We start from the raw sequence: 56,931 nt of genomic DNA, 5'->3' as shown, positions 1-56,931 counted from the left end.
CCGTTCCGGCGGTGTTCGTGACCGTGACGGTCCAGCTCACCCGGGTGCCGGCCTTCACCTGCTCGCCCGCCGTCAGCTCGAACGCGCCGGTGGTGATGACGGCGACGCGTCCCTCGTCGGAGTGAAGGTCGAGCGAGTCGTTCAGCCGGAGGTCCACGCTGGAGCCCGACGGGATCCGGCCGGTCGCGTGGAAGGTGTCGAAGGTGAAGCCCTGGACGATGTCCCTCCGGGTGACGGTCGAGTAGAAGGTCAGGTCCTTCGTCTCGCCGACGGCGAGGGCGGTGTGCTCTCCCGCATCGGTGACGTGGACGTCGGAGAGGGCGACGTCGCCGGAGTTGGTGAGCGTGGCGGTCCACTTCACCGGCGTGCCGACCTGCACCCGCCCACCGGCCGGGAGCACGACCTCGCCGGCGATCCTCCCGGTGAGGGAGGGGTGCTCGGCGGCGGCCGGAGCCGGGGCCGGCGTCGGGAGGGTCAGCTCGCCGCGCGCGGGGATCGTGTAGCGGCCTCCCGGCGCGTCGACGCCGAACTCGCTCTCGTAGCGGACGACGCCCGCGTCCAGATCGGCCTGGGTGATCGTGCTCGGCTGGGTGGTGTCCTCGACGTAGCCGCTGCGGCCGGGGGTGAGCTCGAGGGTGGTTCCGTCGATCGTCACGGTGTCGGGGCTGTGGTGGAGGAAAGTGACGATCCACTTCACGGTGGTGCCGACCGTCGGCTTCTCGCCCGGCTTCAGATCGGGGACGCCGCGCACGGAGGCGGTCACCCGATCGGACGCGGTGGTGGTCGGAGTGGGGGCGGGTGCGGGTGTGGTCGGCGTCGCGGTCGGGCTCGTGGTCGGCGTCGTGCTCGGAGTCGGTGCGGTCTCGGGCAGATCGAGTCCGCCCTGTGCGCGGATGATCTGGCGGCCGTCGCTGGAGACGATGTCGTAGCGGCTGGTGTAGGTGACGCGGCCGGCGTCGAGGTCGGCCTGGGTGATGGTCGTGGGTGCGAGGTTGTCCTCGACCTCGCCGCTCTCGCCGGGCTCGAGGTGCAGGAGCGCCTTGAGGACGTCGATGGGGTGGGTGGTGGCGTTGTGGAGGGTGATGGTCCACTTCACCGGGGTGCCGACGCGGGGCTTCTCGCCGGGCTCGAGGTCGAGGACGCCGCGGACGGAGGCGGTCACCCGGTCGGACGCGGTGGTGCTCGGAGTGGGGGCGGGCGCGGTCGTGGCCGGCGTCGCGGTCGTGCTCGTGGTCGGCGCGGGAGTCGTGGTCGGCGCAGGAATCGTGCTCGGAGCCGACGTGGCCTTCGGCAGGTCGAGTGCGCCCTGCGCGCGGATGATCTGGCGGCCGTCGCTGGAGACGATGTCATAGCGGCTGATGTAGCTGACGCGGCCGGCATCGAGGTCGGCCTGGGTGATGGTCGTGGGTGCGAGGTTGTCCTCGACCTCGCCGCTCTCGCCGGGCTCGAGGTGCAGGAGCGCCTTGAGGACGTCGACGGCCTGGGAGGTGGAGTTGTGGAGGGTGACGGTCCACTTGACCGAGGTGCCGACTGTCGGCTTCTCGCCGGGCTTCAGATCGAGGACGCCCTTCACCGTCGCGGTCACGCCGACCGACGTGGCTGCTGACGCGGCCGGAGTGGGCTGCTGCTGGGGTGTCGAGACCGGCGTCTCGGTCGCGGCGGCGGGCGCGTCGGCCGGCGCATCCTGGAGTGCGGGGGCCGGGACGACCGGCGCCTCGGTCGCGGGCACGGCGGGCACCGGGGTGGCGGCGGCGACCGGCATCGTCGCTTCCTCGGGCGCAGTCGCCGCGGGCGCCACTGAGGCGGCGGGGGAGACGGGGTCCGGGGAGACGGGCTCCGGAGCGGCTGTCGGGGCGGACGGCTGCACGGCCGGAGCGGGCTCGGCCTCGGGTGCGGCGGGTGCCGAGGTGACGGGCTGTGCGGTGGTGTCCGCGGGGACGGCCTGCGCGGTCGTCTCGACGGGGATGGCCTGCGCGGTGGTCTCGACGGCGGCAGGAGCGGTGGCCTCGTCGGCGTGGGCGACGAGGGCGGTGGAGCCGAGCAGGCAGGCGCTCAAGGTGAGCGAGGCGGCGATGCTGAGTGGTGCTCCGAGGGACCGGCGGGGTCCCTGGATGTCGTGGCGGCGGGGGGTCATGCGAACTCCTAGGCGGTGGTGATTCGAATATCGAGTGAAGCTCGGAAACGATCACATCGGAGAGGAGGAGTTGACACATCGGTGGCGTGAAGTGGTCAAGGAGGCGCCCGATGCGAGTAATGGCGCTGATGTGCAGTAGTGGCGGGAGTTGTGTCGAAGCGGGCATGTCGGCGTCGAGGAGGGGCCGGTCATGGGCCCGATCGGCCGGGTTCTGCTGGTGGCGATGCCCGGGGAACGCGAGAACGGCCTGAACCCGTCCGGGAGGGCGGGTTCAGGCCGTCGTGGCTCGGCGGCGGTGTCGAAGGGCGTCGACTCCGCCGGCGAGCGGTCAGTGGGCGGAGCGGTTGCGCCGGCGACGACGCCCGACGAGCACGCCGAGCGCGCCGAGGGCGGTGAGGATACCGGCGGTGGAGAGCGCGCCGGCCGCGTCGGACCCGGTCTCCGCGAGGCGGTTCTTCGACGCCTCGGCGGCGTTCGAGCTCTTCGTGGTGGAGCCCGTGGTGCCGGAGGCTGCGGGCACGACGGGTGCCGGGGTGCCCGGTGACGGCTCCGGTGCCGGGGTGGGTGCCGGTGCAGGGGTGGGCGCCGGAGGGGTGGGCGTCGCCGGCGGGGTCGGGGTGGGTGCCGGCGGGGTGGGCGTGGGCGTCGGGAGGGCGAGTCGGGCGGTGACGGGTGTGCTGATCGGTTCGATCTCCTCCCCGGAGAGGTCGAGTCCGTCGACGATGTCGTCGAGCACGGTGTAGCCGTTGGTGAGGTCGGCCTGGGTGAGCTCGGTCGTGGCGGTCAGCTCGTCGGTCTCGCCGGGCTGCAGGTCGAAGAAGTTCTCCGCGGTCCTGCTGGTGATGTCGTAGACGGTGTCGGCGCGGGTGTTGGTGACCGTGATGGTCCACTCGACCTCGGTGCCGACCGCGGGGTTCTCGCCGGGTGCGAGGACGAGCACGCCGCTGGCGGACACCTTCAGCGCGCCCTGGGAGGCCGGGGTGGGTGCCGGTGTCGGTGCCGGCGTGGGGCCCGGCGGGGTCGGGGTGGGTGCAGGCGGGGTGGGAGTGGGCGTCGGGGTAGGTGCAGGCGGGGTGGGAGTGGGCGTCGCGGGAGGTGTCGGCGGGGTCGGAGTCGGCGTGGGTGCCGGGCCCGGGAGCGCTAGTTCGCCGTTGAGGTGTGCGTAGGCCAATGCGCCGCGAGGTGTCCTCGCGTCGACGAACACATCGAGGTCGGCGTAGCCGTCCGCGAGTTGCTTCTGGTCGAGGGTGGTCGACGTGGTCACCTCGCGGGTCTGACCGGGTTCGAGGCGGAAGCCTGGTTCGGCGAAGACGGTGGCGACGTCGTCGAGGGGAACATCGCCGGTGTTCGTGACCGTGACCGTCCACGTCACCTGGGTGCCGACCTGGGGCGTCTCGCCGGGCTTGAGGACGAGTTCGCCGCGGGCGGTCGCGCTCAAGGAGGCGCCCCGCGCGGGTGTCGGGGCCGACGTCGGCGTCGGTGTGGTCGGGGCCGGCATCGGTGTGGTCGGGGTGGGGGCCGGGGTCGTCGGAGTGGGTGCCGGTGTGGTCGGGGTCGGTTCGGGAGTCGGGGTGGGGAGGGCGAGTCGGCCGCGGACGCGTGTGTAGACCGAGACGCCGTCGGGTGTCCTCGCGCCGGTGAACTCGTCGAGGACAGCGGAGCCCTCCGTGAGTTGCTTCTGTGTGAGGGTGGTCGACGAGGTCAGCTCGAGGGTCTGGCCGGGTTCCAGATGGCGGCCGGGTCCCGCGATCGTTCGGGCCACGTCGTCGAGAGGGACGTCGCCGGTGTTGGTCACCGTGACGGTCCACTTCACCTGGGTGCCGACCGTCGGCTTCCCGCCCGGCGGGAGGACGAGCTCGCCGACTGCGGTCGCGCTGAAAGCGGCGCCCTTCGCAGTCGCGCTCGCGATCGGCGTCGGGGTGGCCGTCGGCGCCACGGCGGCGTGGGCGGCCGTGGCCGAGCCGAGCAGCCCGACGGTCAGGGCGAGGGAGGCGGCGACGGTGAACGGGGTCCCGGCGCAGCGGCGCGGGCGGAGGGGGTCGGGACGACGGTGCACGGAGCTCCTCGGGAGGTGATGAAAGGCGAGACGACGAATGCTCGCATCCAGCCGCATCGGCCGTCGAACATCTGGCGCAGGTGAGACGGTCTGGCGTTCGCAGCGCACGCTGGCGCGGGCGATGGATCTGGGACTGATGAGCTCGGCGGTGACAGGCTGCGCGATCTTCCCGCCCGCGGTGGGGGGCGATCGTGCGGAGAGCGCAGGAACGGCCCGGGTCCGCCGAAGAAGCGGGCCCGGGCCGTGGTGGATCGCCGGTGGCGTCGAAGGGCGTCGCCGTCACCGGCGATCGGTCAGTGGCCGGCTCGGTCGGTGGCCGGACGGGTGCGGCGGCGCCGGCGGCCGACGAGCACGCCGATCGCGCCGAGTACGGTGAGGATCCCGGCGGCGGACAGCACGCCCGCCGCGTCGGATCCGGTCTCGGCGAGGCGGCGCTTCGACGTCTCAGCGGCGGTCGGGCTCTTCGTGGTCGAACTCGACGAGCCCGTCGTGCCGGAAGCGGCGGGTACGACAGCGGCCGGTGCCACTGTGGCGGGTGTGCCCGGTGCGGGAGTGACCGGGGCGGATGTCGGCGTTGCCGGCACAGGGCCCGGAGGAGTGGGTGCGGGTGCCGGTGTGGTCGGAGTGGGCGTCGGCGTCGGGGGCGTCGGGGTGGAGAAGTCGAGTCGGGCGGACAGCGGGGCGATGATCTCGGCGCCCTTCGCGTTCTTTCCGGTGACGGGGACGTCGAGGACGGCGTAGCCGTTGGTGAGGTCGGTCTGGGTGAGGCCGATCGTTCCGATGAGCTTTCCGCTCCGGCCGGGCTGCAGGTCGAGGAGGCCCCCGATGACCTTGTTGAGGATGGAGTCGATGCGGACGTCGCCTGTGTTCGTGACCGTGATGGTCCACTGCACCGGGGTGCCGACCTTCGGCTTCTCGCCCGGCTTGAGCAGGAGCTCGCCGTGGGCGGTGGCCGTCAGGGCGCCCTCACCAGCTGGGACGGGCGCCGGAGTGGTCGGGGTGGGTGCCGGTGTCGTCGGAGTGGGCGCCGGCGTGGTCGGAGTCGGTGCGGGAGTCGCGCCGGGGAGGGCGAGTCGGGCGCGGAGGGGTGTGTAAACCTCCGTGCCGTCGGGTTCCGTTGCGCCGAGGGTGTCGATGCTGACGGCGTAGCCATCCGCGAGTTGCTTCTGGTCGAGGGTCGTCGAATAGACGAAGTCGCGTCCCTGGCCGGGTTCCAAGTGGATGCCGCGTCCGGCGAGCACAATAGCGACGTCGTCGAGGGGGACATCACCGGTGTTCGTGACGGTGACGGTCCACTTCACCTCGGTGCCGACCTTCGGCTTCTCGCCGGGCGGGAGGACGAGCTCGCCGACTGCGGTCGCGCTGAAAGCGGCGCCCCGCGCGGGTGTCGGCGTCGGTGCCGGTGTCGTCGGGGTGGGCACAGGTGTCGTCGGAGCGGGCACAGGTGTCGTCGGTGTGGGAGTCGGCGTCGGCGTGGCCGTGGCCGTGGGCGTGGGCGCGGGTGCGGGCGCGGGGGTGGGGGTGGGGAGGTCGTGTCGGGCGGTGATGGGGGTGGTGATCTCGGTGTCGGTGGGGGTGAGTGCGGTGGCTTGGGTGGTGAGGAGGGCGTAGCCGTTGCTGATGATGTTCTGGGTGAGGAGGTCCTGCTCGATGAAGTCGTGCTTCTCGCCAGGCTGGAGGGTGATCAGTCCGTCGCTGAAAGTGGTGGCGACGTTGTGGAGGGGGACGTCGCCTGTATTGGTGACCGTGATGGTCCACCTCAGCGGTGTGCCGGAGGCCGGCTTCTCGCCGGGCTTGAGGACGAGCTCGCCGCGGGCGGTCGCGCTTAGGGAGGCGGAGGCGGCGGTCGCGCTCGCGGTCGGGGTCGGAGTGGCCGTCGGCGCCACGGCGGCGTGGGCGGCCGTGGCCGAGCCGAGCAGCCCGACGGTCAGGGCGAGGGAGGCGGCGACGGTGAACGGGGTGCCGGCGCAGCGGCGCGGGCGAAGGGAGTCGGGACGACGATGCACGGAGGCTCCTCAGGAGTGAATGGAAGGTGAGACGACGAATGCTCGCATCCATCCTCATCGGCCGTCGAACATCTGGCACAGACGGGACGGTCTGGCGCCCGCAGCGCACGCTGACGCGACACGGTCGACTGGCGCAGGCCGTGTCCTCCGGCAGGTGCCGGCCCGCTACATGAAGCGCAGCGCCAGGTGCAGGTCGACGCGGTCGGCCATCGCGGAGAGGTCGCGGCCGGTGAGCGCCTCGATCCGCTGCATCCGATAGCGGAGGGTGCTGGCGTGCAGATGCAGGCGGTCGGCGGCCTGGCGCCAGGAGCCGCCGCTCTCGAGGAAGACGCGCAGGGTCTCGACCATGTCGCTGCGGTGCTCGTCGTCGTAGCGGACGAGCGGTCCGAGGACGGTGAGCGCGAAGGCCGCGCGGGTGCGCGGGGCGACCAGCTCGAGCAGGGCGCCGCTCGAGACGGGGACCGTGTGCTCGACGATCGAGACGGGCTCGTCGGAGGAAGCGCGGCTCGCGCGCTCCCTGGCCGCGAGGAGTGAGACCCCCAGCTGCTCGACGGCGCGCGAGGCATCGCCCACGCCGATCGCGATCCGGCGCTCGTGCAGCAGCCACGGCGCCGCCTCGACCGCGGAGCGCAGCGTGGGCCCGGGCGACGACCTCTCGTCCGCGGGATCGCCGAGCAGCAGCACGGCGGCCCCGTCGAGCACCGCGCCCAGCGCCCGCGCGTGCTCGCGCTCGGCGGCCGCGCGCAGCGGCTGCAGCAGCGCCTCCGGGGGCAGCGACGGGTCGTCGGTGCGCGCGACGACCATCCGGAGCGGCGCGCCGAGGCGGAAGCCGAGCAGCCGCAGCCGCACGGCGGTCTCGGACTCGGGCAGTTCGTCGTGCAGGAGCGCCCGGAGCAGGTCGAGCAGCGGAGCGGCCGACGTGCGCTCGCGCTGGCGGGCGAGGTCGAGCCGGCCGGCGACCGCCCCCGCGAGCAGCTCGACGCCGTCCGCGGTCTCCTCCAACCAGCCGCGCTGATCGCCGGTGACGACGAGCACGCCGAGCCGCTCGCCGGCGGCGGAGAAGAGGGCCCGGCGGGAGAGCGAGCGGCCGTGCTCGGTGACCTCCCAGCGGCTGTCGGGGGAGGAGAGCGAGGCCTCCCAGGCGGCGCCGTAGTCGGCGGCCGTGGGCAGTCCGCCGGCGGAGGCGACCAGGGTGCCGGCGCGGTCGACCGCCCAGCTGCCGTGCGCGAACTCCTCGAAGAAGGCGCGCAGGGCGACCTGGACGCCCTCGCCCGAGGCGGGATCGGCGAGCAGGCGCCGGGCGAACCGCGCCTCGCGGCCGAGCGTCGGCAGGTCGGCCTGCGCGATCACTCCGGCGACCGTCTGCGCGATGGTCTTGAACGACACGTCCGGCGCCACCGTCAGCAGGGCGATGCCGTGCCGGCGGCAGACCTCGAGCATCCCCTCCGGGAGCGAGCCGACCGCGATCAGGCCGACGACGATGGCGACCACTCCGCGGTCGGCGACGCCGCCGACGAAGCGCTCGACGCTCTCCCGGCCGGAGGTCCAGAGCGCGCTCGTCAGCACCACGTCGCCGGGGGAGAGGAAGCGTCCCGGATCCGGCAGGTCGATCGTGTAGGTGCCCGAGATCGCGCGGGCCAGCTGCACGTCGTCGCCGCCGACCAGGGTGAGCTGCAGCTCCGGGTGGCCGAGCAGCTCGCGGACGTTCACCCAGGTCTCCTCGTTCGTGCGGCGGACGCTCTCAGACTAGGCGGCGGGCCGCGAGCCCGGCGACGATGGTGTCGACGCCCCGCTGCGGGCCGTCGCTCTCGCGGATGTCGAGGCGGAGTGGGCGTCGGCCGACCGCCTCGTGGTCGAGCTCTGAGCCGCGCCCGCCAGCCGGTCCCACCGTAGGTGGACCCCCTTGGCGGTCGGAGAGGAGGGGCGACTGGATGGAGGGCCGAAGAGGGCCTGTGCGGACGTCCGGCGTCGACCTGCCGTCTGTCGGGGGTGCGCGTCATACTGACGGCTCATCGGTACAGAGGAGGTTCAATCATGGGTGCAGTCGCTACGACAGTGGTCGTTCCCCTCGCCGAGGAGGTTCCGCTCGCAGACGGGCGCGAATTCCTCCGGCTGCGCGTCAGCGACCGGCTCGGCATCACTCTCGGCGAGTTCTTCGACCGGGTCGATGCCGGAGAGTACGACACCACCGAGGATGCATCGATCCTCCGCCTGGTGATGGCCGTCCCCTACGCCCGATAGGCCACGGTGCCCGGCCGGACGCCCGCGGAGGCGTATCGCGCGTTCATCGAGCCTCTCGAAGCCGCGATCGCCTGCCTCGGGACTGCGAAGGTCACTCATTCCCACGACGGCATGCGTCCTGGCGGGATCCGCGCGTGGAGTCTCAATGGAGGCAGTGGGATGGCGCTCTCCGGGGCGATGCTCTTCGAGGCGTGGGGGATCTCGATACGCCCGCTTCGCGGGCTACTCGATCAGCATGGGGGCGGCAGCCGTCAGCTCATGTCGTGCTCCGAACTGCCGCCCCCGGCCGTGCCGGCGGGCAGGATCACGCGGAAGCGCGCTCCGGCGGCCCCGCGCAGGCAGACCAGGTCGCCGCCGAGGGCGCGGGCGAGGCCGCGGGCGATGGGCAGGCCGAGGCCCGAGCCGCCGTCGGCGCGGTTGCGGGCGTCGTCGAGGCGGACGAGCCGGTCGAAGACGCGGTCGCGGTCGGCCTGGGGGACGCCCGGGCCGTCGTCGTCGACCGTCACGGTGACCCGGTCGTCGGCGTGCGCGAGCGTGACGTCGATCCGGGAGCGGGCGAAGCGGGCGGCGTTCTCGAGCAGGTTGCCGACGATCTGGCCGAGCCGGTCGGCGTCGGCGTGCACGGGCGGCGCTACGGGGTCGCGGTGCAGGACGATCTCGGGGCCGGAGCCGCGCAGCAGCTGCCGCTCGATCGCGGCGGCCGCCACCGCGCCGGCGTCCAGCGGCCGGGCGTCGAGGGCGAGCCCCTCGTCGAGCCGCGCCATCAGCAGCATGTCCTGGATGAGCCGCCCGGCCCGCAGCGATTCGCGGACCACGTGCACCGACAGCCGCTCGCGCTCCTCCTCGGTGCCGTCGGCGCGGACCAGCGCGTCGGCCGCGGCCTGGATGCCGGCGACCGGGGTGCGCAGCTCGTGCGCCGCGTCCGAGACGAAGGCGCGCATCCGGCGCTCGGCGGCCAGCGCCGACTGCTCGGCCTGCTCGAGGTCGTCGAGCATCTCGTCGAACGCCGTGGCCGTGCGGCCGAGCTCGGTGCCCGGCCGCGAGGGGCGCAGGCGCCGGCCGCGGTCGCCGTGCGCGATCGAGCGGGCGACGGTGGTCATCCGCTCGAGCGGGCGCAGGGTCGCGCGGACCACCAGGACGAGGGCGCCGGCGGCGAGCAGGAGGAACACGGCCGAGGCGCCGAGCAGGATCCCGTTCAGCGAGGCGAGGGTCGAGCCGACCGAGCCCGCCTCGCTGCTGAGGGTCAGCACCGTGCCGTCGCTGAGGACGGACTGCAGGGTGATCAGGCCGTCGTCGCCGGAGACGCTGCTCGAGGCGACGGTGACGGTGGCGTCGCGGGGCGTGGGCGCGGCGGCACTGGTGCTCCCGGGCGGGCTCGGCGGCTCGCCCAGCTGGTCCGCCGCTCCCGGTCCCTGGCGCAGCTGCTCGGGGCTCGGGCCGGCGACCACCTCCTCGCCGTCGGGGCTCTGGATACGCACGGCGACGCCCTGCGCCGAGAGCCGCGAGGCGAGCTCGTCGTCGGCGATCGTGCCGACCAGGGCTGCGGCGGCGGAGGCGCGATCGGCCAGCCGCTCCTCGATCTGGTCGCGGAGGCGCTCGCCGAGCACGACCTGCACCGTCGCGGACAGCGCCAGCAGCAGCACCGCCAGCAGGGCGAGCACGGCGAGCACGGTGCGCAGGCGCAGGGAGCCGGTGCGCAGCGGGGCGGAGGCGGGGCGCGCGGCGGCAACGCCCGCGGCGTCGGTGCCCGCGGCGGTGGTGCCCGCGGCGGGGGCGCCTGCCGGGACGCTCATGCCTCCACCCGGTAGCCGAGCCCGCGGACGGTGTGGATGAGGCGGTCGCCGTGCGCCTCCATCTTCTTGCGGAGCGAGCTGAGGTGCACCTCGACGAGGTTCGGGTCGACGTGGTCGTAGCCCCAGACCTGGGTGAGGATCTGCGTCTTGGTCAGCGTGCGGCCGCGGCTTCCCGCGAGGAACGCGAGCAGCCGGAACTCGGTGGCGGTGAGGTCGAGGGGCTCGCCACCGCGGCGGGCGCGTCCGGCGTCGGGATCGACGACCAGGTCGCCGATCTCGATGATCGAGGGGACGCGACCGCGCCGGCGGAGCACCGCGGTGACCCGCGCGACCAGCTCGGCGAGGACGAACGGCTTCACCACGTAGTCGTCGACGCCCTCGTTGAAGCCGCGGAGCCGGTCGTCGACGGCGTCGCGCGCGGTCAGCATGATCACGGCCGCGTCGCTGGTGCGCCGGATCCGCTCGGCGAGCACGATGCCGCTCGGGCCGGGCAGCATCCAGTCGAGCACGACCAGGTCGGGCGCGAAGTCGGCGAGCTCGCGGGCGAGGTCCTCGCCGGTCGGCAGGGCGCGCACGGTGTAGCGCTCGCCGCGGAGGGCGGCCTCGACGGAGGAGCGGATGGCGTCGTCGTCCTCGACGAGGAGCACGCGGGCGGAGGGGAGCATGCTCCGACCGTAGGGGGCGCGGATCGGCGTCGACCGCCACTCGGCTGGGGAGCCTCTGTTCTTAAGGACCGCTTCAGATTCGGCTCGGAATCTGAAATGGAACCGGCCGCAACCGCTCCCGAACGGGAACGGCACCGGGCCGGACCGAGGAGACTCCCATGAGCAAGACCCCCGACAGCCGCACCCCCGGAACCCAGGGCTCGGGTACTGAGGGCCAGGGCTTCGGCCCGCGCCGCCCCCGGACCCGTGCGATCGCCCTCTGCATCGCGGCCGGCGCCCTCGGCTTCGCCGCGATCGGATCGACCGCCGCCTTCGCCGATTCCGCGCCCACCTCCGGCTCGACGAGCTCGAGCACGATCGAGACGACGCCGAGCGCGACGGCCAGTGCGACGCCGACCCCGGACTCCAGCGACGCGCCGACCCTCACCGGCCCGGCCTCGACCGGCCCGGCCGCCTGCGGACCCGCGGGCGCCGGACTGCCGAAGCCCCCGGCGCCCGGTGCGGACGGCTCGATGCCGACCCCGCCGGCCGCGCCCGCCGACGGCGAGGCGCCGACCCCGCCCGCGGCTCCCGCTGACGGCGAGGCGCCCACGCCCCCCGCGGACGGCTCGATGCCGACCCCGCCGGCGGCACCCGCTGACGGCGAGGCGCCGACGCCTCCGGCCGCTCCCGCCGACGGCGAGACGCCGACCCCGCCCGCGGCCCCTGCCGACGGCGAGGCGCCCACGCCTCCCGCCGCTCCTGCCGACGGCGCGACGGCGACCCCGCCCGCCGACGGAGTCCTCCCGACCCCTCCCGCCGCGCCCGCGGACGGCGACGCCGTGACCCCGCCGACCCCGCCGGCCGCGCCCTCGGGTGACTGCGCGCTCCCGACGCCCCCGGCGGACGGCTCCGCGCCGACCCCGCCCGCGCCCCCGGCCGCCGGTGAGGCGCCCGCCGGTCCCGCGCGGCCCGGCACCGGCCCCGCCGCCGGTGACGCTCCCGACGCCGGTGCGACCCCCTCCGTCCCGAGCGACACCGCCACCCCCGAGGAGTCGGACGCCCCCTCCGGCAGCTGACCCCCGGGCCGCACCTCCGGCACGCGAAACGACCTCCGGCTCGTCGGAATCCACGGATTCGACGAGCCGGAGGTGTTTCCGCGTGCCGGAGGTCCTCGGCGAGCGGGGCCGCGCACCCTGCTGATCGAGTTGCTCGCGGAGCGGGTCCTCCATGCTGATCGAGTAGCCCGCGCAGCGGGCGTATCGAGATCCACCGGCGCCAGAAGTGGCGTCTGCAGGCCCGCCGTGTCGACGACGGTGGGTCTCGATACGCCGCGTGCCGCGGCTACTCGACCAGCATGCGGGGCCGCGTGCCGCGGCTACTCGACCAGCATGTGCAGCGGACGTCTCGAGATCTCGCGGCGTCAGCGCGCCGTGCGGCGCCTCCGGGCGAGGCCGAGCACGAGGGCTCCGCCGGCGAGGAGGGACAGCGCGGCGGCCGAGAGCCAGCCGGTCTCGACACCGGTCGAGGCGAGCGAGCCGGAGCCCGAGCCCGTCCGCGGCGGCACGGCACCGGCGGGGTGCGTCGGCGCGGCCGTGGGCTGCGCGGTCGGCGAGGTGGTGGGCTCGGCCGTGGGCTGTGCGGTGGGCGCATCGGTCGGCTCAGCCGTGGGCTCGGCCGTCGGCACCGCGGTCGGCTCGGTCGTCGGCACCGGGGTCGGCGTCACCGCCGCTCCGAACACGTCCTCCGCGGAGCCGAGTGACGCGAGCACCGTCTCGCCGTTCGCGTCGTCGACGCCGTCGTTGTCGGTGACCGCGAAGACCTCGCCGGCGCCGGTGATGCCCAGGCCCTCGAGCTTCTCCTGCGTCCAGCCGTGGCCGGCCTCGAGCGCGGGCAGGACGTCGACGGCGAGCGTCTTCTCCAGCACGGGGAGCTCCTCGCCGATCGCGGCGCCCGGGCCGGTTGGCAGCGGCACCGTGTACACGGCCTTGAGCGCCGCATCCGGTCCGTTGCGCTTGTCGCGCTCGATGACCGCGAGGGTCCCGGCGGGCGTCAGCGTGATCTCGGAGAGGCCGTTCCAGTCGCCCTCGGCGCCGGACGGCGCCTCCAGCGGGTAGCCGAAGAAGCTCCAGCTGCCTGCCGCGACGTCGTAGCGTCCGATTCGGACGATCCCGTCGGCGTCGGTCGACGCCTCCCGCTGCAGTGCGGTCCAGACGATCTCGCCGCCCTCGCCCGCCTCGATCGTGACGCCCTCGAAACCCTGCGAGCCGAGCGCGTCGCCCAGCTCGGCGGGGAGCGCGATCCGCTCGAGCACCGCGGCGGAGGCGTCCAGGCGCAGCAGCGCGTTCTCCGGCCCGGTCGCGCCCTCGGTCACGGCCCAGAAGCCGCCGTCCTCGCGCGCGGCGATGCCCTCGAGGTCGAGGGCTGCCGGCTCACCCGCCTCCGTCACGGTCAGCGTGGAGTCGATCAGCGCCGGGACGACCGAGGTGTCGACCGAGTGGATCGTGCTCGGCGCATACGCGCTGTCGCTCACGGCGTAGAGACGATCCGCGGCGGCCGGGTCGCCCGACAGGCCGGAGAGCGCACCCCACGGCAGCGGCGAGCCGTCGACGTCGGCCGACGCGATGGTCGGGAAGGCCGGGGCGGAGGCGCCGAGCGCGTAGAGCTGCACGCTCGCGCGCACCGCCGCCTCGGCGTCGTCGGTCTCGCTCGAGACGACCAGCAGGTCGCGCTCGGGCAGGGCGAGCAGCCCCTCCGGACCGGGCGTGGACGGCAGCGCCTGCACGAGACGGGGCGCGGTGGGGTCGGAGACGTCGTAGACCGCGACGAAGTTGGCGCGCTCGGCGCCGACGAAGACGTACGGCACGCCGTCGAAGGTCGCCGAGAGCAGTCCCTCCGGCTCGGAGCCCTTCGCGTCGGACCGCTTGTCGGGGTAGAGGCCGAGGCTGACGGCGAGGTGGTCGAAGGTGTTGCCGGCGTCCCAGACCACGGCGCCGGAGGCCGCGTCGAGGATCGACCAGCCGCGGGTGCCGCCCTTCCAGTCGCCCTCGTTCGCGATCGCGACGTGGTCGTCGCCGACCCAGCCGATCGCGTCGGGCTCGCGCGGGACGTCGGTGATCGAGTCGGTCAGCGCGATGCGGTCGTCGTCGAGGGTGTCGATCCCGGAGACGGAGGCGGTGCCGGCCGAGTAGGACGCGGTGACGGTGCGGGTCGCCAGGTCGAGGATCGCGACGGCGTTGTTCTCCTGCAGGGTCACCGCGACGGCGGTGTCGGCGGGGTTGATCGAGACGTACTCGGGCTCCGGGTCGCTCGGGGTGTCGAGGCCCGCGAGGCCGGTGAGCGCGATGTGCTCGGCGACCCAGGCGGACGGGTCGGCGGTGAGGTCCATGACGACGAGCTCGCCCGCGGGGGCCTGCGGGAGGTCGCCCTCCTCGGCGCCCTCGGGCGTGAACTCCTCGTCGCGCTGGTTCTCGATCGCGATGACGGCGAGGTCGCCGGCGGTGGTGACGTCGATGGAGTCGGGCTGGCCGCCGAGCTCGATCGTCGCGACCGGGGCGAGGTCGCTGGCGTGCAGGACGCTGACGTGGCCCGAGGGGTTCGCGAAGTCGCCGTCGGAGGTGTCGACGACCGCGAGCACGTACTCGCCGGTCGCGTAGACCGAGGTGGGCTCGCCGCCGACGCCGACGCCGCCGAGGGGCTTCGGCGCATCCGGGTCGCTGATGTCGAGGACGTTGATCCGCTGGCCGGCGGAGTCGGTGGAGTAGACCAGGCGGCCGTCGGGCGAGGCGCTGGAGATCTCGGCGACGGCGGAGTCGACGGCCGGGTCGGCGGCGTTGAGGTACGCGGGCACCGTGGCGACGCGGGTGAAGAAGGAGTCGCCGGCGGCGGTGGCGGGCAGTGCGGCGCCGACGGTGCAGCTCGCGAGGACGAGGGTGAGCGCGGCGCCGGCGGTGCGGCGGGGGGCGAAGTGACGGGGCACGGGTCTCCTGAGCGGTTTCGAAGGAACCCGCCCACGCTGGCCCCTCCGGGTGAACGCCGCGGCGCGCGCACGTGTCCGGCGGGCGAACGCCCGGGGGCGGCTGGGTCTCGATACGCCGCGTGCCGCGGCTACTCGACCAGCATGGAGCGCCGACGTGCGGGGGATGCATGCTGATCGAGTAGGGCGCGGAGCGGCCGTGACGAGATCCACCTGCGTCAGAAGAGGGGTCTGCAGAGCCGTCCTGCTGGGGACGGTGGGTCTCGATACGCCGCGTGCCGCGGCTACTCGACCAGCATGGAAGGGGGCGTGCCGACCTTGTCCGCGCGGGGGAATGCATGCTGATCGAGTAGGGCGCGGAGCGGCCGTATCGAGATCAGCCCGCGCCAGAAGTGGAGTCTGCAGAGCCGTCCTGCTGAGGACGGTGGGTCTCGATACGCCGCGTGCCGCGGCTACTCGACCAGCATGAATGGGGCCGCGTGCCGCGGCTACTCGACCAGCATGGGTCCGCGCGCCCTCGCCCGTCGGGTCAGCGGGCCGCGAGGCCTGCCGCCGCCGAGCCCCAGCCGGCCAGGGCGGCGCGCACGCGCTCGTCGCGCGCGAGGCCGAGGGCCTCGGCGTAGCCCTCCTCGAGGACGTCGTCGATGCGGACGCGCGCGCCCGTCTCGGAGGAGCGCACCGCCGCCTCGACCATCGCGAGGCTCCGCACGTTCGCGTGCACCTCGCCCGAGGGCACGGCGCCGGTCCCCAGCACGCGCACGAACTCGGCGAGCGAGCCGGCGATCTCCTGCGGGCCGGGCTCGAGCGTCGCGGTCTGCACCGCCTCCGACTCCTGTGCCTGCCAGGAGGGCGCGCCGTCGCCGTCCCAGTGCGCGGTGCCGCCCGCGCCGGTCACGCGCCAGTCGCCGTTCCAGGACGTCTCGAGCCCGTCGGCGCACCAGCTGCCGGTGTAGCTGAAGCGGACGCCGCCGGCGAACTCGAAGACGGCGCTCGCCGCGGCACCGTCGGCGTACCAGCTCCAGCCCGGGTTGTACTCCTCGCAGTAGACGGCGACCGGGTCGCGGTCCAGGACGTAGCGCGCCGCGTCGAAGGCGTGGATCGCCATGTCGACCAGCAGCACGTGCGGCATCTCCTCGCGGAAGCCGCCGAAGTGCGGCGCCTTCGCGAACAGGACCGACGCCGTTCCGAGCTCTCCGAGCCCGGCGACCTGCTCGCGGAACGCCGCGATCGCGGGGTAGTACCGCCGCGACTGGCTGGTCATCAGCAGCCGCCCGGCGACCTCGCTCGTCGCGGCGAGGATCAGCGACTCGGCGATCGTCGGCGCGATCGGCTTCTCCGACAGCACCGGCAGCCCCGCGAAGAGCGCCTCGCTGCTCACCGGCAGGTGCGCGCGCGGCACGGTGACGTTGACGACCGCGTCGGCGCCGGAGCGCGCGGCGACCTCGGCGACGGAGCTGCCGACCGCGATCGGCCCGACCCCCTCCTCCTCGGCGGCCCGCTCGGCGAGCGCGACGTCGAGGTCGACGAGGCCGACCAGCTCGGCGTCGGGGTGGTCGCGGATGGTGCGGATCCACGCGCGCCCCATGGCGCCCGCTCCGACCTGGACGAGACGGACGGTCATCGGACGAGCGCCCCCTGGTAGTCCTCGCCGGCGAAGAACTCGCCGGACTCGTAGCGCTGCAGCACGGGCAGGCGGCGCTCGGGGCGGTCGGAGTGCGCCCACTCGACGCCGTTCGCGATCACGCGGCGGACGTCGGCGTGGTGGTAGACGGGGAAGTCCTGGTCGCCGGGCGAGAAGAAGAAGATCCGGCCGTGGCCGCGCTTCCAGGTCATCCCGGAGCGGAACACCTCGCCGCCGGAGAAGGTGGAGAGGAAGACCAGCTCGTCGGGCGCGGGGACGTCGAAGAACTCGCCGTACATCTCCTGCTGCGGGATCGTGAAGGGGTGCGGCACGCCCTGCGCGATGGGGTGCGTCGGGTCGACGGTCCAGACCATCTCGCGGTCCTCGGCCGAGCGCCAGCGCAGCGTGCAGGTGGTGCCCATCAGCTTCCCGAAGATCTTCGACCAGTGGCCGGAGTGCAGGACGACGAGCCCCATGCCGGAGAGGACGTGGCGCTGCACGCGCTCGACGATCTCGTCGGCGACGGCGTCGTGCGCCATGTGGCCCCACCAGACCAGCACGTCGGTGCCGGCGAGGACCTCCTCGGTGAGGCCGTGCTCGGGCTCGTCGAGCGTGGTGGTCGAGACGGTCGCGCGCTCGCCGAGGTTCTCGGTGATGCCGGCGGCGATCGTCGTGTGCATGCCGTCGGGGTAGATCGCGCGGACCTTCTCCTCGATCTGCTCGTGGCGGTTCTCGCCCCAGACGAGGACGCGGAGGGGAGCGGCGGGTGTGGTCACGGAGGGTCCTTCTTCGTCGGAGGTGTCGAGTGCGCCGGTGCAGCGGTTAAGCGCTTTACCGGCGAGTGCTCCTAGACTGCGGGACACCGCGCCCCCGCGTCAACCGCGGCGGGGCGCGTCGAGCGGAGGGAGACGCGATGGCGACCATGCAGGACGTCGCGCGCCGCGCGGGCGTGTCGATCGCGACCGTCTCCTTCGTCGTCAACGCCAGCAAGCCGGTCTCGCCGGAGACGGCTGAGCGGGTCCGCGAGGCGATGCGCGAGCTCGGCTACCGCCCGCACGCCCTCGCCCGCGCGCTGGCCCGCCGGCGCTCGATGATGATCGCGATCGTCTACCCGCTGGTCCCCTCGCGTCCGCTGAACACCGCGACGACGTTCCTCGCCGGCGCCGCCGAGGCGGCCGCCGAGAGCGGCTACTCGATCGTGCTCTGGCCCACGGTCGGCGGCGCGGAGAAGCTCGCCGATCTGCGTGCCGACGGCCTGCTCGACGGCGTCGTGCTGATGCAGGTGACCTCGGACGACGAGCGGGTGGCGGTCCTGCGCGACTCCGGCACCCCGTTCGCCCTGCTCGGCCGCACCCGCGATCCCTCGGCGCTCGACTGGGTGGACATCGACTTCGAGGGCATGGTCGAGGAGGCGCTCGAGCGCCTGACCGCCCTGGGGCACCGCCGGGTCGCGCTCGTGCTCGGGCCGGAGGGCGGCGCCGACTTCGGCCCCTACGCGCGGACCCGGGAGGCGTTCGAGCGGGCGGCCGCGGCCCGCGGCCTGACCGCCGCGCACCTGCGCTGCGAGGAGACGCCCGCCGGCGGGCGCGCGCTGGCCCGCTCGCTCGACCCGGAGACGGCGACGGCGGTGCTGGTGATCAACGGCGGCGCGGCCGTCGGCTTCGCGCACGAGCTGCGCCACCGCGGCGTGCGGGTGCCCGAGGACCTCTCGATCGTGCTGCTCGCCTCCGACCCCGACGTCGCGGACCTCGCCGACCCCGCGCTCGACCTGCTCGTCGCGCCGGGCCACGCCCTCGGCCGCCGCGGGGTGGAGGCGCTGCTCGCCCGCCTCGCCGATCCGGCCGCGCCGCTGCTCCAGGAGCGCATCGGCGGGCCGTGGCGCCCGGGCGGGTCCGTCGCGGCACCGCGCGGCTGACCCTCGGCGCGTTCGCACCGCGCCGGTCGGTCGACCGTCCCATCGTCCAGGTGGCGCGGACAGGGCATCCGTGGCAGTTCCTGGGTGATCGGCGAATCCTCCAGTCTTCTGCGGAGGATCGCCCGTGTGGATCGGGCGGCACGAGGCCTAGCGTGGGAGCACCGTTCCGGCCCGAAGGAGCACCCGGCATGACCCGCGCGACCCGCTCACCCCACCCGCCCGCTCACCTGCCGCCGCGGCTGACCCTCTCGCTCTGGGACTTCTCCTGGTACACGCGGACGATGCCGGGCGAGCCCTTCCACGACCTCGGGCGCGCGTTCGACGAGGCGGTGGAGCGCGGCTGCAACACGGTCCGGATCTGCGCGGCTCCGCTCCTGCTGTTCGGCGACCACTCGATCGACACCTCGCAGCTGCGCTTCTCGAACATGGGCGGTGACGTCGGCCGGGGCACGCGCTGGTACGACGCCGTCGGCGGCGCCGTGCTCGACCTGCGGGCGCGCCTGGTCGAGCTGTTCCGCCAGGCCGCCGCGCACGACGTGTTCGTCATCGTCTCCTCCTGGGAGTACCAGCAGAGCCCCGCGTTCCTCAGCGACTCGTCCTGGCACGACCTGCTGACGGCGATCCCGCCGACCGAGCGACACGAGGCTCTCGCCCGCGCCGAATCGCGGCTGATCGCCTTCCTCGAGGCCGAGGGGCTGGCCGATCGCATCGCCTACGTCGAGGTGCACAACGAGGTCGACCTGTCCCGGCTCGGCGAGGTGCCGGCGGAGGGGCTCGACACCTTCTGGGCGCAGAAGCCGTACCTGACCGCCGCCCTGGAGATCCTGCAGGCGGATCATCCGGACGTCCTGTCGACCGTCTGCTACGGGATCCCGCCGTACCTCGACCTCGACTCCGTGCCGGAGAACGCGCAGGTCGCGCACGTGCACTTCTACGTCTACGGGGTCCTCGCGGCGCTGGAGGAGTGGGCGGGAGTGCGGGCCGAGCCGCCGGTGTTCCCGAGCGCCGAGCTGAGATCGCTGCTGCGCGAGGGGGCGCCCGAGTTCGACGCCCTGGCGCACACCGTCGAACCGTGGCGGCTCGCGGCGACCGGCATCAGCCCGAGCATGTTCTACGCCTACGACCGGGTCGATCCGGTCGCGTGGGACTCCTGGCTCTACTCGCACTACGGCCGCTACGAGGTCGCGATGCGGGAGGCGATCGACGTCCGGCTGCGCGCGGTCGCGACCTGGGCGCGCCGCCGCGGAATCCCCGCCGTGGTCGGCGAGGGCTGGATCGGCTACACGCCGTTGGAGGCGGAGTTCGAGGACGGGCCGGCCGGCCGGGTCCTCGCCGGCTACGCGGTCCAGCGCTGCATCGACCTCGGCTACTGGGGAACGCTCGTCGGCTCCAACTCCGCGCCGCAGCACCCGGGCTGGTCGAACGTCGAGCTGCAGCGGCGGCTGAACGGCCTCGTCCTGGCGTCCGGGGAGCTCGGGGAGACCGGGCCCGCGCCGCTGTCCTCCGCGCCGCTCGGTTCCGCTCCGCTCAGTTCCGCGTCCGGTACGCGTGCGGAGTCAGGCCGTGGATCCGCTTGAACTGCCGGGCGAAGTAGAAGGAGTCCTCGTAGCCGGCCGCGGCGGCCACCTCGGCGATCGGCCGCTCCGTCATGTCGAGCAGCTCGCGGGCCCGCGCCATCCGCAGCTCGGTCCGGTACTGCAGCACCGGCATCCCGAAGCGGCGCCGGAAGAGGGCCGCGAAGTGCGACGGGCTCAGGCACGCCATCGAGGCGAGCTCCGCCACCTCGATCCGCTCGGCGGGGTGGTCGTGGAGGAACTGCGCGGCCCGGTCGAGGGCGGTGCTGCGCGCGTCGCCGGGCGGGCGGTCCGAGGCGAGGATCGCCAGCAGGTGCCAGCCGGCGCCCGATGCGGCGAGCAGGCTGTTCGTCGTCGAGTCGCAGCCCAGGTGCGTGATCGCCGCCGAGATCAGCGCGACCGCGGCGTAGACGTCGGACAGGGTGCGCACCGGAGCGTCGACCGTGGCGCGCGCGGCCTGCAGGAACTCGGGCAGATCGCTGCCGGCGAGGTGCAGCCACCACAGCGTCCACGGGTCGGCGGCATCGGCCCCGTAGCCGTGCGGCTCACCGGGCGGCAGCAGGACGATCTGCCCCGCGGTCACGGCGAAGGTGCCCGCCGCCGTCGTGCACCAGCCGGAACCCCGGGTGCAGACCAGGACGACGGCGTCCGCGATCGGGCTGGTGCGCACTCGTCCGTGCCCGCGCGCCTCGGGGAAGTGGCCGCAGTCGGTGACCAGGAGGTGCGACGTCCCCGGCTGCGTCAGCGCCTCCCGGACGCGGGGGCGCGGCAGGACGTGCATCGTCTCGCCCGGGAAGCCCGCCCCGAGGATCGTCGGCGTCCGTGCGCACCTCATCAGCGTTCCGTCCAGAAGTTCCACGGGTTCCGTCCTCCGTTCCGGCCTCGGATCTCATCTTGACTGGGCGTCATGCTCGATGACAGCGCTGCCATTTCCGCAGACAGTACCAGTGGAACGTCCAGGGGAAGCGCTGCGCCTCCGCCCCCGCCACCCGCTCCGGAGGACGTCGCGTCCAACGACGAGCTGTTCCTCCTCGGTCTGCACCTCGAGGAGCGCCCGCGCTCCGGATGCGCGCCCGAGCACTACTGGGAGGAGGCGGTCTGGCGGGACCCCGGCGACACCCGCTGCCATGTCGCGCTCGCGCGGTCGCTCGCCGTCGCGGCCCGCTTCGACGAGGCGGAGGGCCACCTCCGCTCCGCGATCGAGCGGCTGACCTCCCTGGGCGTGGTGCCGGCCGACGGCGAGGCGCACCACCGGCTGGGCGAGCTCCTCGCCCGGCAGGGACGGCCGGAGGAGGCGCTCGAGGCTCTGAGCACGGCGCGGAGGGCGAGAACCTGGCGCGTCGCGTCCGGTGTCGCGCTCGGGCGGCTCCTTCTGGCGGCGGACCGTCTCGAGGAGGCCGAGGCCGTGCTGCGCGAGGTGCGCGCGATCGACGGGCAGCACGCGCGGGCGACGGTCCTGCTCGCCGTCGTACTCCGGCGCGGCCGGCGGGCGCAGCAGTCGAGGGCGCTGCTCGAGAGCGTGCTCGCGCGCGATCCGCTCGACCACTGGGCGCGCGACCTCGCCGGCCGCCCGCTCGACGCCGACGCCGACGCACTGCTCGACGTCGCGCTGGAGTACCGCGACGCGGGGCTGCCGGACGACGCACTGCGCCTGCTCGCCCTCGCGCTCGCGGCCGATGCCGCGCGGCGCACCCCCGCCGAGCGGACCGGGGTGGTGCCGCTGGTGCACTACCACGCCGCACTGCTGCACGAGCGGCAGGGTCGGCCCGACCAGGCACGGGCCGCCCGGCGGATCGCGCAGCAGGCGCCGCTCGAGGGCTGCCGCCCGGTCCGCCTCGAGGACGTCGAGGCGCTGGAGGCGGCCGACGCCGAGGACACCACCGCCCGCTTCCTCCTCGGCGGCTGGTACTCCGCGGTGGGCCGCGTCGAGGACGCCTTCGCTGCCTCGTGGTCCGCCGCCGCGCACGACCCGAGGGCGTGGGTGCGGGTGGTCGCGCTGCGCGCGCTGGCGGCGGCCTCCTGCACCGCGTACGGCGACGCCGAGGCGGGGCTCGCCTACCTCGAGCGCGCTCGGCACCTCGCCCCCGGCGACGCGGGGCTCCTCGTCGAGTACGACCGGCTCCGGGTGCTCCTCGGGCACGAGGGGCGACTCGCCCTCCTCGAGGAGAACGAGGCGCTCGTCCTCGAGCGCGACGATCTGACCCTCGAGTACGCGGCGCTGCTGGTCGCGGACGGCCGAGCGGGTCGCGCTCAGGGCCTGCTGCTGGGCCGGGTGCTCGGGCAGGGGGAGGGCCCGGGGAGCCGGGTGCCCGAGGGGCGCGTGCTCGAGGTCTGGGACGCGACGATGATCGCGCTCGCCGACGCGTCGTCGCCCGCCGATGCGCTGACCTTCCTCTGCGCCGCCCTCGCGCCGCCCGCCTGTCTCGGCGAGGAGCGCCCGCCGTCGGCCGTCCCCGCCGGGCTGCTGCTCCGCCGCGGTGCCGCGCGGGCGCGCCTCGGCGACGACGCGGGCGCCGCCGACGACTGGGAGGCGGCCGCCGGGCTGACCGGCGACGCCGTGACGGCGCCGCACTACGACGAGCAGACGGTCTCCGCGATCCGCGCGCTCCTGGCGCTCGGGCGCCGCGCCGAGGCCGACCGCCTGACGACGGCCTTCTCCGAGTGGATCGACGAGGAGGCCGCGATCCCGGCCACGGCCGACTGGACCCGCCCCGGCGAGCTGTACCCGCTGGAGCCGCAGCAGCAGAAGGACGCGCTGCTGGCGCGCTGCCGCGAGCAGCTCGCCGCGCTGGCGGAGGAGCGGCGGAGCGGGTGAGCGGGCGATCACAGCGGCGATAACATTATCGCCGATGGTCGAGTTGATAACATTATCAACATGCGCAACTCCCTCGACAACCCGTTCAGTCCCGGCTCCGACGCGGTGCCCGAGATCTGGGCGGGGCGGACGACGCAGCTGAGCGATTGGCGTGACGTGCTCCGTCCCCGCCTCGCGCGAGGCCTCCCCGAGCGCGGCCGCACGATCCTCGGCGAGCCCGGACTCGGCAAGTCCGCCCTGGTGCGGCGGATCGCCCGCGACGCCTCAGTGGACGGCGACTGGGTGACTCCGCAGCTGCGCATCCCGTCGGGCGCCGACCCGCTGAAGCTCGTGGCCGCCGCCCTGCTCGCTCTCGCCGAGGCCGCCGGTCTGCCGACGGCCCGGGAGAAGCGGATCGCGGCCCTCCTCGAGCGCGTGCAGGCGGTCGCTGCATCCGGGCTGTCGCTCACCCTCCGCGGACAGGACGGCCCGGAGGCGCACACCGCGCTGACCGAGCTGCTCGTCGAGGTGGGCCGGGCCGCGATCGCGCAGGACGTCGTCGTGCTCGTGCACCTCGACGAGGTGCAGAACATCGCCGACGAGAGCGGCCTCTCGCAGCTGCTGATCGCGCTCGGCGATGCCATCACCCACGAGGAGACGGTCGCGCTGCCGGGCGGCGTACAGGTGACCCGCTTCCTGCCCATCGCGGTCTACCTCACCGGCTTGCCCGACTTCGAGGACCGCGCCGGCCGCCAGAAGGGCGCCACCTTCGCTCGCCGCTTCAAGACGACCGTGCTGACGGCCATCGACGACGACGACATCGTCGCGGCGCTGCAGGACTTCGTGCTGCCCGGCTGGGAGGTCGCGGACGGCGCGGGTGGGACGGGCCGCATCCGGATGGAGGCCGACGCCGTCGCGGCGATCGTCGACCTCTGCCGGGGTGAGCCGTTCCTGTTCCAGCTGGCCGGGGAGAGCGCTTGGTACGCGGGCACCGACGCCACGATCACGCGCCGGCAGGTGCTTGCGGGCTGGCGAGGCGTGCAGCGGGAGGCGGCCGCTCATGTCGAGCGGATCCTCGGCCGGCTGCCCGCGCGAGAGCGCGCCTTCCTCGAAGCGATGGCGGTTCTGCCGGCCCGCGATCGGTCGCTGACCCGGATCGCCCGCGCGCTCGGTCTGTCGAAGCCGTCGGAGGTGGGGACGACGGCGCAGCGTCTCGACACCGTCCGCGGGATCATCGACCGAGGGAAGCTGTACGGGTTCCGGCACCGGGCGATCGAGGCGTCGCTGACGAGCGACTGGCCGCGAGTGGACTGAGGCGCGCCGCAGGGGTCCCGCTCACCCCGCGTGCGGCAGCAGAACCTCCACCAGGCCGTCGGTGACGCGCGTCTCGAAACGCGGCTGGGGCGAGGTGGCGGGGCCGCGGACGACCTCGCCGGTCTCGAGCGAGAAGGCGCTCGCGTGCCAGGGGCAGGTGATGCAGGCGTCGGCGCCGGTGCCGCGGAGCTCGCCCTCGTCGAGGGGGCCGGAGAGGTGGCTGCAGACGTTCGAGAGGACGTCGACGCGGTCGCCGCGGCGGACGGCGAGCAGCGGGGTCTCGGCGACGGTCCTCTTCACGGGGGAGTTCTGCGGCAGCTCGGCGAGCTGGCCGAGGGTCTGCCAGCCGGTGGGGAAGCGGTGCGGCACGTCCTCGGTGTGGTTCGCGCCGGCCGCCTGGCGGTAGCTGAGGTGGCCGCCGAGGTAGCCGCCGCCGGAGACGACCGCGAGACCGAGCGCGCTGAGCACCTTCCCGCTGGTGCGCCGCCCGCGCACGCGCTGGACGAAGGATGCGGTGTAGAGGACGGCCCCGGCGACGTTGGCCGCCGCGTGGACGAGCCCGACGCGCTTCTGCTGCTCATGCAGCTCGGACCAGTCGGTGTAGCCGGCGGCGGCGGTGGGCAGCACGCTGACGATCCCCAGGCCGATGAGGGTGCGCGCCGCGCGCTCGTTGCCGGGCAGCAGATCGAGGACCGCCGCCGACACCCACGCGCCGGTCGGCACGAGCACGAGCAGCGGATGCACCGGGTGCCCGATCGGGACGCCGTGCAGCACGTCCCGCACGGGCTGCGGCCGGATGACCGCGTCGACCACCTTCTTGACCCGGTCGACGAGCGGATCGAGGGCGGCCTCGTTCTCGAGACGGCTGACGAGACGGACGAGCTTCACTTCGCGCATGCACCAGGGCACCCCGTGCTCGGGTGGCGCGGCAAGGGGGTTGCGATCCGTGCGGGGCCGTCCCGCCCACGTCGGAGGACCGCGTCTCCGGACCGGCGCTGCCGAGGAGGGCGGGTCTCGATACGCCCCTGCGGGGCTACTCGACCAGCATGGTGCTGCAGAGGCACCTTGTGATCGGGCAGGGCGCGCAGTGCCCCGCCGTGCTGATCGCGCAGTGCCCCGCCGTGCTGATCGAGCAGCGCGCGCAGCGCCCCGCCGTGCTGATCGGGCAGTGCGCTCAGTGCCCCGCCATGCAGGTCGAGCGCCCCCCCCGTGCTGATCGAGCAGAGCGCGCAGCGCGCCCCTTTCATGCTGATCGAGTAGCGCGCGCAGCGTGCGTATCGAGATCCGCCCCCGTCGAGACGCCGGCCTGCAGGCCCGCCGGCGTCAGCCGGCCGACGTGAAGAACGCCTCGATCGCGCGGGTCAGCGCGACGAGGTCGTCGACGTGGGCGAGCTCGCGCGCGGAGTGCATCGACAGCAGCGGGACGCCGACGTCGACGGTCGAGATCCCGAGCCGGGTGGCGGTGAGCGGCCCGATCGTGGAGCCGCAGGGGACCGTGTTGTTCGAGACGAACTCCTGGAACTCCACTCCGGCCCGCGCGCACACTCCGGCCCAGAGCGCCGCGCCGCGCGCGTCGGTCGCGTAGCGCTGCGAGGCGTTGATCTTGAGCAGCGGGCCCTTGCCGGCGACCGGCTGGTTCACCGGGTCGTGCTTCTCCGGGTAGTTCGGGTGCACGGAGTGGCCGGCGTCGGCGGAGAGGCACCAGGACCGCGCCATCGCGCGGGCGCGCTCGTCGACACCCGCGCCGAGGGCGGCGCCGACGCGGATGAGCACGTCCTCGAGGAAGGGCCCGCTCGCTCCGGAGCGGCTGGCCGAGCCGAGCTCCTCGTGGTCGAAGGCGGCGAACATGCTGATGTGCCCCGGCGCGGCGGCGGCGTCCGCATCCGTGCCGCTCGCCGCGAGCAGCGCGACGAGCCCCGCGTGCACCGAGCTGAGGTCGTCCATCCGCCCGGCCGCGAAGAGCGCGTCGTCGAGGCCGAAGCGCGCGGGCGGCTGGGTGTCCGCGGTGATGAGGTCGTAGCCGGCGATGTCGGCGGCACCGTCGAGCCCGGCCTTCGCGGCGAGGATCTCGAGCAGGTCGTTCCCGTCCGCGTCGCCCAGGCCGTAGACGGGGACGGTGTGCTTCTGCCGGTCGAGCTTCAGGCCGTCGTTCGCCTCGCGGTCGAGGTGGATCGCGAGCTGCGGGATGCGCAGGAACGGGCCGGTGCGCACGAGCACCTCGGCGCCGTCGCGGGTGACGATGCGGCCGGCCAGCTCGAGCTCGCGGTCGAGCCAGGAGTTGAGCAGCGGTCCGCCGTAGACCTCGACGCCGGCCTGCAGCCAGCCCTTCGACTCGACCGTCGGTCGCGGCTTCAGCTTGAAGCCGGGGGAGTCGGTGTGCGCGCCGAGGATGCGGAACGGCGTCACCGCGGTGGCCCCGGCCGGGACGTGCCAGGCGATGACCGCCCCGTCGCGGAGGACGAAGTAGCGCCCGGGCTCCGAGGGCCACGCGGCGGTCTCGTCGACGGACTCGAACCCCGCCGCCGCCAGTCGCCGCGCGGTCTCCGCCGCGGCGTGGAAGGAGGAGGGCGAGGCGGTGAGGAACTCGGCGAAGTCGGCGAGGTGGTCGGCGCGGGAGGTCATCGACTCATTCAAGCAGGGCGGGCGAGGCCCGGCGGCAGCAGCTCGGCGAGCGGGATCGAGCCGGTCGACTTCGTGGTCACGCCATGGCAGCCGCAGCCGGCGGGCGGACGGTCACGCCGGCGACCGCACAGCGCCCAGATCCCGCCGCGCCAGCCACCCCTTCGACCGCCGCAGCCCCTCCTCCAGCGTCGCCTCACTCTCCTCGTCGACGCAGATCCACCCGGCGTACGCCGCCCGCCCGAGCGCCTTCAGCACCCCGCCCAGGTCGAGCACGCCCTCCCCGGCGACCCGCCACTCCCCATCCCGCCCGACCGGGATCGAGTAGTCCTTCAGGTGCAGGTTGTCCACGAAGGCCCCGAACTCGTCGATGAAGCCCGGCAGGTCCTCGACCCCCGAGCGCGCCAGATGCGCCGTGTCGACGGTCAGCCCGAGCACCCCCGGCTCCCTCCCGTCGAAGAACTCGCGGAAGTCCGCGAGCTCCATCACCGGCTGGTCCGTGTGGTGGTGCAGCGAGAACGCCACGCCGGCGTCCCGCGACCGAGAGGCGATATCGGTCAGCGTCGAGGCGAACGAGCGCCGCATCGCAGCATCCACCCCCTCGTGCGGATGCCCGTGGCAGAACACGATCCGCTCGGCCCCCACCGCCGCGGCGAACGCGATGGTCGCCGCGATCCGCTCCTGCCCCGCCTCGTCCAGAGAATCCCCGGTGATCAGCGCCGAGTAGATGCCCGGATCCTCTCCCAGCGAGGCGAGGGCACGAGAGGGATCACCCACGTACTCGGCGTACTGCGCCCCTTTCAGCTGCAGTCCTTCGTACCCCTCCGCCCGGAAGCTCGACACCAGCACCGGAACCTCCGCCGGCTCCAAGAACTTCGAGAACGCCAGCCGCGACACGCTCATTCTCCGATCACCTCGCGCTCGGCCGTGTCGAACACGATGAGCAGCTCGCACTCCTCGTCGCCGATGTTCACGGCGTTGTGGGTGGCGCCGAGAGGGATCGAGATGGTGTCGCCGGGGCCCATCTCTACGTAGTCGTCGTTCACCCGGTTGCGGATTCGGCCGCGGATCACGGTGAGCACCTCGTCGCAGTTGGGGTGGTGGTGCACGGGGTTGTTGCGGCCGGGCTGGATGAAGCACTTGCCGACGGTGAGGACGTCGGAGTTCCCCTCCGAACCGGCGATCATCCACTCGAGACGCCCCCAGTCCTGCGGGACAGTGGTGGCGCCTCCGGCGGGCACGAAGCCACCGCGGCGGGTCTGGTTCTCGATCATGTCGTCTCCTTCGTCGTAGTCGATACGTCATCAAGGGGCGCCCGGCCCGGACAGGCCGGGCGCCGAGAGCGTCAGCCCCCGAGCTGCGCGACCTTCGCGTCCAGCGCCGCGCCGACCTCCGCCGGAGTCAGCTGCCCCTGCGCCATCAGCTGCAGCTGCGCGACCATCTCGACGTTCAGCGCGTCCTGGTAGCGCGGCCAGGCGGCCTGCGGCAGGTACACCCGGTCCTCCTGCAGAGCGAGCAGGTTGGGTGCGAGGTGCTCGTCGATCGCGGGCTCGTAGTTGGTCGTCGTCGTCATCGAGTTGGTCGCCTTCTGGAAGGCGGCGACGCCCTCGGGGCTGGCGAGGAAGCCGAGGAAGGCCTGCGCGGCCGCCGGCTGCTTCGCCTTCGCGTTGATCACCCAGCCGGGTGAGGCGTTGCCCGAGAACCAGGGCTCGCCGTCGGGCTGCGGGAAGCCCGCGATCTCCCAGTTCAGGTCGGGGTTCAGCTCCGGCACCTTCGTGACGTTCCACGGACCCATCGGGATCATCGCGGCGCGCCCGGTGACGAACTCCTCCAGCACCTGGTCGCCGTTCACTCCGACGACGTCCTGCGAGATCAGGCCCTCGTCGAACAGCTCGGCCCACTGGCCGAGCGGCTCCGCCCAGTTCTCCTCGAAGGAGCCGCCGCCGTCGAAGGCGTCGAGATCGCTCACGCCGTTGCGGGCGTTCGCGGCGCCGACGCTCGAGGCGATGCTGTCGGGCAGCGCGCTCCACGGCTCGAGGTACGGGGTCGTGCCCGTCTCCTTGAGGTCGCGCAGCAGCTGCACGAAGTCGTCCCACTCGGTCGGGAACTCGTCGTAGCCGAGCGACGCCACGAGATCGGCGTCGTAGGCCAGCCCCGTCGACCAGGACGAGATCGAGAGGCCGTAGGTGCGGCCGTCCCTGCCGCGGATCTCCTTGTTGAGGGGCGCGACGACGTCCATGTAGGGCTCGTCGGTGATGTCGACGACGAGCTCGCCGTCGATGAGATTCGTCTTGTTCTCGGAGCCCATCACGAAGACGTCGGCGGCGGTGCCGGCCAGCAGCCGGTTCTGCAGCGTCGAGATGTACTCGGCCACCGGAGGGGCGTGCGAGACCTCGATGCGGATGTCGGGGTTCGCCTCCTCGAAGGCGGCGACCACCGGCTCCATGACCTCGGGGTTGTCCCAGGTCATGAAGGTGAGGGTCGTGCGGCCGTCGCCACCGGCGGCGGAGCAGCCGCTGAGCACGAGGGCGAGCGCGACACCGCCGAGGAGCGCGGTGCGCAGTCGGGTGCGGGTGCGGGATCTGTGCGTCATTGCAGGATTCGCTTTCTAGAAGAGAGAGGAGAAGGAGAGGAGAGTTCTAGAAGAGAGAGGAGAAGGAGAGGAGAGGGAGGGGTCAGCCCTTGACGCTGCCGGCGAGGAGGCCGTTCACGATGTGCCGCTGCATGGCGACGAAGAAGATCACCATCGGGATCAGGGCGAGGACGGAGAGGGCGAGGAACGCCGGCCAGTCGACCGAGAACTCGCCGACCGCCTTGTACACCTGCAGCACCAGCGTCTGGTTCTGCGGGGAGCTGAGGAAGACGACCGGGGTGAGGAAGTCGTTCCACACCCACATCGTCTGGAACACGCCGACCGTGATCAGGATCGGGCGGATGAGGGGGAGCGCAATGCGCCAGTAGATCTGGAACGGGCTCGCGCCGTCGAGCTTGGCGGCCTCGATCATCTCGCCCGGAATGGTGCGCATGTAGCCGACGATCAGGAAGTAGCAGAAGACCGATCCCGCGGTGTACATCAGGATCAGCCCCCACAGCGAGTCGACGAGGCCGAGCTGTGCGAAGAGCCGGTAGAGCGGGATCAGCGTCACCTGCCCGGGCACGAGGAAGGCGATCACGAAGACGATCGTGACGAACCGCGATCGGCGCAGGATCACCGAGAAGGCGGCCAGCGAGCCGATCAGCAGCATCAGCACGATCGAGACGGCGGTGATCAGCAGCGTGTTGCCGAAGGCCTGCACGATCGGCACGCTCTCGAGCACGCGGGTGTAGGTGTCGAGCCGCCAGACCGTCGGCAGCGCGAGCGGCGCGGCGGCCGTCTCGGCCTGCGTCTTGAAGGTGTTGACGACGATGTAGTAGAACGGCAGGCCGACGATCAGCGCCAGCGGCAGCATGATCGCGCTGGTGAGCAGGGCGCCCGGCCGCAGGACCTCCGAGCGCCGGGCGGCGGTGCGGGCGGGGGCAGGAGTGCTCGCCGGATCGGGGGCGGTCGCGGGCGCGGGAGCGGCGACGGTGCGGCTCATGACGTCCTCCGTTCGAGTCGGTTCGAGAGCAGGAGCTGCACGGCGACGATCGCGCCGACGAGCAGCATGAAGACGACCGCGAGGGCGGAGGCGCGCCCGAACTGGGCCTGCGAGATGCCGTTCTGGATGATCGTCTGCGTGATCGTGTTCGTCGAGAATCCGGGTCCGCCGCTGGTCAGCGTGAACGGCAGCTCGTAGACCTTGAGGCCGCTGGTCATCAGCAGCAGGCAGCTGATCGTCAGCGCCGGGGTGAGCAGCGGAACGGTGATGTGCCGGAACTTCTGCAGCGCGCTCGCCCCGTCCACCGTCGCGACCTCGTAGAGATCGGCCGGGATGGACTGCAGGTAGGCGAGGTAGAGGATCGCGTGCCAGCCGGCGGTCGACCACACCCCCACGACGATCACCGAGAGCTGGGCGAGGGCGGAGTCGGACAGCCACGGCACGGGTCCGATGCCGAGGGTGCTCCGCAGCAGCGAGTTCAGGGCGCCGGAGCCGAGCGGCGAGAGGATGAACCCCCAGACGAGGCCGAGGATCGCGACGCTCGGGATCGACGGGAAGAAGAAGACCGAGCGGACGAAGTTCCGGCCGAGGAAGGCCCGGTTGAGCACGACCGCGGCCGGGATCGCGATCACCGTGACGAGGACCGTCGTGCCGAGCGTGAAGAGGATCGTGAAGCCGAGGCCGGCGATCATCGACGGGTCGGTGAAGATCGCCGCGTAGTTGTCGAGGCCGACGAAGGACACCTCGGTGCTGTAGCCGCCGAAGTCGGTGAAGCTCCAGTAGAGCGACTGCACCAGCGGATACGCGAACAGCACCGCGAACACGATGAGCAGCGGGATCGCGAAGGCGCGGACCTGGAGGACCTCCCGGAACGCCGCGACGGGAGTGCGCGCCGGCGGGGTCACCGCGGGCGGCGGCGCGGGCGTGCGCCGCGGCGGCTCCAGCACCGTGGTCATGGCAGGAGCCCGTCCACCAGATCGATCGGCGCACCCGTCTCGGCCGAGCGGTAGGCCCCGTCGATCAGGGACACCGTCTTGAGGTTGTCGCGGCCGGAGTTGGGCGCCTCGACCCCGGTCTCGACGGCGTCGAGGAGGCCGGCCAGCGCGCCGTAGGCGGTGAGCGGCTTCGCCTCGCCCGTCGACAGCGGGTTCTCGATCCGCTCCGTGCCGCCGGGGCCGGCGAGGACGATGCCGCCGCCGGTGATGTGCAGGGTGCCCTCGTCGCCCAGGACGATGGTGTCCCACTGGGTGATCCAGCTCGAGAAGCTGTCGGTGTAGGTGACGGTGACGTCGCCGAAGCGGATCTGCAGGTTCGCGTCGGTCTCGCCGACGGCGGGCACGGACGGCGACGAGAACGTGGTGGCGGTGAGCCAGGTGGCGTCCTGATCGATCAGCCGGCGGAAGCCGTCGAGCCAGTGCACGCCCATCACCATCAGTGCGTGGTGGGGCTGATCGTTGCGCCAGCCCTCGTCGACGCGGTGCATCAGCTCGCGGTGGTTGATCACGCGGACCCGCCCGACCCGGCCCGCCTGGATCAGCTCGCGGGCGAGCTCGAAGCCGTAGTGCTCGCGGAAGTTCTGGTCGACCGCCAGCTGCACTCCCGCCTCGTCGGTGATGCGGACCAGCTCGCGCGCCTCGTCGATCCCGTCGGCGAAGGGCTTCTCGACCAGGAGGTGCTTGCCGGCCGCGGCGAGCTCGCGGACGGTCTCGAGCCGGACGTGGCTGGGGGTGCAGACCACGGCGACGTCGAACTCGACGGCCGCGAGGGCCTCCGCGATGCTGGCGAAGGCGCTCGGCACGCCGTAGGTCGAGACGGCCCACTCGCGCCGCTCGGGCGAGGGGTCGATCACGGCGACCACGTCGATCCGCTCGGGCCGCAGGCGGAAGCCGTCGAAGTGCATCTCGCTCACACCGCCGGCGCCCACCACCGCGATGCGGTGCCGTCTCGTCGGCTCCGCGCTGTCGGTCTGCTCAGCGCTGTCGGTTCGTCCTGCGCTGTCGGTCTGTCCTGCGCTGTCATTCATCCGGACCTCCTCGTCGGACGACGAGGTCAGGGTGTTCGACCTCGGCGTCGGGGCGGCACGGTCGCCGCTTCGAGTTCAGCCTGGAGGGCCGATCCGATCGAGGAGAGAGCCAATACGGGCACGTTGGCCCACGGGACGCCCTCAGTCGGGAAGCGTGTTCCAGGTCGCGGCCAGGATCTCGATCCCGGCCCGTGTGAGCGCCGGATCGTTGGCGTAGGAGATCCGGACGTGGTCGTCGAGGCGGTCGTCGACGCTGAAGGTCGGACCTGGCAGGATCCGCACTCCCGCCCGCTCCGCCCGCTGAGCGAGGGCCGTCGCGCGAGGCTCGGGGAGTTCGATCCAGAGCGAGCCGCCGCCCTGCGGGATCTGCGGCGACCAGCTCGGCAGGTGCTCCGCCACCGCGTCGAGCACCAGGCGCCGGTGCTCCGACAGCAGGAGCAGCCGCTCGTCGCGAGCGCGCTCGATCCGCCCGAGCAGCCGCGCGGCCACGATCTGCGCGAGGACCGAGGTGCCCAGATCCTCCCCGCCCTTCACTGCGGCGAGCTCGGCCACGAGGTCCGGCCGGGCGCGCAGCCAGCCGACGCGCAGCCCGCCCCAGAACGACTTGCTCACCGAGCCGACGGTCATGATCGACTCCCCGCCCGCGGCGAGCGGGATGGGGCGGCGCTCGCCGTCGATGACCGTGTCGGCGAGCGTCGCGTCGTCGATGACCGGGACGCCGTGCCGCGCCGAGAGGGTGGCCAGGCGGCTCCGGCGGAAGTGGTCGAGCACCGACCCCGTCGGATTCTGCGCCGTGGACTGCACGACGATCAGCACCGGCTTGAGGGCGATGGTCAGCTTCGCGAGCTCGTCGACGTCGATGCCGTCCGGCCCGGAGGTCACGCCGACCAGGCGCGCGCCCAGTGCCTTGAGTGACTCGATGGCCCCGCGGAAGGTCGGCTCCTCGACGAGCACGGTGGCGCCCGGGGCGACGAACACCGCGGCAGCGAGCCGGAGGGCCTGCTGCGCCCCGGAGGTGATCAGGATGTGCTCCGGCGTCGTCGGCAGTCCGAGGTCGGTGTAGTACCCGGCGACCGCCAGCCGGAGCTCGGCGAGACCCGCCGGGATGTAGCCGTGGCCGGCCACGAGATCGCGGGTGCGCGAGCTGTCGATCGCATTGAACTCGTCCGCGACCATCGGCAGGCCGGGCAGCGCCGCGCTCCGCAGATCGATGCGGTCGACGGCCGCGGCCTCACCGACGAAGGAGCGGAGGCGGTCGCCGCCACGACTGGTCTGCGGGTGCCGTGACGCGCTGACGTACGTCCCGTCGCCCCGTCGGCTCGAGAGCAGGCCCTCGGCGCGGAGGTCGTCGAGTGCCTTGGTCACCGTGTTGCGGCTCACGCCGAGCGCCGCGCCGAGGATCCGCTCGGACGGCAGCCGCGATCCCGACGGCAGCGCCCCGCTGCGGATGAGCGTGCGCAGCGCCGCGGCGAGTTCCTCATGCAGCGCGCTCTCACCCTGCTGCCACTCGCCGAGCAGCCGGAGGAGCCGGTTCGCGCCGACCGCGACCAATCGGAAGGCATTGGCACTCGCTGCCTGATACGTCATCGGCACATCATGGGAGCAATCCCCGGCCGGGTCAATCGACCGATGGCGACGGGGCCGGAGGAGGAAGGACCTCGCGATGCCGCACACCGTCGTGTTGCTCGGAACGCTCGACACCAAGGGCGAGGAGTACGCGTTCCTCCGAGACCGCCTGAGATCGGCGGGCGTCGACTCGATCGTGATCGACGCCGGAGTGCTCGGCGCACCGGGACTCGCGCCGGACATCGACCGCGACACGGTGGCCCGCGCCGGCGGCTCGAGCGCTGCGGCGCTCGCCGCCGCGGGGGACCGGGGCGCCGCGATGGCCGTCATGGCGGCCGGAGCGACGGCCGTCGTCCGCGACCTCGTCGCGCAGGGCTCCGTGCAGGGCGCGCTCGCGCTCGGCGGGACGGGCGGCACCTCGCTGGCCGCGACCGCGTTCGGTGCGCTGCCGCTGGGCTTCCCGAAGCTGATCGTCTCGACGGCCGCGTCGGGAGCGACCGAGCAGTACGTCGGGAGCAGCGACCTGATCCTCGCGCCCTCGGTCGTCGACATCGCCGGGCTGAACCGGATCTCGCTGCGCATCCTCGCCAACGCCGCGGCGGCGATGGCCGGGATGGTCACCGCTGAGCCCGTTCCCGACGACGGCGTGCGCCCGATGATCGCCGCCAGCATGTTCGGCGTGACGACCCCGTGCGTGACCCGGGCGCGCGAGCGGCTCGAGGAGCTCGGCTACGAGGTGCTCGTCTTCCACATGACCGGCTCGGGCGGGCGGGCGATGGAGTCGCTGATCCGGCAGGGCTTCTTCGCCGGGGTGCTCGACCTGACGACGACCGAGCTGGCAGACGAGCTCGTCGGCGGAGTGTTCTCGGCGGGGCCCGACCGCCTGCGCGCCGCGGCCGCCGTCGGCGTGCCGCAGGTGGTCTCCGTCGGCGCGCTCGACATGGTGAACTTCGGCGCCGTCGACACGGTCCCGGAGCGCTTCCACGAGCGTCGGCTGCACGTGCACAACTCGAGCGTCACGCTGATGCGGACGACCGCCGCGGAGTGCGCCGAGCTGGGCGCGCGCCTGGCCGCGCGGGTCGCGGAGTCCTCCGGGCCCACCACCGTGCTGCTCCCGCTCGGCGGAGTCTCGGCGATCGCCGTTCCCGGCGGTCCCTTCTCCGACGGCGAGGCCGACGACGCGCTCTTCGGAGCGGTCCGAGCCGGACTCGCCGGCTCCCCGGTCGAGCTCGTGGAGCTCGACACCGACATCAACGATCCGGCCTTCGCCGAGGCGGCCGTCGCCCGGCTGCACGCGGCGATCACCGCACCCCGCACACCGACCCTCCAGGGAGCGCACTCATGACCTTCGTCGCCCGCACCGACATCCTCGACCGTCTCCGCACCAAGGTCGCCCTCGGCGAGCCGATCGTCGGGGCCGGCGCCGGCGCCGGCCTCTCGGCGAAGTGCGAGGAGGACGGCGGGGCCGATCTGATCATCATCTACAACTCCGGCCGCTTCCGGATGGCGGGCCGCGGCTCGCTCAGCGGCCTGCTCGCCTACGGCAACGCGAACGACATCGTCGTCGACATGGGGCGCGAGATCCTCGGCGTGCCGCAGCGCACGCCCGTGCTCGCCGGGGTGAACGGCACGGATCCGTTCCTCGACGTGCCGCGCTTCCTCCGGCAGCTGAAGGACCAGGGATTCTCGGGCATCCAGAACTTCCCGACCGTAGGACTGATCGACGGCAACTTCCGCGCCAACCTCGAGGAGACGGGGATGGGCTACGACAAGGAGGTCGAGCTCATCCGCGCCGCGCGGGCCGAGGACCTGCTGACCACGCCGTACGTCTTCTCCGAGGAGGACGCGGTCGCGATGACCGAGGCGGGCGCCGACGTCGTCGTGGTGCACCTGGGTCTGACCACCGGCGGCTCGATCGGCGCCGAGACCGCACGGACCCTGGACGACGGCGTCCAGCTGGCCACGGCCTGGGCGGCCGCGGCCCGCCGCGTCCGCAGCGACGTGATCGTGCTCGTGCACGGCGGCCCCGTCGCCGAGCCGGAGGACGCGCAGTACGTGCTCAGCAACGCGGTCGGCCTCGACGGCTTCTACGGCGCCTCCTCCATGGAGCGGCTGCCGACCGAGCGCGCCCTGACGGAGCAGGTGCGGCGCTTCACGTCGCTGACGCTCCCGGCGCCGGCACCGGCACCGGCATGCTGAGGACTCCGGCGCCTGGCGCCTCGAGGTCCGGCTGTCACGGCATGATCGCGTCGATGTACCCGCCGTCCACCGGACCGCGGTCCCGTAGTGGGCTGAGGCCGGCGGGGATACCGGAGGCGCCGCCGTGTTCACGATCGGCGTCGGATTCCTCGCCTGCGTCAGCGCTCGAGCTGGATGGATCCAGCCCGGGCGATGTGGTCGAGAGCTTGCTGTGCCAGCCGTTCGGTGCCGAGTCTCCGCGTCACTGTCCATCGATCGAGTCAGGTGGAGAAGCCGGGAGCCGTGAGGCGCAGGATCTCCTGGATGTCGACGAGGATCAGCTCCGGCGACTTGCGCACCTGGAGACCCGGGGCGCCGAGTCCCGGCATGGGCAGACCGAAGACCACCGGTTCGCAGTGACTGATCCGATTACGAGCCCAATTCATGCGCTGGGCCAGACGCGCGACATCCTTGCGCGGTTTCGAGAGGCCGTGCTTCAGGGCAGGTTCCCAGAGGTCGCGAACGTAGTGCGCACGCGTTCCGTCGAGCTTCTCGTCACCCTTCCCGAGGAGGTTCACCCAGGTTCCCAGCATGACCTGAGCGATGATCTTCCCGCCCGGAGCGCCGACACCGACCGTCGCCTCGGCCTCGCCGAACGCCGCGTCGACCTTCTTGTCCAGGAGCCCTCGCTGCGTCTGGAACCATCTCTCGCCGTACACAGCCGTCAGCGAGCGATGAAGGGCCTCGCGAAGCGCTACCTCAGCGAAGCGCACCGCGGCGTGGAGGTGCGCGGCGAGTTCCGCGTCGAGCAGGTAGAGCGCTACCGCGTCCCGGTCACCGGTCGTGGCGGCGCGGAACCTGCGCAGACGCTGCCTCGCGAGGCTCTCGATCAGAGCCCTCTGCTCTCCTTCACTGAGTTGTGGGATCACATCCACAATGATATGGTCGGGGTCATATCCCCCCGGCACCGGCCGCGGTCGGGTTTCGGAAACCGCCGTAGATCGCCTCGATCACGGCGGTTTCATCTTTAACGGTGGCGCGTGGTGTCGGTCCTGCGAGTCGTGATCCGGCGCAGTGTACCTCCTGCGCCGGCGCGCGCGGTCCTCCTGCCGTCCGCGCCGGCGCCTCGAGGTCCGGCTCTCACGGCACGATCGCGTCGATGTACCCGCCGTCCACCCGCACCGCGGCGCCCGTCGTCGCCGAGGCGAGCGGCGACGACAGGTAGACGACCATGTTGGCGATCTCCTCCGGCTCGATCAGGCGCTGGAGCAGCGACTGCGGGCGGTGCAGCCGCATGAACTCGCGCTGCGCCTCCTCCCAGGGGAGGGAGTGGTCGACGAGCTCGTAGACGAAGTCCTCGACGCCGCCGGTGTGAGTCGGCCCGGCGAGCACGCTGTTGACGGTGACGCCGGTGCCGGCGGCGGCCTTCGCGAAGCCGCGGGAGACGCCGAGCAGCGCGGTCTTCGAGACGCCGTAGTGGATCATCTCGGCCGGCGTGACGACGGCGGAGTCGCTGCCGATGTAGAGGACGCGGCCCCAGCCCGCCTCCGTCATCCCGGGCAGGTAGGCGCGGGTGAGGCGGACGCCGGTGAGCACGTTGACCTCGAAGTAGCGGCGCCACTCGTCGTCGGTGATGTCGAGCGGCTCGGTGCTGCCGAAGATGCCGAGGTTGTTGACCAGCACGTCCACGCGCGGCACGGACTCGAGCAGCTTCGCCGTCCCGGCCTCGCTCGAGACGTCGGCGGCCACACCGCGCACAGAGGCGTCGGGCACCGCCGCGCGCACGTCCTTGATCGCGCGCCGCACCGAGCGCTCCGACCGTGCGTTGACGACCACCTCGGCGCCGGCGCGCGCCAGCCCGACGGCGATCGCCAGTCCGATGCCCTGCCCCGACCCCGTCACCAGGGCCGTCCGTCCGCTCAGGTCCAGCTCGATCATTGCCGCTCCGCTCCGTCCGCCGCCTGCGGACTCCTCGGAGGAGGGTGCCACACGCCTCCGACACCCGCCCCAGGAAACCGCTCCCACCGCCCCCGCACGCTGGTCGAGCAGCTCCGGAGGGGCGTGTCGAGCGGGGGAAGGCGCTTCGCGTCTCGGTGGCGGGAGAAAGGACGCGGCTGCGCCGCATCATGTTGGTCGAGTAGCCCCGCAGGGGCGTATCGAGACCCGCCGTCATCAGCAGGGCGGGTCTGCAGACTCGCGTTCTGACGGTGGTGGATCTCGATGCGCCCGCTGCGCGGCCTGCTCGATCAGCATGGAGTGCACCCCCCCCCCCCGAGGCGTCCTGCAACGGTCGAGGCGTCCAGCAGCACCGGGACGCCTCGACCGTCCGAGGACGTCTCGCCGCCCTCATGCTGGTCGAGTAGCCCCGCAGGGGCGTCTCGAGACCCGTCACCCCGAGTGGTGCCGGCCGATCGGCAGCACCAGCGGCGTCCCGGACACCGGGTCCGCGATCACGCGCGACTCCATGCCGAAGACCGCGCGCACAGTGTCTGCGGTCACCACCTCGGCCGGCGTCCCCGACGCGTACAGCGCGCCGGCCCGCACCGCGAAGAGGTGGTCGGCGTACCGCGCCGCGAGGTTCAGGTCGTGCAGCACGATCACGATCGTCGTGCCGCGCTCGCGGTTGAGGTCGGTCAGCAGGTCGAGCACCTCGATCTGGTGCGACACGTCGAGGTAGGTCGTCGGCTCGTCGAGCAGCAGCACGTCCGTCCGCTGGGCGAGCGCCAGCGCGATCCACACCCGCTGCCGCTGCCCGCCGGACAGCTCGTCGACCGGCCGGTCCGCGATCTCCAGCGTCCCTGTCGCGCGCAGGGCGTCCTCCACGATCGCGTCGTCGTCCGCGGAGGCGCCCCGCCCGAACCAGCCGCGGTGCGGGTACCGCCCGCGCGCCACCAGATCCGCCACGGCGATCCCCTCGGGCGCGATCGGCGTCTGCGGCAGCAGCCCCACCCGCTGCGCGACCTGCCGCGTCGGGAGCCGGTGGATCGCCTCGCCGTCCAGCAGCACGGCCCCGGCGCTCGGCGTGATCAGCCGCGCCATCGCGCGCAGCAGCGTCGACTTGCCGCAGGCGTTCGCCCCGACGATCACGCTGATCGCCCCGGTCGGCACGGTCAGCGACAGCCCGTCGACGACCACGCGCTCGTCGTAGGCGAGCGTCACGCCGTCGACGGACAGCGTGGAGTGACCGGCGGCCACGGGGGAGGTCGGGGCGGTCACAGGGATCCTCCGGTGCGGTTGCGGCGGGCGAGGAGCCAGAGCAGGAACGGCGCGCCGAGCGCACCCGTCACCACTCCGACGGGGAAGCGGGCGCCCGAGAAGGCGAGCCCGGCGACGTGCTGCGCGACCAGGTCCGCCGCGAGCACGACGACGATCCCGACCAGCGCGGACGGGATCAGCGGCACGCGCGCGTCCGGCACGAGCCGCCGCGCGATCGGCCCGGAGACGAAGGCGACGAACGCGATCGGACCGGTGGCCGCAGTCGCGACGGCGACGAGGCACACGGCCACCGCGAGGAGCCCCAGCCGGCTGCGCCGCACGTCCACGCCCAGCGCCGTCGCCGACTCGTCGCCGAGCTGCAGCATCGAGAGCCGTCCGGCCAGCAGCAGCGCGACGGGCACGAGCACCAGCATCGACAGCGCGAGCGCCGGCACCCCCGCCCACGACGCGGAGTTGAGGCTCCCGGTCAGCCAGCGCAGCGACTCCTGCACGTCCTCGAACTGCGCGCGCGTCTGCACGTAGGCGATGACGCTCTGCAGCATCGCCGCGATCCCGATGCCGATCAGGATCAGTCGGGCGCCGATCACTCCGCTGCCGTCGGCGAGCCAGGCGATCAGCAGCGCCGTGACGAGGGCCGCCGCGACCGCGATCACCGAGACCGCGCCGCCGGACAGCCCGAAGAACGCGATCGCGACGACGGCCGCCGCGCTCGCACCCGAGGTGATGCCGATGATGTCGGGGCTGGCGAGTGCGTTCCGCAGCATCGTCTGGAAGATCACGCCGCCCATCCCGAAGCCGAGGCCGACCAGCACGGCGGTGAGCGTGCGCGGCAGCCGCAGCGTGCCGACGGTGAAGGAGGCGCCGGGCACCGTCTCGCCGAGCATCACCCGCAGCACCTCGAGCGGCGAGTAGACGGTGCTGCCGACGGTGAGCGACACGACGGCGAGCGCGAGGGCGACCAGCGCGAGCACCCCGCAGCCCAGCGCGGTGCGGCGGGCTCGGCGGCGACGACCCGCGGCGACGCCGAGCGGCGGAGCACCCGCCGGAGAACGGAGTGACGGGGCGGCGCTCACAGGGCCCGCACCTTCGAGCGGCGCACGATCGCGATCAGCACCGGAGCCCCGATCAGCGCGGTGACGATGCCGACCTCCACGTCGCTCGGTCGCGCGACGACCCGCCCGATCACGTCGGCGACCAGCAGCAGCAGCGCGCCGAGCAGTGCGGAGGAGGGGAGCAGCCACGCGTGCGACGGACCGGTGAACCGCCGCGCGAGATGCGGCACGGTGAGCCCGATGAAGCCGATCGGCCCCGCGATGGCGGTCGCCGCCCCGCAGAGCAGCACCGCGGCGAGCCCGGCCACGAGGCGCGTCCGGCCGACACGGCGGCCGAGCCCCTTGGCGAGGTCGTCGCCGAGCGCGAGGGCGTCGAGCCCGCGGGCACTGCCGATCGCGAGCGCGCCGCCGAGCGCGAGGAACGGCAGGACCTGGACGATGCTCGTGAACTCGGCGCCGCCGACCCCGCCGACCTGCCAGAACCGGAAGCGGTTGAGCGTCGCGTCCTGGGTGAGCAGCACCGCGCTGATCAGCGAGGCGAGGGCCGCGGCGGTCGCGGCGCCGGCGAGCGCGAGCTTGAGGGGAGTGGCGCCCTCGCGACCGAGCGAGGCGACCGCGTAGACGAAGGCCCCGGCCGCCGCCGCACCGAGGAAGGCGAGCCAGATGAACTGGGGGAGCGTCGTCGCACCGACCGTCGAGATCCCGAGCACGACCGCGAGGGACGCGCCCGCGTTCAGCCCCAGGATCCCCGGATCGGCGAGCGGATTGCGGGTCATCCCCTGCATCACCGCGCCGGCGAGCCCGAGCGCGGCGCCGACGAGCAGCGCGAGGACCGTGCGCGGGACGCGCCCCTGCACCGCCGCGTCGACGATCGAGTCCGGGTCGGGTGCGGTGAGCGCCGACCAGATCTCGCCGAGCGGGATCTCGCGCGAGCCGTAGACCAGCGAGAGCACCGATGCGACGACCAGCGCGGCGAGCACGGCGATCAGCGCCGGGACGCGCCAGCGCGCACCGGCGCCCCGGAGGCGAGTGTCGTCGCGTCCGGGGCGCCGGTGGGGAGCCGTGGCCTCGGCGGTCACGACACCTTGTCGGCGGCGGTCGCGAGGCCGGTCGTGTACTCGTCGAGCACCCACGGGATGCTCAGCAGGTTCGGCGACGAGGTCGCCATCGCCTCGGAGGAGTCGTCGGTGAGGACGTAGACCGAGCCGCGGGCGACCGCGGGGATCTTGGAGAGCAGTGGGTCCGCCTGCAGCGCCGCGAGGGTGGTGTCGTCGCCGTAGACGATGAGGACGTCGGCGTCGAGCTGGTCGGCGTTCTCGGAGCTGACGGTGCCGCTGAACAGCTCGGAGTCGCCGGTGAGCGAGACGACGCTCGGGGCGAGCTCGAGGCCGAGGTCCTCGACGAACTTCACGCGCGCGTCGTTGCCGGTGTAGTAGGTGAAGGTGCTGGCGTCGGTCGGGTCGTACCAGCCGTAGGTGAAGGTCTTGCCGGCAAGCGAGGGCTTCGCGGCGACGGCGGCGTCGATCTCGCCCTCGACCTCGGCGACCTTCGCCTCGGCCTCGTCGCCCAGTCCGAGCGCCTCGCCGTCGAGCTTCGCGGAGTCCTGCCAGGTGGTCGCCCAGGGCAGTCCCGGGTAGGCGACGGTCGGGGCGATCTGGCTGAGGGTGTCGTAGTCCTGCTGCGTGAGGCCGGAGTAGGCGGAGAGGATCACGTCGGGGGTGAGGTCGGAGATCGCCTCGAACGGCACGCCGTCGGTCTCGTCGAAGAGGGTCGGCGTCTCGGCGCCGCTCGCGTCGAGCGCCTCCTTGGTCCAGGCGAGCAGGCCGTCGCCGTCCTCGTCGCCGTAGGAGGCCTTCGCGAAACCGACCGGGGTCACGCCGAGGGCGAGCGCCACGTCCTGGTTGGTCCAGCTGGTCGCGACCACGCGGTCCGCCGACTCGACGGTCGTCTCGCCGAACGCGTGCTCGACGGTGACGGGGAAGCCCGCGCCGGTCGCGGCGGCGTCGGTGCCGCCGTCGGTGCCGGCGGCGTCGGCCCCCGCGGAGCAGCCGGTCAGCAGCAGGGCGGAGAGGCCGAGCGCGGCGACGGCGGAGACGCGCAGGGGCGTGCGGCGGAGGGGGGTGCGGGAGACAGGCACGGCGATCCTTCGGAGGGGGTGACGGGGTTGCGAAGGTTAACCTAACCTAACTTCCTGGCCCGCTGCCAGTTCCAAGGCTGGTCGTCCGCCGGCCTGGCTCCGCTGGGCCTGCGGTGGCTCCGTCCGGCGTTCGGCACGCGGAACCGCGTCCGGCACGCGGGATCGGCGGATTCCGGCGAGCCAAGGGTGTTTCTGCGAGCCGGAGGTCGTCGCGCCGGAGGTTCGGCTCGGGACACAGCCCCGGGCACGCGAAATCCGCGGATTCCGACGAGCCGAGGGTGCTTCTGCGAGCCGGACGTCGTGAGGCCGAGGTTCGGCTCGTGAAACCGGCCTGGGCACGCGGAATCCGCGGATTCCGGCAAGCCGAAGGTGCTTCTGCGAGCCGGACGTCGTGGGGCCGAGGTTCGGCTCGTGAAACCGCCCCGGGCACGCGGAATCGACGGATTCCGGCGAGCCGAATATGTTCCTGCGAGCCGGAGGTCAGGAGGTGTCAGGTTCGGCTCGTGGAACAGGGTTCGGCTCGCCGCATCGCGAACATCCAGCGAGCCGGAGGCGTTCTCACGAGCCGGAGGTGCGGTCCAGCCGCTCCGGGGCGGGAGCGGCCGCCTCCGGAGCCCCCTCCGGTGCCTGCGCGTCCGCCTCCGCCGCGTCCCCGCCCGCCCGCCGAGGCCGCAGCTCGCTCACCAGCGTCCCCGCGACGATCAGCGCCGCCCCCGCCAGCGCGAGCGCCGGCAGCCGGTCGCCGGCGAGCCGTCCGATCACCCCGCCCCAGACCGGCTCGGCGGAGTAGATGATCGTCGCGCGGGTCGGCGAGACGGAGCGCTGGGCCCAGTTCATCGTCAGCTGGATGAGGCAGCTGCTCGCCCCGAGGGCGAGGGCGGCGATCAGCCAGACCCAGGAGAACGCCGGGATCGCCTCTCCCGCGAAGGGCATGCCGGCGAAGGAGAGCAGCCCGGCGACCAGGAGCTGCACGACCGTCACGCGCCCGAGGTCGACCCGGCCGGCGAACGCGCTGATCAGGATGATCTCGGCCGCGATCGGGAGGGTGCTGATCAGCGTCGCCAGCTCGCCCGGGCCCAGCCCCACTCCCGTCTGCGGCCCCGCGATCAGCAGGAGCCCGACGAACGCCAGGCCGACGCCGACCAGTGTGAAGACGCCGGGCCGCTTCCGCAGCACGACCCACTGCAGCAGCGGCACCAGCGGCACGTACAGCGCGGTGAGGAAGGCGGAGGTGCTGCTCGGGATCGTCTGCAGTCCGTAGGTCTGCAGCCCCTAGCCGAGGACGATCATCACCCCGATCGCGGCCCCCGCGCCGAGGTCGGTCCGCCGCATCCCGCGCAGCGACCGGTGGAAGACCACCGCGCTGATGAGTCCCGCCGCCAGGAACCGCACCCCGACGAAGAAGAGCGGACCGCTGTGCTGCATCGCCACGTGCACCGCCAGGAAGGTGCCGCCCCAGAGCGCCGTGATGCCGATCAGCGCCCACTCGGGTCGCGAGAACCGGACGGCGGAGAGAAGGCGGGTGCGCAGCATTCTGCACACTATAGAGTGCAGAACGATGCGCACGCCAGAGCCCTCCGCCGTCCTCGCTCACGTCGGCAGCAACCTCCGCCGGGCGCGGCTGGAGGCCGGGCTGAGTCAGGCGGCGCTAGCCGAGCTCTCCGGCATCAGCCGGCGCACGATCGTCAACGTCGAGGCGGGCGAGGCGAACATCAGCCTCACCGGCGTCGACCGCCTCGCGAGCGCGCTCGGCTCCAGCTTCACCGCCCTCGTCTCCGCTCCCGGCTCCGTTCCCACGGCGATCGACGAGGTGGCCTGGCGCGGCGAGGACGCGGGGAGCGTCGCCGTGCTGCTCGCCTCCGTCCCGGCCCGCGCCGAGGCGCAGCTCTGGACCTGGACCCTCGGCCCCGGCGACCGCTACCAGGCGCAGCCCGACCCCGACGGCTGGCACGAGATCCTCCTCGTCACCGCGGGTGTGCTCCTGCTCGAGCGCGAGGGCGAGCCGGACCTCCGGCTCGCGACTGCGCAGCACGTCGCCTTCTCGACCGCCCGCCGCTACGCCTACGTGAACGCGGCCCCCGACGAGAGCACCGTCTTCACCCGCATCGTCGTGAGCTGACTCCGCCCGGGAGTGCTCCACGCGCCCGGCGATCGGACGCCGGTCGCACCGTTCCGCGCCATCCCGATCGTTCTCCGACGCGGACTGCGGAGATCCGGCGCGCCACTCGCAGACTGTGGTCTCCACGGTCCGCGAGCGGTGACCCGGTGGTCCGGGTTCCCGCCACCGCGCGCGGCGAGAGAAGGGATCACGATGAGACTCTGGAAGACGACGGCGATCTGCTCGACGACGGTCTTGCTCGCAGGGCTGTCCGCCGCCCCGGCGACGGCGGCACCGGCCGAGGGCGGCGGGCCGGTCGCGGCCGCGCTGGCCCCCGCGCACGACCTCTCGGCGCTCCTGACGGGACCCGCGCGTGACCTCGAGACGCCCGGCTACCGACTCGTCCCGGTCGAGGAGCGGACCGTCGAGTACCGGGTGGTCGACCCGGCCGCGACCCCGGCCCCCAAGAGGACGCTGACCTTCACGAACCCCCCGCAGGCTCCGAGCGCCGCGTACCTCGAGGTGCGCTACCAGCAGGGCAACGGCGACTCCTTCAAGGAGGTGTCCCCGCTCCTGCGGCCCGGTGGTCCCGCGTGGCAGACCACCCTCCAGGGGGATGATCGCGAGGTCGACCTCCAGGTGAAGGACGCCTCGGGCGCGGTCCTCGCGGAGCGGAGCTACCCCGGGGAGATGCCCGCCGGCAACCCCTCCGTCGCGTGGTTCTACCAGAGCGTCTTCGACCTTCCCGGCTACACGTTCACCTGGTGACGCCCCGGTGGGGCCGCCGTTCGGCCGCGTCGCGAGGGCTCACCCCGCGGCGCGGCCGTCCCGCGACGTCTCACCCCGCGGCGCCGACCACGAGCCGTCCGGGCGGAGCGCGCCGGCGATGGTCGTGGCGATCCCGCGCAGCTCCCGGCGCTGCCGCTCGCTGAGCGGTCCGAGGACGACGTCGCGCACCAGGGCCTCGTGCCCCGGAGCCGCGCTCGCCTGCTGAGCGAGTCCCGCCGCGGTCAGTGTCGCGAGGGTCGTTCGACCGTCCTCGGGGTCGGCCCGCCGCTCGACCCAGCCGCGGTTCTCCAGTCGCGAGACCGCCCGCGACAGTCGCGACAGCGAGCTGTTCGCGAAGCCGGCGAGCGCGCTCATCCGCAGGGTCCGCTCCGGCGCGGCGGCCAGGGCGTAGAGGACGCCGTACTCGAAGTGGCTGAGGCCGGAGTCCTTCAGCAGCTGCGCGTCGAGCGCTGCGGGAAGCCACTCGAGGAGGGTCGCGAGTGCGCTCCAGGCCGCGAGGTCCTCCCCGTCGAGCGGGGTGTCATCGGGATCGGGCATCCCCCGAGCGTAGCCGGAATTCACTTGACGGAGAAAGTGATTCGGCTATGGTTTCCCAGGCAAGCATTTGGCTGCGAAGGAGAGGAACCGACTCGCATGGACCTGGAACTGAACGGCAAGCGCGCCTTCGTGAGCGGATCGACGCAGGGCATCGGCCGCGCCATCGCTCTCGCACTGCTGCGGGAGGGCGTCGAGGTCGTCGTCAACGGGCGCAGCGAGGCGGGAGTCCGCGCAGCGGTCGAGGGCCTTCGCGCGCAGGTCCCGGGCGCCGTCGTCTCGGGGATCGCCGCCGACTTCGCCGACGCGGAGTCGGTGGACCGGCTCCTGGGCCTCCTGGGCCGGGTGGACGTCCTGATCAACAACGTCGGCCTGTTCGAGGTCGCCCCTTTCGCGGCGATCGCCGACGAGCAGTGGCTGCGCTACTTCACGGTGAACGTGCTGAGCGGAGTCCGGTTGTCCCGGCACGTCCTCGACCCGATGCTCGAGTCGGGCTGGGGGCGCATCGTCTTCGTCAGCAGCGAGTCCGGCGTCGATGTGCCGGGCGACATGACGCACTACGGCGTCACCAAGGCGGGGATGCTGGCTCTCGGCAACGGCCTGGCCAAGCTGACCCGCGGCACCGGAGTCACGGTCAACACGGTCCTCGGCGGCCCGACCTGGTCCGACGGCGTCGCGAGCAGCGTCCAGAGCATCGCCGATGCGCAGGGCGTCCCGGTCGACGTCCTCCGCGCCGCGATCATCGGCGGCAACGCGACCTCGCTCGTCGAGCGCTTCCTCGAGCCGGACGAGATCGCCTCGCTCGTCACCTACCTCGCCAGCCCGCGCGCCTCCGCGACGAACGGTGCGGCGCTGCGCGCGGACGGCGGCGTGCTGACCGGCCTGCTCTAGAACTCGCGGGTTCCGGTCGGCGCGGAGCCGTGCGCGGGCGTCATCCGTCGCTGTCGCGCCGGCCTCGGCGGCGCCGCCCGGAGGCGCTCGCCGAGCCGCCTGCGGAACGGCCGGGAGTCGGCCTCGAGGTGGGGAGGGACGGCGCACTCGCGCGGGTCGTCCGTCCCCACCGTCGGCTCGCTAGAGCGAGCCGAAGAAGGCGATGAAGATCGCGACGAGGGCGTTGGGCATCATGGCTGTCTCCTTTCGTGGTGGGGGCGGAGGGAGCGGTCGCGAGGACCGGCGTCCACTGTCGCCGACGCCCCGTGGCGTCTTCAACTCCGTGGCGCTCATCGTCTCGGGCGGCGGAATCGCTGTTCTTCGCGAGGGAGCAGAGGGTCGCCTCCGCGCCATCCGAGTCAGTCCGTGACAGCGATGACGTCCCTCGCCGATCGCTCCGCCAGGATCGGACGACCCCCTCTCGTCAAGGACGAGGGGAGGCCGCCGTCCTCCCCCGACCGGTCGGGAGTCCGATCGAAAGGAACAGGATGAAGCTCGTCCGCACCACGACCATCGGCGTGATCGCCGCAGCGCTTCTCGGACTCGCGTCCGCGCCCCCGGCGACGGCGGCGGGCGACACGGGTGGGACGGCGACCGACCCGACCCTCTGCACCACGAATCACTCCGTCTACCAGGTCGACACCACCGTCAACGCCCACCTGGACGGTCAGGACGTGGTGATCGACCTGTCGGCCGGGCTCTTCCGGACGCGCACCCGGATCGTCGTCCTGGTGAACGACGAGTACATCGGCGAGACCTACTGCGGTTTCGCCTACTACGCGGACCGCTGGTCCGTGGGCGATCGGGTCTTCCTGAGGATGAAGCCCGCGAGGCCCGGCGACGCGCTGCGGGTCGCGGTGATCGGGGGCACGCCGGGCGGGTCGCTCGGCTCCCGCTACGGGCAGTACAGCCTGCTGGAGGAGCGACTGAGCGCGCCCGGATCGGAGCGCTGACGCTCGACGATCCCGGGACTCCTCCGTGGTGCTCCGGTCCGCGGTGATGGGATCCACGGTGGTGGGATCCACATGCCCCCGTCGTGGTCGCGGTCACCCGTGCGTATGCGGGTGGCCGCGGCCGATTCGGCGGGACTAGTCGAAGATCGAGATGAGATAGGCGATCAACGCGAAGATCATGACGACTCCTTTCCTCGGACCTGATCGGGCGCCCGGTGGTGGGTGACCGTGGTTCCACCGTGGACCTCGACCGGCCGACTCTCCACTGATCGGCGGAGACCGATGTCCTGGCGGGAATCGGTCAGTCGCCGACCGTGTCAGAGCAGGCGGGAGCGCGAGAACAGCGCGTGCAGCAGCGGCAGCGCCGACACCGCCATCAGCACCGTGCCGAACACGGTGTCGTCCGCCCGGACGACGGCGCCCGCGATGAGCAGCCCGGCGAAGAGCACCGCCGAGACGACCCGCCGGACGGTCCCCTCGAGCCGGTTGAGCCGGCGCTCGACCGTCGGAACGGTGACCGCGAGGGTCCCGTCCTCGAGGGTCGTCGCCAGCTCGTCCAGGCGTCGCGGCAGCCGGACGAGCAGTCCGAGCGTGTCGAGCGCCTGCCGGCCCACGTCCTGCGCGACGTTCCCGCGCTCCTCCCGGATCAGCTGCTGCGCGTAGGGCTCGACCGAGTCCCAGAGGTTGAAGGCCGGGTCGAGTGCGCTGCACACGCCGGAGGTCAGCGACATGGCGCGGATGATGAGCAGGAAGTTCTCGGGCAGCTGGAACGGCAGCGAGCGCACCACGTCACCGAACTGGATCGCGAAGTCGCGGAACTCGCGCGGATCGACCTCGCGCAGCTCCGCGAAGCCCATGCCGCCGAAGCGGGCGAAGAGCTGGGTCATCGCCCGCTCGAGCTCGCGGGAGTCGGCGGAGGGGAGCAGCACGCCGACGTTGCGCGCGGCGTCGACGAGCCCCTTGCCGTCGCGGGAGGCGGCGGCGATCAGCATCGCGCGCAGGCCCGCCCGCGTCGTCGGCGGCACCTCGCCCATCATCCCGAAGTCGATGAAGGTGAGCCGCCAGGGCAGCTCGCCGCCAGGGGTCGGCGTGACGAAGACGTTGCCCGGGTGCGGGTCGGCGTGGAACCAGCCGTTGGTGAAGAGCTGGTCGAACATGACCGCGGCGAACACCGGAGCGACGTCGCGCGGGTCGATCCCGGCGGCGGCGAGGCCCTCCGCGTCGGTGATCTTGATCGCGGTGACGTCCTGCAGCGTCAGCACCTTGCGCGTCGAGCGCTCCCAGATCACGTCAGGGACGCCGACGCGGGGGTCACCGGCGAAGTCGGCGGCGAAGCGCACCGAGTTGGCGGCCTCGCGCAGGTAGTCGATCTCCTCGAGGCTGGTGACCGCGAACTCCTCGACGAGCGCGGGCGCGTCGACGCGATCGGAGACGAGGCGCACGTGGGTCAGCCAGCCGCCGATGCGCCGGAGCGCCGCGAGGTCGACCTCGACGATCTCGTCGATGCCGGGGCGCTGGACCTTGACGATGGCGTTCTCGTGCCCGGAGTCTGCCGCGTCCACCGGCGAGAGCCGCGCGCGGTGCGCCTGCCCGAGCGAGGCCGCGGCCACCGGAGACTCGTCGACGTCCGCGTAGGCGCGCACGAGAGTCATGCCCAGCTCGGCCTCGGCGAGCGCGCGGATGCGCGGGAAGGGGACCGGCGGCACCTCGTCCTGGAGGCCCTCCAGCTCACGGGTGATCTCGGGCGGGAGGACGTCCAGGCGCGACGACATGAACTGGCCCACCTTGATCATCAGACCGCCGAGATCGACGGCCAGGACGTGGAAGCTGCGCGCGAAGCGCCGCATCCGCTGCGGGCGGGTGCGCAGCGCGATCGCCGTCAGCCCGATGCGAGGCAGCAGCAGATCGAAGAACCAGGTCACCGCGAGGTGCCAGGAGGCGAACCGCAGGATGCGGCGGTAGCGACGCTGGTCGCTGCGGGCTCGGCGGCCCGGGTCGGCAGGACCCGGGCGGACCGGCGCCACCCGGGTCAGTCCTGCGCGAGGATCGCGTACAGGCGGCGGCGCACGTCCTCGAGTTCGGAGACGGCCTGCCGGATCTGAGCCGGGGTGCCCGAGCGGCCGACCTGCGCGGCGGCCTGGGCGAGAGCGACGCCGGCCTTCGGCAGCGCGCCGAAGTCGACCTGGTCGGACTCCGACCACGGGGTTCCGGTGCCGGAGGCCGCGACCAGCGCACGACCGGAGTCGGTGAGGCTGTAGGTCTTGCGGCCGTTCGACTCGTCGGCGGCGATCAGGCCCTCGTCCGCGAGCAGCTGCAGGGTCGGGTAGACGGAGCCGGGGCTGGGCTTCCAGCTCCCGCCGCTGCGCTCCTCGATCTCGTGGATGATCTGGTAGCCGTGCATCGGCTGCTCGGCGAGGAGGGCGAGGACGGCGGCGCGGACGTCGCCGCGGCCGACCCGGGTGCCGACGCGCTTCTCGAAGCCGGCGCGAGCCTGCTCCATCGCCTGCCAGATGCCGTCGACGGGGTTGCCGGCGCCGAACGCGCCGGTCGAGGACTGGTTCTTCATGATGACCTCCGTGTGTCTTCCGAGTGTGCCGTTCCGAACGACCGTGTCGCTCCGAACGATACTCAGCGATATGTGCGGCGACTGTGAGCGACTGCTTTCTCCGCCTTGTGCCTCGGCCCTGCCGTCGGCTCACTTCGGTGGCTGGGCGTGCGTGGCGCGCCACGGCGGACTGATCGTCGAGTCGTCTAGGTGAGTATGTCTCATCACGACCAGCTGCGGCCGTCCCTCGACGTGCCGCTCCTTCGCTGCTGGTCGCATCGAGGAAAGGGACACCCATGAGAAACACCCGCACTGTGGCGGCCTGCGTGGCCGCGACGACCCTGCTCGGCCTGCTGTCGGCGTCGCCGGCGCTGGCCTCCGAGCTCGATCGGGGCGACGCCTCGATCGTCCAGGGGCAGGAGTCGCGCGGCTCGGGCCTCGGACTGCTCGGCCACTTCGCGACGGACGCGGCGGACGCGCGGCCCGACCGGGGCGACGCGGGCATGCTCGGCTCCCCGCAGCCCGGCGGACCGGACGCCCCTCTGCCCTCGCGGCCCGTGCAGGAGGTGCCGACCGAGTCGACTCCGGCTCCGACGCCCGGCTTCGCGGCAACGCTCGAAGCGGACAGGAGGTTGATCGTCTCCCTGCCCATGGAGCGGTTCTCCTCGGGGCAGCGCTTCGTGATCTACGTCGACGGGACGTACGTCGGCGAGACCAGTGCCGACGGCCAGATCGGCGGCGTCCACCTCCTGTCGACGGAGGGTCCGGACGGAGTGGCGCGCTTCCGGATCGACGCGGGGAGGAACGGTGGCCGGGTGGAGGTCCGGCGGTACTTCGGCCGACTGGATCTCGGCCGGGACACCGAGCCCCGGGAGGAGACGGTGTTCGACCAGCAGGTCGCGGTCAGTTCCGATATCACGGCGACTCTCGTGGACGGCAAGGCCGTGGTCTCGGTGCCGGAGAAGTTCCTCGCCGCGAACCAGTTGCTCGTGGTCGGCATCAACACCGTCCGCGCCGAGATCAAGGGGGACACCGCCGTGGGGGTGGACCGGGAGTGGAAGGAGGGCACGGATCGGCTGTTCGAGATCCCCGATGTGAAGCCCGGTGAGCAGCTGGACGTCTGGGAGTTCGAGGGGGAGATCACGGACCCGCTGACAGCGGAGAACTCGAAGGGGAGGTTGTTCTCCGTGACGCTCTAGGTGACCCGAGGCGGAGCGCGAGGCGGACGAGAGCGCGGTGAGTGATCCGGGGGCTCGCGAGCAGGGCTCCGTGAGCTCGCGTGCGTACCGCGTCACAGGGGAGCGGCCGGAGGTGCGTCGAGGTGAGAATGTCTCGTCGCGACCGGCCGCAGCCGACAGAGACGTGCTGCCTCTCCAATGCTGGTCGCCTTCATCGAAGGGAATCTCCATGAGGAACACGCGCACTGCAGCGGCCTGCGTCGCTGCGACCACTCTGCTCGGGCTGCTGTCCGCGACTCCGGCGATGGCCGGCCCGCTCGACGGCGGTGCTGGAGGAATCGTCCAGCGGGAGGAGTCGCCCGGCGCCGATCTCGGACTCCTCGGCCACTCCGTGACGGACGTGCCGGCCGGGCAGCCGGATCGCGGCGAGGCCGCCCTGTCCGCGAGCCGGCAGCCGGGCGGACCGGACGTCCGCGAGCTCGGTCTCCCCTCCCGGGAGGTGCCGACCGTGCCGGCCCCGGCTCCGACGCCGATCGAGCCCGCGCTCGCCGACACCCCGGCCGAGCCCGCCGCTGCGACGGAGTCGACCGACACTGCTCCTGGAGTGGCGCCGATCGCGGAGCAGCCGTTCGTGATCGCGACGCTCTCGGACGAGGGGGTGCTGGTGTCGGTGTCCGATGACCTCTACCGCACGGACAAGCGGTTCGTGGTGATCGTCGAGGGGAAACCCGTCGCTCAGATCCAGAACAAGCGGACTCGTGGGGTGGTGAGGGTGGTCCCCGATGTCGTCGATGGGCGGACGGTCCTCTACATCCCCGGGGTGAAGCCCGGCGATCGCATGGCGGTCACGGAGTACGCGGGATCGCTGGACGACGGGTTCGACGACACCCTCCGCCGGACGAGGGTCTACGCGGCGCAGCTCGGCGATGCCTTCCCGGCGACCACGCCGACCGCTCCCGCGGCGTAGCCCGCACCGCCCGCAGTCTCGCCCGACACCGGGACTCCGGCTGAGAACGCAGAAGTTGCGGTAGTCGAGTGCGACTACCGCAACTTCTGCGTTGTGGGCGGGGTCAGCGCGGGAGGCGCTGGAGCGCGGTGCGGCGCTCGCGGTCCTGCAGGGCGGCGCGCTCGTGGCGGAGGGCGGTGACCTCCGCGTGGGTGGGCGGGAGGCGGCGCTCCCGGGTGCTCCACGCCACGAGGGCGATGCCCGCGCGGAGCGCGAGGCGGTCGAGCAGGCGGGCGGCGCGGGGTCGGGGGAGGCGGGCGACGAGTGTCGCTGCGGTGTTCACGATGGTGTCCTTCGTGCGGGGCCCGGTCGATGCCGGGCGGCTGGCGCGCGGGCGCGCCGGAGAGCGCCTGGTGGGCGCGGCGAGGAGCGCGCTCGGAGCGCGCGGAGCGGCCGCCGGAGGGCGGCGCGCGGGACCCGGGGATCGGGTCGGGAACGGGACGACGGTCCGTGCGGCGGTGCCGCGGACCGGGAGCTTCTTCTGCGCCGTCACCGTCTGAGCGATGACGAGCGGGAGGCTCGACCGGTCAGTCGGAGAGGGCGCCGAAGAAGCCGGCGGTGGTGAAGTGCGGCGCGTTCGTCATGGTCGGCTCCTTTCGTGGTGGCGTTCGTCGACCGTAGCGGGCTGCGGGTGTTCCTGGCAAGAGGCTGGGTGTGGCGGGTCTCGATACGCCGCCTGCGGCGGCTACTCGACCAGCATGAGGCTGCCTGCGGCGGCCGGTCGGCCAGCATGGCGGGCCTGCGGCGGCCTGCCGATCGGCATGTGCCGGCCGCTCGACCAGCGTGGGCGGCTCGGCACGTGGAAACGGCTCCGGCTCGCTGGATCGGGGGATCCTGGCGAGCCGGAGCCGGTTCTACGTGCCGGAGGTGGAGCAGGGTCAGGCGCGGGGGCGGGGCTGGAGGCGCTCGAGCTGGGTGACGTGGGCGGGGGTGAGCTCCTCGAGGGAGTGGGCGCCGAGGAGCTTCATGGTGCGCACGATCTGGTCGGAGAGGATCGCGATGGTGCGGTCGACGCCCTGGCGGCCGCCGGCCATGAGGCCGTAGAGGTACGCGCGGCCGATGAGGGTGAACTTCGCTCCCAGGGCGATGGAGGAGACGATGTCGGCGCCGTTCATGATGCCGGTGTCGACCATCACCTCGGTGTCGGTGCCGACCTCGCGGACGACCTCGGGGAGGAGGTGGAAGGGGATGGGGGCGCGGTCGAGCTGGCGGCCGCCGTGGTTGGAGAGGACGATGCCGTCGACGCCGAAGTCGGCGAACTTGTGGGCGTCCTCGACGCTCTGCACGCCCTTGATGACGAGCTTCCCGGGCCACATCTCGCGGATGACCTTGAGGTCCTCGTAGCTGATGGTGGGGTCCATGGCGAGATCGAGCAGGTCGCCGACGGTGCCGCCGGTGGCGCTGAGGGAGGCGAACTCGAGCTTCTGGGTGGTGAGGAAGTCGAACCACCACCACGGACGGGGCAGCGCGTCGAGGACGGTGCCGACGGTGAGCTGCGGCGGGATCGAGAAGCCGTTGCGCTTGTCGCGCAGGCGGGCGCCCGCGACGGGGGTGTCGACGGTGAAGAAGAGCGTCTCGTAGCCGGCCTTGGCGGCGCGCTCGACGAGGCCGTAGGAGATCTCGCGGTCGCGCATGACGTAGAGCTGGAACCAGTTGCGGCCGTGGGGGTTGGCCTTCTTCACGTTCTCGATCGAGGTGGTGCCGAGGGTGGAGAGGGTGAACGGGATGCCCGCGGCGGCGGCTGCTCCGGCTCCTGCGGTCTCGCCCTCGGTCTGCATCAGGCGGGTGAAGCCGGTGGGCGCGATCCCGAACGGCATCGCCGAGGGGGCGCCGAGAACGGTCGCGGTGGTGTCGACGGCGGCGACGTCGCGGAGGACCTGGGGGTGGAACTCGACGTCCTCGAAGGCCTGGCGGGCGCGGGCGATGGAGATCTCGCCCTCAGCGGAGCCGTCGGTGTAGTCGAAGGCGGCCTTGGGGGTGCGGCGCTTCGCGATGGTGCGGAGGTCCTCGATGGTGAGGGCGGCGTCGAGGCGGCGCTTGCGGCCGTCGAGCTCGGGCTTCTTGAAGCTGAGGTACTCGAGCAGCTCGACGGGCTTCGGGAACTGGCGCTGGACCATGCTGGTCAGCCTTTCTCGGGGGAGGAGGGACGGGGTTCGTAGCGCGTCGGCGGGAACGCCCGGCGCACGAGGGCGCGCAGCGACTCGAGCGAGCCGGAGACGAGACCCTGCGCGCGGGCCTGGACGATGATGTTCCCGATCGCCGTGGCCTCGCTGGGACCGGCCTCGACCGGGAGCCCGGTGCGGTCGGCGGTCAGCTGGCAGAGCAGCTCGTTCTGCGAGCCGCCGCCGACGACGTGGATCGTGCGGACGTGCTTGCCGCTCAGCCGGACGGCATCGGCGAGGGTGCTCGCGTAGGCCTCGGCGAGCGACTCCAGGATCGAGCGGACGAACTCGGGGCGGGTGCGCGGCTGCGCGAGACCGCGCTCGACGCACCACTCGACGATCCGACCGGGCATGTTGCCGGGGGCGAGGAAGCGCTCGTCGGCGGGGTCGAAGGTCGTGATCGGCCCGCGGATCGCCGCGGCCTGGCGCAGCAGCTCGGCGAGGTCGATCTGCTCGCCGGTGCTGCGCTCCCAGGTGCGGATCGACTCGGAGAGCAGCCAGAGACCCGACACGTTCTTCAGGAATCGGACCCGCCCGTCGACGCCGCCCTCGTTGGTGAAGTTGGCGGCCCGACCCTCCAGCGAGACCACCGGCTCCTCGAGTTCGACGCCGACGAGCGACCAGGTGCCGCTGGAGATGTACGCGAAGTCCTCGCCAGCGGCCGGCACGGCGACGACGGCCGAGGCCGTGTCGTGCGAGCCGACGGCGACGACGCCGAGCCCGGCCGGGGCGCCGAGATCGGCGGCGACGGCGGGCAGGAGCGAGCCGAGCCGGGAGCCCGGCTCGATCAGGGGCGCGAGGATCCCGAGCGGCAGATCGAGGCGCGTGAGGAGCTCGTGGTCCCACGCGCGGGTGTGCGGGTCGAGCAGACCCGTGGTGGAGGCGTTGGTGATCTCGGTCGCGGCGACGCCGGTCAGCCAGTAGCCGATCAGGTCCGGCACGAGCAGCGCCTGGTCGGCGAGGGCGAGCACGTCGCGCTCGGCGGCGAGCTGGAACAGCGTGTTGAAGGGCAGGTGCTGCAGTCCGTTGCGCGCGTAGAGCTCCTCGGCGCCGATCCGTGCGTGCACGTCGGCGACGCCGCGCGCGGTCCGCTCGTCGCGGTAGTGGTACGGCGCGCCGAGCATCCGGCCCCGGCGCAGCAGGGCGTAGTCGACGGCCCAGGAGTCGACGCCGATCGAGACGACCTCGGGCTCGTCGCGGAGCGCGTTGGTCAGTCCGGTCGTCAGCGAGCGGTGCAGCTCGAGGATGTTCCAGTGCAGCGCGGACTCGCCGCCCTCCTGGACGCGCACCGGCTGGTTCGGGAAGCGCGCGACGTGCCGCATCCGCAGCTCGTCGTGGCCGACGTAGCCGAGGATGACGCGCCCGCTGGTGGCGCCGAGGTCGACCGCAGCGACGGCCTTCATCGGAGGATCCCTTCGGTCGCGGTCATCGGAGGAACGCCGCCGCGACTCCCGCGTCGACAGGGACATGAAGCCCCGTCGTGTGCGAGAAGTCGGAAGTGCAGAGCGCGAACACCGCGTTGGCGACGTTCTCCGGGACGACCTCGCGCTTGAGGATGGTGCGCTTGGCGTAGAACGCGCCCAGGTCCTCCTCGTCGATGCCGTAGGTCTTGGCGCGGTTCGCGCCCCAGCCGGAGGCGAAGATGCCGGAGCCGCGGACGACGCCGTCGGGGTTGATGCCGTTGACCTTGATGCCGTGCTCGCCGAGCTCGGCGGCCAGCAGGCGCACCTGGTGGGCCTGGTCGGCCTTGGTCGCGGAGTAGGCGATGTTGTTCGGGCCGGCGAAGACCGAGTTCTTCGAGGAGATGTAGACGATGTCGCCGCCGAGCTTCTGGTCGACGAGCACGCGGGCCGCGGCCTGCGAGACGAGGAAGGAGCCCTTCGCCATCACGTCGTGCTGGAGGTCCCAGTCGGCCTCGGTGGTGTCGAAGAGGGACTTGGAGAGCGAGAGGCCGGCGTTGTTGACGACCAGGTCCAGACCGCCGAAGGCGAGCACGGTGGCGTCGATCGCGGCCTTCACGGCGGCGGCGTCGGAGACGTTCGCCGCCACTCCCACCGCGACGTCGGTCGAGCCGAGCTCGGCGGCCGCGGCCTGCGCTTTGGCGAGGTCGAGGTCGGCGACGACGACGCAGGCGCCCTCGGCAGCGAGGCGGGTGGCGATGGCCTTGCCGATGCCGGAGGCGGCGCCGGTGACCAGCGCGATGCGGGAGGCGAGGGGCTTGGGCTTCGGCATCCGCTGCAGCTTCGCCTCCTCGAGCGCCCAGTACTCGATGCGGAACTTCTCGGCCTCGTCGATCGGC

General features: G+C 72.9%; 48 protein-coding genes (2 of these 48 only partly in view). 14 read left to right on the top strand and 34 right to left on the bottom strand.

Annotated features, from left to right (window positions below; genetic code table 11):
* The 4 genes from MT351_RS10320 to MT351_RS10305 all read right to left on the bottom strand — a co-directional run.
* Nucleotides 1-2,134 carry the 5' portion of an LPXTG cell wall anchor domain-containing protein gene (locus tag MT351_RS10320; RefSeq protein ID WP_243582122.1) on the bottom strand. 908 nt of this gene lie to the left of the window's left edge, so the window shows 2,134 of its 3,042 coding nt (coding positions 1-2,134); it begins with the start codon at nt 2,132-2,134; the stop codon falls past the left edge of the window.
* Nucleotides 2,135-2,462: 328 nt separating this feature from the next.
* Nucleotides 2,463-4,190 (bottom strand): LPXTG cell wall anchor domain-containing protein, encoded by a 1,728-nt coding sequence (locus MT351_RS10315; RefSeq protein WP_243582121.1) that lies wholly within the window; start codon nt 4,188-4,190, stop codon nt 2,463-2,465.
* Nucleotides 4,191-4,483: 293 nt separating this feature from the next.
* Nucleotides 4,484-6,196 (bottom strand): LPXTG cell wall anchor domain-containing protein, encoded by a 1,713-nt coding sequence (locus MT351_RS20295; protein ID WP_243582120.1) that lies wholly within the window; start codon nt 6,194-6,196, stop codon nt 4,484-4,486.
* A gap of 165 nt (nt 6,197-6,361) precedes the next feature.
* Entirely contained in the window at nt 6,362-7,906 is a 1,545-nt protein-coding gene (locus tag MT351_RS10305; protein WP_243582119.1) for a PucR family transcriptional regulator, read from the bottom strand.
* Between the two features lie 324 nt (nt 7,907-8,230).
* On the opposite strand from MT351_RS10305, the gene MT351_RS10300 reads away from it, so the two are divergent.
* Nucleotides 8,231-8,437 (top strand): hypothetical protein, encoded by a 207-nt coding sequence (locus tag MT351_RS10300; protein WP_148060277.1) that lies wholly within the window; start codon nt 8,231-8,233, stop codon nt 8,435-8,437.
* 251 nt (nt 8,438-8,688) lie between these two features.
* Here the strand turns inward: MT351_RS10300 and MT351_RS10295 are convergent, their stop codons facing one another.
* Both MT351_RS10295 and MT351_RS10290 read right to left on the bottom strand, forming a co-directional pair.
* Complete coding sequence (locus MT351_RS10295) at nt 8,689-10,230, bottom strand: HAMP domain-containing sensor histidine kinase (protein WP_243582118.1); 1,542 nt, start codon at nt 10,228-10,230, stop codon at nt 8,689-8,691.
* A complete protein-coding gene (locus MT351_RS10290; RefSeq protein WP_243582117.1) occupies nt 10,227-10,895 on the bottom strand; it encodes a response regulator transcription factor in 669 nt (222 codons plus the stop codon). Before MT351_RS10290 ends, MT351_RS10295 begins: the two co-directional genes overlap by 4 nt.
* Before the next feature lie 158 nt (nt 10,896-11,053).
* Here MT351_RS10290 and MT351_RS10285 point away from each other — a divergent pair, with 158 nt between their 5' ends.
* The gene (locus tag MT351_RS10285; protein ID WP_243582116.1) at nt 11,054-11,953 is read left to right on the top strand and encodes a hypothetical protein; all 900 of its coding nucleotides are present in this window, start codon (nt 11,054-11,056) and stop codon (nt 11,951-11,953) included.
* A 344-nt stretch (nt 11,954-12,297) separates the two neighbouring features.
* Here MT351_RS10285 and MT351_RS10280 read toward each other — a convergent pair whose 3' ends face one another.
* The 3 genes from MT351_RS10280 to MT351_RS10270 form a co-directional block, all read right to left on the bottom strand.
* The gene (locus MT351_RS10280; RefSeq protein ID WP_132436773.1) at nt 12,298-14,853 is read right to left on the bottom strand and encodes an esterase-like activity of phytase family protein; all 2,556 of its coding nucleotides are present in this window, start codon (nt 14,851-14,853) and stop codon (nt 12,298-12,300) included.
* A 526-nt stretch (nt 14,854-15,379) separates the two neighbouring features.
* Nucleotides 15,380-16,471 carry a Gfo/Idh/MocA family protein gene (locus MT351_RS10275; RefSeq protein ID WP_123736396.1) on the bottom strand — a complete coding sequence of 364 codons (1,092 nt, stop codon included), beginning with the start codon at nt 16,469-16,471 and terminating at the stop codon, nt 15,380-15,382.
* Nucleotides 16,468-17,247, bottom strand: coding sequence for a ThuA domain-containing protein (locus MT351_RS10270; protein ID WP_123736395.1), 780 nt, complete (start codon nt 17,245-17,247; stop codon nt 16,468-16,470). Before MT351_RS10270 ends, MT351_RS10275 begins: the two co-directional genes overlap by 4 nt.
* 137 nt (nt 17,248-17,384) lie before the next feature.
* Here MT351_RS10270 and MT351_RS10265 point away from each other — a divergent pair, with 137 nt between their 5' ends.
* Nucleotides 17,385-18,386 (top strand): LacI family DNA-binding transcriptional regulator, encoded by a 1,002-nt coding sequence (locus MT351_RS10265; protein ID WP_243582115.1) that lies wholly within the window; start codon nt 17,385-17,387, stop codon nt 18,384-18,386.
* Nucleotides 18,387-18,574: 188 nt separating this feature from the next.
* Entirely contained in the window at nt 18,575-19,963 is a 1,389-nt protein-coding gene (locus MT351_RS10260) for a cellulase-like family protein (protein ID WP_243582114.1), read from the top strand.
* On the opposite strand, the gene MT351_RS10255 is transcribed toward MT351_RS10260, so the two are convergent.
* A complete protein-coding gene (locus MT351_RS10255) occupies nt 19,914-20,795 on the bottom strand; it encodes an AraC family transcriptional regulator (RefSeq protein WP_132436781.1) in 882 nt (293 codons plus the stop codon). The two genes, MT351_RS10260 and MT351_RS10255, sit on opposite strands and share 50 nt — an antisense overlap.
* A 72-nt stretch (nt 20,796-20,867) precedes the next feature.
* Here MT351_RS10255 and MT351_RS10250 point away from each other — a divergent pair, with 72 nt between their 5' ends.
* Nucleotides 20,868-22,775, top strand: coding sequence for a tetratricopeptide repeat protein (locus MT351_RS10250; protein WP_132436783.1), 1,908 nt, complete (start codon nt 20,868-20,870; stop codon nt 22,773-22,775).
* Between the two features lie 60 nt (nt 22,776-22,835).
* A complete protein-coding gene (locus MT351_RS10245; protein ID WP_132436785.1) occupies nt 22,836-24,068 on the top strand; it encodes an AAA family ATPase in 1,233 nt (410 codons plus the stop codon).
* 21 nt (nt 24,069-24,089) lie between these two features.
* On the opposite strand, the gene MT351_RS10240 is transcribed toward MT351_RS10245, so the two are convergent.
* The 9 genes from MT351_RS10240 to MT351_RS10200 all read right to left on the bottom strand — a co-directional run bounded on the left by MT351_RS10240 (nt 24,090) and on the right by MT351_RS10200 (nt 33,875).
* On the bottom strand, nt 24,090-24,965 hold the full coding sequence (locus MT351_RS10240) for a Rieske 2Fe-2S domain-containing protein (protein ID WP_243582113.1): 876 nt from the start codon (nt 24,963-24,965) through the stop codon (nt 24,090-24,092).
* Nucleotides 24,966-25,391: 426 nt separating this feature from the next.
* Nucleotides 25,392-26,690: a M18 family aminopeptidase gene (locus tag MT351_RS10235; RefSeq protein ID WP_243582112.1), complete on the bottom strand. Its 1,299-nt coding sequence runs from the start codon at nt 26,688-26,690 to the stop codon at nt 25,392-25,394.
* 111 nt (nt 26,691-26,801) lie between these two features.
* Complete coding sequence (locus MT351_RS10230) at nt 26,802-27,590, bottom strand: sugar phosphate isomerase/epimerase (protein WP_132436791.1); 789 nt, start codon at nt 27,588-27,590, stop codon at nt 26,802-26,804.
* Nucleotides 27,587-27,961: a cupin domain-containing protein gene (locus MT351_RS10225; RefSeq protein WP_132436793.1), complete on the bottom strand. Its 375-nt coding sequence runs from the start codon at nt 27,959-27,961 to the stop codon at nt 27,587-27,589. The genes MT351_RS10230 and MT351_RS10225 overlap by 4 nt, the downstream gene beginning before the upstream one ends.
* A gap of 71 nt (nt 27,962-28,032) precedes the next feature.
* Nucleotides 28,033-29,280: an ABC transporter substrate-binding protein gene (locus tag MT351_RS10220; protein ID WP_243582111.1), complete on the bottom strand. Its 1,248-nt coding sequence runs from the start codon at nt 29,278-29,280 to the stop codon at nt 28,033-28,035.
* Nucleotides 29,281-29,362: 82 nt separating this feature from the next.
* The gene (locus tag MT351_RS10215; RefSeq protein ID WP_132436797.1) at nt 29,363-30,265 is read right to left on the bottom strand and encodes a carbohydrate ABC transporter permease; all 903 of its coding nucleotides are present in this window, start codon (nt 30,263-30,265) and stop codon (nt 29,363-29,365) included.
* On the bottom strand, nt 30,262-31,221 hold the full coding sequence (locus MT351_RS10210; RefSeq protein ID WP_123736385.1) for a carbohydrate ABC transporter permease: 960 nt from the start codon (nt 31,219-31,221) through the stop codon (nt 30,262-30,264). Before MT351_RS10210 ends, MT351_RS10215 begins: the two co-directional genes overlap by 4 nt.
* Nucleotides 31,218-32,288, bottom strand: a complete 1,071-nt coding sequence (locus MT351_RS10205) for a Gfo/Idh/MocA family protein (protein ID WP_132436799.1) — start codon at nt 32,286-32,288, stop codon at nt 31,218-31,220. The genes MT351_RS10210 and MT351_RS10205 overlap by 4 nt, the downstream gene beginning before the upstream one ends.
* A gap of 141 nt (nt 32,289-32,429) precedes the next feature.
* Complete coding sequence (locus MT351_RS10200) at nt 32,430-33,875, bottom strand: PLP-dependent aminotransferase family protein (protein ID WP_132436801.1); 1,446 nt, start codon at nt 33,873-33,875, stop codon at nt 32,430-32,432.
* A 76-nt stretch (nt 33,876-33,951) separates the two neighbouring features.
* Here MT351_RS10200 and MT351_RS10195 point away from each other — a divergent pair, with 76 nt between their 5' ends.
* A complete protein-coding gene (locus MT351_RS10195) occupies nt 33,952-35,199 on the top strand; it encodes a Tm-1-like ATP-binding domain-containing protein (protein ID WP_123736382.1) in 1,248 nt (415 codons plus the stop codon).
* Nucleotides 35,196-36,053 carry a phosphoenolpyruvate hydrolase family protein gene (locus MT351_RS10190; protein WP_243582110.1) on the top strand — a complete coding sequence of 286 codons (858 nt, stop codon included), beginning with the start codon at nt 35,196-35,198 and terminating at the stop codon, nt 36,051-36,053. Before MT351_RS10195 ends, MT351_RS10190 begins: the two co-directional genes overlap by 4 nt.
* 260 nt (nt 36,054-36,313) lie before the next feature.
* Here MT351_RS10190 and MT351_RS10185 read toward each other — a convergent pair whose 3' ends face one another.
* From MT351_RS10185 to MT351_RS10150, 8 genes are all read right to left on the bottom strand, one after another.
* Nucleotides 36,314-36,967, bottom strand: a complete 654-nt coding sequence (locus tag MT351_RS10185) for a CAAX protease (RefSeq protein WP_132436803.1) — start codon at nt 36,965-36,967, stop codon at nt 36,314-36,316.
* A 205-nt stretch (nt 36,968-37,172) separates the two neighbouring features.
* The gene (locus tag MT351_RS10180; protein WP_132436986.1) at nt 37,173-37,967 is read right to left on the bottom strand and encodes an SDR family NAD(P)-dependent oxidoreductase; all 795 of its coding nucleotides are present in this window, start codon (nt 37,965-37,967) and stop codon (nt 37,173-37,175) included.
* 453 nt (nt 37,968-38,420) lie between these two features.
* Nucleotides 38,421-39,248, bottom strand: a complete 828-nt coding sequence (locus MT351_RS10175) for an ABC transporter ATP-binding protein (RefSeq protein WP_243582109.1) — start codon at nt 39,246-39,248, stop codon at nt 38,421-38,423.
* Complete coding sequence (locus MT351_RS10170; protein ID WP_207901689.1) at nt 39,245-40,321, bottom strand: iron chelate uptake ABC transporter family permease subunit; 1,077 nt, start codon at nt 40,319-40,321, stop codon at nt 39,245-39,247. The genes MT351_RS10175 and MT351_RS10170 overlap by 4 nt, the downstream gene beginning before the upstream one ends.
* Nucleotides 40,318-41,379, bottom strand: coding sequence for an iron ABC transporter permease (locus tag MT351_RS10165; RefSeq protein ID WP_132436805.1), 1,062 nt, complete (start codon nt 41,377-41,379; stop codon nt 40,318-40,320). The genes MT351_RS10170 and MT351_RS10165 overlap by 4 nt, the downstream gene beginning before the upstream one ends.
* A complete protein-coding gene (locus tag MT351_RS10160; RefSeq protein ID WP_123736377.1) occupies nt 41,376-42,437 on the bottom strand; it encodes an iron-siderophore ABC transporter substrate-binding protein in 1,062 nt (353 codons plus the stop codon). The genes MT351_RS10165 and MT351_RS10160 overlap by 4 nt, the downstream gene beginning before the upstream one ends.
* A gap of 558 nt (nt 42,438-42,995) precedes the next feature.
* The gene (locus MT351_RS10155) at nt 42,996-43,706 is read right to left on the bottom strand and encodes a DMT family transporter (protein WP_279398245.1); all 711 of its coding nucleotides are present in this window, start codon (nt 43,704-43,706) and stop codon (nt 42,996-42,998) included.
* A gap of 3 nt (nt 43,707-43,709) precedes the next feature.
* Nucleotides 43,710-43,970 (bottom strand): hypothetical protein, encoded by a 261-nt coding sequence (locus MT351_RS10150; protein WP_243582108.1) that lies wholly within the window; start codon nt 43,968-43,970, stop codon nt 43,710-43,712.
* A 25-nt stretch (nt 43,971-43,995) separates the two neighbouring features.
* Between MT351_RS10150 and MT351_RS10145 the strand changes: the two genes are divergently transcribed.
* Both MT351_RS10145 and MT351_RS10140 read left to right on the top strand, forming a co-directional pair.
* Entirely contained in the window at nt 43,996-44,556 is a 561-nt protein-coding gene (locus MT351_RS10145; protein WP_132436809.1) for a helix-turn-helix transcriptional regulator, read from the top strand.
* A gap of 192 nt (nt 44,557-44,748) precedes the next feature.
* Entirely contained in the window at nt 44,749-45,303 is a 555-nt protein-coding gene (locus MT351_RS10140) for a hypothetical protein (protein ID WP_132436811.1), read from the top strand.
* A 39-nt stretch (nt 45,304-45,342) separates the two neighbouring features.
* Here the strand turns inward: MT351_RS10140 and MT351_RS10135 are convergent, their stop codons facing one another.
* Nucleotides 45,343-45,861, bottom strand: coding sequence for a MarR family winged helix-turn-helix transcriptional regulator (locus MT351_RS10135; protein ID WP_132436813.1), 519 nt, complete (start codon nt 45,859-45,861; stop codon nt 45,343-45,345).
* Between the two features lie 96 nt (nt 45,862-45,957).
* Between MT351_RS10135 and MT351_RS10130 the strand changes: the two genes are divergently transcribed.
* Both MT351_RS10130 and MT351_RS10125 read left to right on the top strand, forming a co-directional pair.
* Nucleotides 45,958-46,749, top strand: a complete 792-nt coding sequence (locus MT351_RS10130) for an SDR family NAD(P)-dependent oxidoreductase (protein ID WP_243582107.1) — start codon at nt 45,958-45,960, stop codon at nt 46,747-46,749.
* A gap of 527 nt (nt 46,750-47,276) precedes the next feature.
* A complete protein-coding gene (locus tag MT351_RS10125) occupies nt 47,277-47,741 on the top strand; it encodes a hypothetical protein (protein WP_243582106.1) in 465 nt (154 codons plus the stop codon).
* A 317-nt stretch (nt 47,742-48,058) separates the two neighbouring features.
* On the opposite strand, the gene MT351_RS10120 is transcribed toward MT351_RS10125, so the two are convergent.
* Together MT351_RS10120 and MT351_RS10115 are read right to left on the bottom strand one after the other, a co-directional pair.
* Nucleotides 48,059-49,765, bottom strand: a complete 1,707-nt coding sequence (locus MT351_RS10120; RefSeq protein ID WP_243582105.1) for an AarF/ABC1/UbiB kinase family protein — start codon at nt 49,763-49,765, stop codon at nt 48,059-48,061.
* 5 nt (nt 49,766-49,770) lie between these two features.
* Nucleotides 49,771-50,307, bottom strand: a complete 537-nt coding sequence (locus MT351_RS10115) for a PadR family transcriptional regulator (RefSeq protein WP_243582104.1) — start codon at nt 50,305-50,307, stop codon at nt 49,771-49,773.
* 275 nt (nt 50,308-50,582) lie between these two features.
* Here MT351_RS10115 and MT351_RS10110 point away from each other — a divergent pair, with 275 nt between their 5' ends.
* Both MT351_RS10110 and MT351_RS10105 read left to right on the top strand, forming a co-directional pair.
* Nucleotides 50,583-51,485 (top strand): hypothetical protein, encoded by a 903-nt coding sequence (locus MT351_RS10110; RefSeq protein WP_243582103.1) that lies wholly within the window; start codon nt 50,583-50,585, stop codon nt 51,483-51,485.
* A gap of 208 nt (nt 51,486-51,693) precedes the next feature.
* On the top strand, nt 51,694-52,431 hold the full coding sequence (locus MT351_RS10105; RefSeq protein ID WP_243582102.1) for a hypothetical protein: 738 nt from the start codon (nt 51,694-51,696) through the stop codon (nt 52,429-52,431).
* A gap of 103 nt (nt 52,432-52,534) precedes the next feature.
* Here the strand turns inward: MT351_RS10105 and MT351_RS10100 are convergent, their stop codons facing one another.
* The 4 genes from MT351_RS10100 to MT351_RS10085 form a co-directional block, all read right to left on the bottom strand.
* Nucleotides 52,535-52,753, bottom strand: coding sequence for a hypothetical protein (locus MT351_RS10100; protein ID WP_243582101.1), 219 nt, complete (start codon nt 52,751-52,753; stop codon nt 52,535-52,537).
* Nucleotides 52,754-53,348: 595 nt separating this feature from the next.
* Nucleotides 53,349-54,587, bottom strand: a complete 1,239-nt coding sequence (locus MT351_RS10095) for an alpha-hydroxy acid oxidase (protein ID WP_243582100.1) — start codon at nt 54,585-54,587, stop codon at nt 53,349-53,351.
* Between the two features lie 5 nt (nt 54,588-54,592).
* Nucleotides 54,593-56,035 carry a rhamnulokinase family protein gene (locus MT351_RS10090; RefSeq protein WP_243582099.1) on the bottom strand — a complete coding sequence of 481 codons (1,443 nt, stop codon included), beginning with the start codon at nt 56,033-56,035 and terminating at the stop codon, nt 54,593-54,595.
* A gap of 22 nt (nt 56,036-56,057) precedes the next feature.
* Nucleotides 56,058-56,931, bottom strand: partial view of a bifunctional aldolase/short-chain dehydrogenase gene (locus MT351_RS10085; protein WP_243582098.1) — the 3' end only. 1,163 nt of this gene lie beyond the right edge of the window; 874 of the gene's 2,037 nt are visible here — the last part of the coding sequence; its start codon lies beyond the right edge, outside the window — the gene reads right to left on this strand; its stop codon occupies nt 56,058-56,060.

The organism is Rathayibacter sp. VKM Ac-2926, assembly GCF_022815565.1.
In the GTDB taxonomy this organism is placed as follows: Bacteria; Actinomycetota; Actinomycetes; order Actinomycetales; family Microbacteriaceae; genus Rathayibacter; species Rathayibacter festucae.
This window is presented reverse-complemented; position numbering and strand designations above follow the sequence as displayed.

What these genes read in the sequence shown, in the direction of transcription:
- MT351_RS10135 (WP_132436813.1), bottom strand. Translation starts at nt 45,861, where the DNA reads ATGCCCGATCCCGATGACACCCCGCTCGACGGGGAGGACCTCGCGGCC.
- MT351_RS10105 (WP_243582102.1), top strand. Translation starts at nt 51,694, where the DNA reads ATGAGGAACACGCGCACTGCAGCGGCCTGCGTCGCTGCGACCACTCTG.
- MT351_RS10095 (WP_243582100.1), bottom strand. Translation starts at nt 54,587, where the DNA reads ATGGTCCAGCGCCAGTTCCCGAAGCCCGTCGAGCTGCTCGAGTACCTC.
- MT351_RS10235 (WP_243582112.1), bottom strand. Translation starts at nt 26,690, where the DNA reads ATGACCTCCCGCGCCGACCACCTCGCCGACTTCGCCGAGTTCCTCACC.
- MT351_RS10150 (WP_243582108.1), bottom strand. Translation starts at nt 43,970, where the DNA reads ATGCTGCGCACCCGCCTTCTCTCCGCCGTCCGGTTCTCGCGACCCGAG.
- MT351_RS10195 (WP_123736382.1), top strand. Translation starts at nt 33,952, where the DNA reads ATGCCGCACACCGTCGTGTTGCTCGGAACGCTCGACACCAAGGGCGAG.
- MT351_RS10275 (WP_123736396.1), bottom strand. Translation starts at nt 16,471, where the DNA reads ATGACCGTCCGTCTCGTCCAGGTCGGAGCGGGCGCCATGGGGCGCGCG.
- MT351_RS10300 (WP_148060277.1), top strand. Translation starts at nt 8,231, where the DNA reads ATGGGTGCAGTCGCTACGACAGTGGTCGTTCCCCTCGCCGAGGAGGTT.
- MT351_RS10265 (WP_243582115.1), top strand. Translation starts at nt 17,385, where the DNA reads ATGGCGACCATGCAGGACGTCGCGCGCCGCGCGGGCGTGTCGATCGCG.
- MT351_RS10140 (WP_132436811.1), top strand. Translation starts at nt 44,749, where the DNA reads ATGAGACTCTGGAAGACGACGGCGATCTGCTCGACGACGGTCTTGCTC.
- MT351_RS10210 (WP_123736385.1), bottom strand. Translation starts at nt 31,221, where the DNA reads ATGACCACGGTGCTGGAGCCGCCGCGGCGCACGCCCGCGCCGCCGCCC.
- MT351_RS10285 (WP_243582116.1), top strand. Translation starts at nt 11,054, where the DNA reads ATGAGCAAGACCCCCGACAGCCGCACCCCCGGAACCCAGGGCTCGGGT.
- MT351_RS10250 (WP_132436783.1), top strand. Translation starts at nt 20,868, where the DNA reads ATGCTCGATGACAGCGCTGCCATTTCCGCAGACAGTACCAGTGGAACG.
- MT351_RS10090 (WP_243582099.1), bottom strand. Translation starts at nt 56,035, where the DNA reads ATGAAGGCCGTCGCTGCGGTCGACCTCGGCGCCACCAGCGGGCGCGTC.
- MT351_RS10125 (WP_243582106.1), top strand. Translation starts at nt 47,277, where the DNA reads ATGAAGCTCGTCCGCACCACGACCATCGGCGTGATCGCCGCAGCGCTT.
- MT351_RS10115 (WP_243582104.1), bottom strand. Translation starts at nt 50,307, where the DNA reads ATGAAGAACCAGTCCTCGACCGGCGCGTTCGGCGCCGGCAACCCCGTC.
- MT351_RS10110 (WP_243582103.1), top strand. Translation starts at nt 50,583, where the DNA reads ATGAGAAACACCCGCACTGTGGCGGCCTGCGTGGCCGCGACGACCCTG.
- MT351_RS10215 (WP_132436797.1), bottom strand. Translation starts at nt 30,265, where the DNA reads ATGAGCCGCACCGTCGCCGCTCCCGCGCCCGCGACCGCCCCCGATCCG.
- MT351_RS10245 (WP_132436785.1), top strand. Translation starts at nt 22,836, where the DNA reads ATGCGCAACTCCCTCGACAACCCGTTCAGTCCCGGCTCCGACGCGGTG.
- MT351_RS10220 (WP_243582111.1), bottom strand. Translation starts at nt 29,280, where the DNA reads ATGACGCACAGATCCCGCACCCGCACCCGACTGCGCACCGCGCTCCTC.
- MT351_RS10295 (WP_243582118.1), bottom strand. Translation starts at nt 10,230, where the DNA reads ATGAGCGTCCCGGCAGGCGCCCCCGCCGCGGGCACCACCGCCGCGGGC.
- MT351_RS10260 (WP_243582114.1), top strand. Translation starts at nt 18,575, where the DNA reads ATGACCCGCGCGACCCGCTCACCCCACCCGCCCGCTCACCTGCCGCCG.
- MT351_RS10225 (WP_132436793.1), bottom strand. Translation starts at nt 27,961, where the DNA reads ATGATCGAGAACCAGACCCGCCGCGGTGGCTTCGTGCCCGCCGGAGGC.
- MT351_RS10145 (WP_132436809.1), top strand. Translation starts at nt 43,996, where the DNA reads ATGCGCACGCCAGAGCCCTCCGCCGTCCTCGCTCACGTCGGCAGCAAC.
- MT351_RS10290 (WP_243582117.1), bottom strand. Translation starts at nt 10,895, where the DNA reads ATGCTCCCCTCCGCCCGCGTGCTCCTCGTCGAGGACGACGACGCCATC.
- MT351_RS10130 (WP_243582107.1), top strand. Translation starts at nt 45,958, where the DNA reads ATGGACCTGGAACTGAACGGCAAGCGCGCCTTCGTGAGCGGATCGACG.
- MT351_RS10255 (WP_132436781.1), bottom strand. Translation starts at nt 20,795, where the DNA reads ATGAGGTGCGCACGGACGCCGACGATCCTCGGGGCGGGCTTCCCGGGC.
- MT351_RS10230 (WP_132436791.1), bottom strand. Translation starts at nt 27,590, where the DNA reads ATGAGCGTGTCGCGGCTGGCGTTCTCGAAGTTCTTGGAGCCGGCGGAG.
- MT351_RS10240 (WP_243582113.1), bottom strand. Translation starts at nt 24,965, where the DNA reads ATGCGCGAAGTGAAGCTCGTCCGTCTCGTCAGCCGTCTCGAGAACGAG.
- MT351_RS10200 (WP_132436801.1), bottom strand. Translation starts at nt 33,875, where the DNA reads ATGACGTATCAGGCAGCGAGTGCCAATGCCTTCCGATTGGTCGCGGTC.
- MT351_RS10205 (WP_132436799.1), bottom strand. Translation starts at nt 32,288, where the DNA reads ATGAATGACAGCGCAGGACAGACCGACAGCGCAGGACGAACCGACAGC.
- MT351_RS10190 (WP_243582110.1), top strand. Translation starts at nt 35,196, where the DNA reads ATGACCTTCGTCGCCCGCACCGACATCCTCGACCGTCTCCGCACCAAG.